General features: G+C 46.6%; 47 protein-coding genes. 21 read left to right on the plus strand and 26 right to left on the minus strand.

Annotated elements, in window-relative coordinates:
- The coding region (locus QUA02_RS15515) for a hypothetical protein (protein WP_333029074.1) at nucleotides 1-180 on the minus strand (180 nt) is incomplete at its 3' end.
- Nucleotides 181-269: 89 nt separating this feature from the next.
- A complete protein-coding gene (locus QUA02_RS15520; RefSeq protein ID WP_333029076.1) occupies nucleotides 270-2,531 on the minus strand; it encodes an ATP-binding protein in 2,262 nt (753 codons plus the stop codon).
- A 580-nt stretch (nucleotides 2,532-3,111) separates the two neighbouring features.
- On the opposite strand from QUA02_RS15520, the gene mtnC reads away from it, so the two are divergent.
- The 3 genes from mtnC to QUA02_RS15535 all read left to right on the plus strand — a co-directional run bounded on the left by mtnC (nucleotide 3,112) and on the right by QUA02_RS15535 (nucleotide 6,295).
- Nucleotides 3,112-3,786, plus strand: a complete 675-nt coding sequence (gene mtnC, locus QUA02_RS15525; protein WP_333029077.1) for an acireductone synthase — start codon at nucleotides 3,112-3,114, stop codon at nucleotides 3,784-3,786.
- Nucleotides 3,787-3,853: 67 nt separating this feature from the next.
- Entirely contained in the window at nucleotides 3,854-5,245 is a 1,392-nt protein-coding gene (locus QUA02_RS15530; protein ID WP_333029080.1) for an FAD-binding protein, read from the plus strand.
- 150 nt (nucleotides 5,246-5,395) lie between these two features.
- Nucleotides 5,396-6,295, plus strand: a complete 900-nt coding sequence (locus tag QUA02_RS15535) for a DMT family transporter (RefSeq protein WP_333029082.1) — start codon at nucleotides 5,396-5,398, stop codon at nucleotides 6,293-6,295.
- Between the two features lie 457 nt (nucleotides 6,296-6,752).
- Here the strand turns inward: QUA02_RS15535 and QUA02_RS15540 are convergent, their stop codons facing one another.
- The 3 genes from QUA02_RS15540 to QUA02_RS15550 all read right to left on the minus strand — a co-directional run bounded on the left by QUA02_RS15540 (nucleotide 6,753) and on the right by QUA02_RS15550 (nucleotide 11,476).
- Complete coding sequence (locus QUA02_RS15540) at nucleotides 6,753-8,084, minus strand: hybrid sensor histidine kinase/response regulator (RefSeq protein WP_333029083.1); 1,332 nt, start codon at nucleotides 8,082-8,084, stop codon at nucleotides 6,753-6,755.
- Nucleotides 8,077-10,563: a hybrid sensor histidine kinase/response regulator gene (locus QUA02_RS15545; RefSeq protein WP_333029085.1), complete on the minus strand. Its 2,487-nt coding sequence runs from the start codon at nucleotides 10,561-10,563 to the stop codon at nucleotides 8,077-8,079. The genes QUA02_RS15540 and QUA02_RS15545 overlap by 8 nt, the downstream gene beginning before the upstream one ends.
- 289 nt (nucleotides 10,564-10,852) lie before the next feature.
- Nucleotides 10,853-11,476 (minus strand): Uma2 family endonuclease, encoded by a 624-nt coding sequence (locus QUA02_RS15550; RefSeq protein WP_333029087.1) that lies wholly within the window; start codon nucleotides 11,474-11,476, stop codon nucleotides 10,853-10,855.
- A gap of 77 nt (nucleotides 11,477-11,553) precedes the next feature.
- On the opposite strand from QUA02_RS15550, the gene QUA02_RS15555 reads away from it, so the two are divergent.
- The 3 genes from QUA02_RS15555 to QUA02_RS15565 all read left to right on the plus strand — a co-directional run bounded on the left by QUA02_RS15555 (nucleotide 11,554) and on the right by QUA02_RS15565 (nucleotide 14,139).
- Nucleotides 11,554-12,123 (plus strand): HD domain-containing protein, encoded by a 570-nt coding sequence (locus QUA02_RS15555; protein WP_333029088.1) that lies wholly within the window; start codon nucleotides 11,554-11,556, stop codon nucleotides 12,121-12,123.
- Nucleotides 12,124-12,173: 50 nt separating this feature from the next.
- On the plus strand, nucleotides 12,174-13,307 hold the full coding sequence (locus tag QUA02_RS15560) for an ABC transporter ATP-binding protein (RefSeq protein ID WP_333029089.1): 1,134 nt from the start codon (nucleotides 12,174-12,176) through the stop codon (nucleotides 13,305-13,307).
- A 424-nt stretch (nucleotides 13,308-13,731) separates the two neighbouring features.
- Nucleotides 13,732-14,139 carry a hypothetical protein gene (locus tag QUA02_RS15565; protein ID WP_333029090.1) on the plus strand — a complete coding sequence of 136 codons (408 nt, stop codon included), beginning with the start codon at nucleotides 13,732-13,734 and terminating at the stop codon, nucleotides 14,137-14,139.
- Nucleotides 14,140-14,201: 62 nt separating this feature from the next.
- Here the strand turns inward: QUA02_RS15565 and QUA02_RS15570 are convergent, their stop codons facing one another.
- Nucleotides 14,202-14,435: a DUF4327 family protein gene (locus QUA02_RS15570; RefSeq protein ID WP_333029091.1), complete on the minus strand. Its 234-nt coding sequence runs from the start codon at nucleotides 14,433-14,435 to the stop codon at nucleotides 14,202-14,204.
- A 167-nt stretch (nucleotides 14,436-14,602) separates the two neighbouring features.
- Here QUA02_RS15570 and QUA02_RS15575 point away from each other — a divergent pair, with 167 nt between their 5' ends.
- Nucleotides 14,603-14,833 (plus strand): hypothetical protein, encoded by a 231-nt coding sequence (locus QUA02_RS15575; protein ID WP_333029092.1) that lies wholly within the window; start codon nucleotides 14,603-14,605, stop codon nucleotides 14,831-14,833.
- Here QUA02_RS15575 and QUA02_RS15580 read toward each other — a convergent pair.
- The 5 genes from QUA02_RS15580 to QUA02_RS15600 all read right to left on the minus strand — a co-directional run bounded on the left by QUA02_RS15580 (nucleotide 14,801) and on the right by QUA02_RS15600 (nucleotide 22,065).
- Complete coding sequence (locus tag QUA02_RS15580; RefSeq protein ID WP_333029093.1) at nucleotides 14,801-16,444, minus strand: glycoside hydrolase family 3 protein; 1,644 nt, start codon at nucleotides 16,442-16,444, stop codon at nucleotides 14,801-14,803. The two genes, QUA02_RS15575 and QUA02_RS15580, sit on opposite strands and share 33 nt — an antisense overlap.
- 174 nt (nucleotides 16,445-16,618) lie before the next feature.
- Nucleotides 16,619-17,041, minus strand: a complete 423-nt coding sequence (rbfA, locus tag QUA02_RS15585) for a 30S ribosome-binding factor RbfA (RefSeq protein WP_333029094.1) — start codon at nucleotides 17,039-17,041, stop codon at nucleotides 16,619-16,621.
- 155 nt (nucleotides 17,042-17,196) lie between these two features.
- Entirely contained in the window at nucleotides 17,197-18,405 is a 1,209-nt protein-coding gene (locus QUA02_RS15590) for a glycosyltransferase (protein ID WP_333029095.1), read from the minus strand.
- Nucleotides 18,406-18,432: 27 nt separating this feature from the next.
- The gene (locus QUA02_RS15595; protein ID WP_333029096.1) at nucleotides 18,433-19,641 is read right to left on the minus strand and encodes a glycosyltransferase family 4 protein; all 1,209 of its coding nucleotides are present in this window, start codon (nucleotides 19,639-19,641) and stop codon (nucleotides 18,433-18,435) included.
- 108 nt (nucleotides 19,642-19,749) lie between these two features.
- A complete protein-coding gene (locus QUA02_RS15600) occupies nucleotides 19,750-22,065 on the minus strand; it encodes an IMS domain-containing protein (RefSeq protein ID WP_333029097.1) in 2,316 nt (771 codons plus the stop codon).
- A gap of 330 nt (nucleotides 22,066-22,395) precedes the next feature.
- Here QUA02_RS15600 and pdhA point away from each other — a divergent pair, with 330 nt between their 5' ends.
- The 3 genes from pdhA to QUA02_RS15615 all read left to right on the plus strand — a co-directional run bounded on the left by pdhA (nucleotide 22,396) and on the right by QUA02_RS15615 (nucleotide 25,810).
- Complete coding sequence (gene pdhA, locus QUA02_RS15605) at nucleotides 22,396-23,433, plus strand: pyruvate dehydrogenase (acetyl-transferring) E1 component subunit alpha (protein ID WP_333029098.1); 1,038 nt, start codon at nucleotides 22,396-22,398, stop codon at nucleotides 23,431-23,433.
- Between the two features lie 234 nt (nucleotides 23,434-23,667).
- The gene (locus tag QUA02_RS15610) at nucleotides 23,668-24,120 is read left to right on the plus strand and encodes a retroviral-like aspartic protease family protein (RefSeq protein ID WP_333029099.1); all 453 of its coding nucleotides are present in this window, start codon (nucleotides 23,668-23,670) and stop codon (nucleotides 24,118-24,120) included.
- A gap of 508 nt (nucleotides 24,121-24,628) precedes the next feature.
- Nucleotides 24,629-25,810 (plus strand): FAD-dependent oxidoreductase, encoded by a 1,182-nt coding sequence (locus QUA02_RS15615; RefSeq protein WP_333029100.1) that lies wholly within the window; start codon nucleotides 24,629-24,631, stop codon nucleotides 25,808-25,810.
- 9 nt (nucleotides 25,811-25,819) lie between these two features.
- Here QUA02_RS15615 and QUA02_RS15620 read toward each other — a convergent pair whose 3' ends face one another.
- The 4 genes from QUA02_RS15620 to QUA02_RS15635 form a co-directional block, all read right to left on the minus strand.
- Nucleotides 25,820-25,993 carry a hypothetical protein gene (locus tag QUA02_RS15620; protein WP_333029101.1) on the minus strand — a complete coding sequence of 58 codons (174 nt, stop codon included), beginning with the start codon at nucleotides 25,991-25,993 and terminating at the stop codon, nucleotides 25,820-25,822.
- Nucleotides 25,994-26,033: 40 nt separating this feature from the next.
- A complete protein-coding gene (locus tag QUA02_RS15625) occupies nucleotides 26,034-27,155 on the minus strand; it encodes a M24 family metallopeptidase (RefSeq protein ID WP_333029102.1) in 1,122 nt (373 codons plus the stop codon).
- A 122-nt stretch (nucleotides 27,156-27,277) separates the two neighbouring features.
- Complete coding sequence (gene galT / locus QUA02_RS15630) at nucleotides 27,278-28,363, minus strand: galactose-1-phosphate uridylyltransferase (RefSeq protein ID WP_333029103.1); 1,086 nt, start codon at nucleotides 28,361-28,363, stop codon at nucleotides 27,278-27,280.
- 211 nt (nucleotides 28,364-28,574) lie between these two features.
- A complete protein-coding gene (locus QUA02_RS15635; protein ID WP_333029104.1) occupies nucleotides 28,575-29,066 on the minus strand; it encodes a helix-turn-helix transcriptional regulator in 492 nt (163 codons plus the stop codon).
- 222 nt (nucleotides 29,067-29,288) lie between these two features.
- On the opposite strand from QUA02_RS15635, the gene QUA02_RS15640 reads away from it, so the two are divergent.
- Together QUA02_RS15640 and QUA02_RS15645 are read left to right on the plus strand one after the other, a co-directional pair.
- Complete coding sequence (locus tag QUA02_RS15640; RefSeq protein WP_172186902.1) at nucleotides 29,289-30,140, plus strand: hypothetical protein; 852 nt, start codon at nucleotides 29,289-29,291, stop codon at nucleotides 30,138-30,140.
- Between the two features lie 63 nt (nucleotides 30,141-30,203).
- Nucleotides 30,204-31,649 (plus strand): hypothetical protein, encoded by a 1,446-nt coding sequence (locus tag QUA02_RS15645; protein WP_333029105.1) that lies wholly within the window; start codon nucleotides 30,204-30,206, stop codon nucleotides 31,647-31,649.
- Between the two features lie 93 nt (nucleotides 31,650-31,742).
- On the opposite strand, the gene QUA02_RS15650 is transcribed toward QUA02_RS15645, so the two are convergent.
- The 7 genes from QUA02_RS15650 to QUA02_RS15680 all read right to left on the minus strand — a co-directional run bounded on the left by QUA02_RS15650 (nucleotide 31,743) and on the right by QUA02_RS15680 (nucleotide 40,767).
- The gene (locus QUA02_RS15650) at nucleotides 31,743-32,861 is read right to left on the minus strand and encodes a glycoside hydrolase family 1 protein (protein ID WP_333029106.1); all 1,119 of its coding nucleotides are present in this window, start codon (nucleotides 32,859-32,861) and stop codon (nucleotides 31,743-31,745) included.
- A 349-nt stretch (nucleotides 32,862-33,210) separates the two neighbouring features.
- On the minus strand, nucleotides 33,211-35,094 hold the full coding sequence (locus QUA02_RS15655; RefSeq protein ID WP_333029107.1) for a glycoside hydrolase family 2 protein: 1,884 nt from the start codon (nucleotides 35,092-35,094) through the stop codon (nucleotides 33,211-33,213).
- Between the two features lie 365 nt (nucleotides 35,095-35,459).
- Complete coding sequence (locus QUA02_RS15660; protein ID WP_333029108.1) at nucleotides 35,460-35,816, minus strand: STAS domain-containing protein; 357 nt, start codon at nucleotides 35,814-35,816, stop codon at nucleotides 35,460-35,462.
- A 104-nt stretch (nucleotides 35,817-35,920) separates the two neighbouring features.
- Entirely contained in the window at nucleotides 35,921-37,147 is a 1,227-nt protein-coding gene (gene glf, locus QUA02_RS15665) for a UDP-galactopyranose mutase (RefSeq protein WP_333029109.1), read from the minus strand.
- A gap of 120 nt (nucleotides 37,148-37,267) precedes the next feature.
- Nucleotides 37,268-38,569 carry a glycosyltransferase family 1 protein gene (locus QUA02_RS15670; RefSeq protein ID WP_333029110.1) on the minus strand — a complete coding sequence of 434 codons (1,302 nt, stop codon included), beginning with the start codon at nucleotides 38,567-38,569 and terminating at the stop codon, nucleotides 37,268-37,270.
- A gap of 874 nt (nucleotides 38,570-39,443) precedes the next feature.
- Nucleotides 39,444-40,481 (minus strand): aldo/keto reductase, encoded by a 1,038-nt coding sequence (locus tag QUA02_RS15675; protein ID WP_333029111.1) that lies wholly within the window; start codon nucleotides 40,479-40,481, stop codon nucleotides 39,444-39,446.
- A gap of 133 nt (nucleotides 40,482-40,614) precedes the next feature.
- Complete coding sequence (locus tag QUA02_RS15680; RefSeq protein WP_333029112.1) at nucleotides 40,615-40,767, minus strand: hypothetical protein; 153 nt, start codon at nucleotides 40,765-40,767, stop codon at nucleotides 40,615-40,617.
- 249 nt (nucleotides 40,768-41,016) lie between these two features.
- On the opposite strand from QUA02_RS15680, the gene QUA02_RS15685 reads away from it, so the two are divergent.
- The 4 genes from QUA02_RS15685 to QUA02_RS15700 all read left to right on the plus strand — a co-directional run bounded on the left by QUA02_RS15685 (nucleotide 41,017) and on the right by QUA02_RS15700 (nucleotide 47,897).
- Nucleotides 41,017-41,418, plus strand: coding sequence for a CO2 hydration-associated protein CupS (locus QUA02_RS15685; RefSeq protein ID WP_333029113.1), 402 nt, complete (start codon nucleotides 41,017-41,019; stop codon nucleotides 41,416-41,418).
- Nucleotides 41,419-41,897: 479 nt separating this feature from the next.
- On the plus strand, nucleotides 41,898-43,001 hold the full coding sequence (locus QUA02_RS15690; RefSeq protein ID WP_333029114.1) for a CobW family GTP-binding protein: 1,104 nt from the start codon (nucleotides 41,898-41,900) through the stop codon (nucleotides 42,999-43,001).
- Between the two features lie 177 nt (nucleotides 43,002-43,178).
- Nucleotides 43,179-43,634: a D-aminoacyl-tRNA deacylase gene (gene dtd, locus QUA02_RS15695; RefSeq protein ID WP_333029115.1), complete on the plus strand. Its 456-nt coding sequence runs from the start codon at nucleotides 43,179-43,181 to the stop codon at nucleotides 43,632-43,634.
- A gap of 162 nt (nucleotides 43,635-43,796) precedes the next feature.
- Entirely contained in the window at nucleotides 43,797-47,897 is a 4,101-nt protein-coding gene (locus tag QUA02_RS15700; RefSeq protein WP_333029116.1) for a DEAD/DEAH box helicase, read from the plus strand.
- 130 nt (nucleotides 47,898-48,027) lie between these two features.
- Here QUA02_RS15700 and QUA02_RS15705 read toward each other — a convergent pair whose 3' ends face one another.
- Together QUA02_RS15705 and QUA02_RS15710 are read right to left on the minus strand one after the other, a co-directional pair.
- Entirely contained in the window at nucleotides 48,028-48,165 is a 138-nt protein-coding gene (locus tag QUA02_RS15705) for a hypothetical protein (protein WP_333029117.1), read from the minus strand.
- Between the two features lie 107 nt (nucleotides 48,166-48,272).
- A complete protein-coding gene (locus QUA02_RS15710; protein WP_333029118.1) occupies nucleotides 48,273-48,524 on the minus strand; it encodes a hypothetical protein in 252 nt (83 codons plus the stop codon).
- Between the two features lie 36 nt (nucleotides 48,525-48,560).
- Between QUA02_RS15710 and QUA02_RS15715 the strand changes: the two genes are divergently transcribed.
- From QUA02_RS15715 to QUA02_RS15735, 5 genes are all read left to right on the plus strand, one after another.
- Nucleotides 48,561-49,799, plus strand: coding sequence for a HetZ-related protein (locus QUA02_RS15715; protein WP_333029119.1), 1,239 nt, complete (start codon nucleotides 48,561-48,563; stop codon nucleotides 49,797-49,799).
- A gap of 13 nt (nucleotides 49,800-49,812) precedes the next feature.
- Nucleotides 49,813-49,974 carry a hypothetical protein gene (locus QUA02_RS15720; RefSeq protein ID WP_333029120.1) on the plus strand — a complete coding sequence of 54 codons (162 nt, stop codon included), beginning with the start codon at nucleotides 49,813-49,815 and terminating at the stop codon, nucleotides 49,972-49,974.
- A gap of 342 nt (nucleotides 49,975-50,316) precedes the next feature.
- Nucleotides 50,317-51,078 (plus strand): ZIP family metal transporter, encoded by a 762-nt coding sequence (locus QUA02_RS15725; protein WP_333029121.1) that lies wholly within the window; start codon nucleotides 50,317-50,319, stop codon nucleotides 51,076-51,078.
- Between the two features lie 170 nt (nucleotides 51,079-51,248).
- A complete protein-coding gene (locus QUA02_RS15730; protein WP_333029122.1) occupies nucleotides 51,249-53,654 on the plus strand; it encodes a bifunctional serine/threonine-protein kinase/ABC transporter substrate-binding protein in 2,406 nt (801 codons plus the stop codon).
- A 190-nt stretch (nucleotides 53,655-53,844) separates the two neighbouring features.
- Nucleotides 53,845-54,564: a PHP domain-containing protein gene (locus QUA02_RS15735; protein WP_333029123.1), complete on the plus strand. Its 720-nt coding sequence runs from the start codon at nucleotides 53,845-53,847 to the stop codon at nucleotides 54,562-54,564.
- Nucleotides 54,565-54,720: 156 nt separating this feature from the next.
- On the opposite strand, the gene QUA02_RS15740 is transcribed toward QUA02_RS15735, so the two are convergent.
- Nucleotides 54,721-55,887, minus strand: a complete 1,167-nt coding sequence (locus QUA02_RS15740; protein WP_333029124.1) for a CO2 hydration protein CupB — start codon at nucleotides 55,885-55,887, stop codon at nucleotides 54,721-54,723.
- Nucleotides 55,888-56,062: 175 nt separating this feature from the next.
- Nucleotides 56,063-57,577 (minus strand): NADH-quinone oxidoreductase subunit M, encoded by a 1,515-nt coding sequence (locus QUA02_RS15745; RefSeq protein WP_333029125.1) that lies wholly within the window; start codon nucleotides 57,575-57,577, stop codon nucleotides 56,063-56,065.
- Nucleotides 57,578-57,671 lie beyond the last annotated feature (94 nt).

Here is a 57,671-nt window from a genome sequence, read left to right on the forward strand (position 1 = left end):
AATGGTTATTAAATGGGATCGAAAAATCAAAAATAAAGGCAATGCTATTTTATCCGGTTTAGCTGCGTAGCAGCTTACTATATCAATAGTTTGGATGGTTTGAAGGAGCGATCTGGCGGAACACTTCGAGAGATCGGATAGAATGCAGCCAAGGAATAAAGAACCTTTAATGATGGTCATCTTCCTGTTGTCAACCAGTCCTTTGTAGCCTGTTTTATCGACTGAGCGTGCCGTGTGAAGCGCCGATCGCGATCGCCAATGACAACTACTCAATCTCTAGATAGTTCCTCATCTCTCAACTTCTGTTTGAGCGGAATTTGAATTACAAACTCCGTACCTTCTCCAGAGTGTGAGCTGCAACTTAAAGCGCCCTGATGCCGATCGGCGACGATCTGATAACTGATTGCCAGCCCCATGCCAGTGCCACTTCCAACCGGCTTGGTTGTAAAGAAGGGGTCAAAGATTTGCTGTTTGATAGCTTCTGGAATGCCGCTGCCGTTGTCCCCAATTCGGATCTGGGCCCGACTCTCGTCGATGAGGGCCGTATGAATGGAGATTGCGGGAGTCATTTGTTTTCCCTGCTTAAACGCGATTTCAATGGCGTCAATGGCATTAGATAAGATGTTCATAAAAACCTGATTGAGCGGTCCCGGATAGCACTCCACCAGGGGAAGAGAACCATAGTTTCGCAGGATTTCTATTTTTGGATGATTCGGCTTGGGCTTCAGACGGTTGTCCAGAATAACCAGCGTGCTATCAATCCCATCATGGATATTGATTGATTTAACTTCTGCTTCATCCAGTCGAGAGAATGTTCGCAATGCTAAGACAATTTCTCGAATTCGTCGCGCCCCCTCTTTCATTGATTCGATCAGCTTAGATAGATCGTTAACCATAAAATCTAAATCCATCGCCTCTGACTGCTGTGCGATCGCTGGTGGAGGTTCGGGGTAATGAGTCTGGTAAGCTTGCACGAGTTTTAATAGTTCTTGAGTGTATTCATCGGCATGACTGAGATTACCATAGATGAAATTCACTGGGTTATTGATTTCATGAGCAACTCCGGCAACTAGCAGCCCCAAACTCGACATTTTCTCGCTTTGAATCAGTTTAGTCTGGGCCAGTTGTAGTTCTCTAAGGGCAGTTTCAACTTCATCCTTTGCCGCTTTTAGCTCAGCCGTGCGTTCTTCGACTCGATGCTCTAATTGTTCATTGGCTTGTTCCAGCGTGTTAAATGATTCCTGTAACTCTTGAGCCATACGGTTAAACGACTGCGTGAGTTCTTGCAACTCATAGACGGATGATTCTGTCACCGCTTGGCTCAGAGATCCGGCAGCCATTGCCGAAGATGCTTGATTGAGCTGCAAAATCGGTTGAGTAATCCTGCGACTGGTGAGTATGCCAATTCCCAGAGAGATACCTAGCGCCAGCAGACTTAACAAAATCGTACTTTGAGTATTGGCATTAATTTGTGCCATAAAGTCTGATTCTGGAACGGTGACAACCACCAGCCAGTCAATCCCCCTGCCATCTTGAAAAGGAGCAACTTGCACGAACTGGCGTTCACCGTTAATCGAAAACTCAAGCTGGTGAAATGTCTGGATCTGGTGGAAATCTTGAAACTTCTCTAGTAAAAATTGGCTTGTTTTCTGAGTGGTGGAATTTTCGCTATCGATCGCCTTGAGTCGTTCAACCCGCTGTTCTGGCAGTTGCACAACTTTGTCTGGATAATATCGGAACGGTTTTTCGCCTGTAGAGGTGGCAATCATTTCTCCAGAGCGTTCCAGAATAAAACTTTGTCCGGTTGTTCCTATTTTGAGGCTTCTGAGAAAATCCCCGATCGCTGACAAGTTTAAGCTCGCCATCCACACGCCTTGCAGCTCGCCTGCGGAGTTGTATATTGGTTGACCGGGCGCAATATACATCGTTTTGCCAGTGATGTGCGGAAACACTTTTCCCCAGGTTGCTTGCCTTTGTTGGACTGGAATTGTGTAGTAGGGCCGTTTGCGCGGGTCAAAGTTCGGCTTGCCAGCGTTGATGACTTGGAGTCGATCGCCGCTTGAGTTAGTACGGTAGGTTGTCAGCGCACGGTTATTTTCTACTTCCGAAGTGCGGATCGCGATCGTACCATCATCTTGCCGCTCAGCACCAAAAAACTCTTGGTTGGTTGTAATGAACGCTGTCAGGCTGAGATTCCTAAAGGCAGGAAGTTGTCGCCACAGGAACTTCTCTATATCCCTGCCGTTATTAAGGTCGATCCGGTTTTGGCTTCGTGTAGCTTCATAGCTTTCAAACGCTTGAAAAGGACTGGCAACCAAGTTAGTTAGATTTTGTGCGATGCGTGAGCTCGTCTCGTGGCGCAACTGAGCAGCTACATCGTTCACTGCCTTCTGTCCATTCCTGAAGGAAAGATATCCGATAATACCCACTGCCCCCACCGTTTGAACCACGAATGGGACAACTAGGATCGCTTGTAAAGGCACTTCTTTAAAGAGCTTGAGGAAGAAAGGAGCCGATGATTCACTAGGCATACTGGGATTGTTTGGTTAATGGTATCGATAACAACGGTTGAGTTGAGCGGGGGGCAGATCACCTTTGCAGCATCACCCATCATCTTTATACCGCCGCTGCAATGATTTGTTATGCTGCGTCAACGCAGATTTTTGCCTGAATGTCTTTTACAGCGAGATCATTCACCGGAATTGAAATCACAAACTCTGTACCTTCACCTAAAGTTGAGTTGACTTCTAAAGTTCCAGAGTGTTTCTGGACTATTGGAGTTTAGACTAAGGAGGTCAAAAAGCGCGATCGTGGCGACTACCCTTTTCCCAAACAGAAAATTAATGCGGACGGACGGAGGAGAAAGCTATACTTGAGCAAGGTGTTACTTGAAGCGCAAGCTCGATATACAAATAAGTAAGTAGGTGCTGTAAAACTAAACTATCTAAACGATTGTAAAGTATCTAAATCCCTAAAACGTGCGTGATTTAGCCTTGTTTACGTAATCTTACGTAGTTCCGTTTAATTTCGCCCATCAACTTAACAATTCAAAAAAAACTGTCTGCGATCGTAACGACAGACAGCATCAGGGTAAAATTTGATGAGGTTACAATGCAAAAAAACACATCAATCAAGCACATCAAAAAGCCACAGGCAATATTGACTGATATCGAAGGAACGACATCGAGCAGTTCTTTCTTTACCGAAATACTGTTTCCCTATTCTCGTTCTAGGCTGGGTAGCTATTGCATGGCACACCCAGACAAAACGGCTGCAATCATTTCTGAGGTTGAAGCAATTGAACCTAGCGATCCGATTGCAACGATGGAGCGCTGGATTGATGAAAACCAGAAGATCGCGCCACTCAAAACTTTACAGGGAATGATTTGGGCTGAAGGCTTTCATGAGGGCACGTTTAAGGGGCATATCTATGTCGATGCACAAGCAGCATTCAGGCAATGGCACGCCGATGGGATAGCACTCTATATCTTCTCATCGGCATCGATTGCGGCGCAGAAATTACTATTCGGATTTAGCGAAGCAGGAGATTTGACCCCTATCCTCTCAGGCTATTTCGATACATCGACGGGATCGAAACGCGAGGCTGATTCCTATCGTTTAATTGCCGAAACGATTGGCTGGAGAGCTGTCGAAGTTCTCTTCCTGTCAGATACACCATCTGAGGTTGAGGCAGCACGTAGCGCGGGAATGGCGGCGCTTCACATCGACCGTGTAGGTGGACTCGCCGATATCTCGACATTTGAAGATATAAAGATATCCTTGTGAACTATCTTTCTGCACCGAGGAATACAATCTCTTTTAGCCAAAAATCAATATGCAGCACATGCGAACGATGACAAATGAAGAACACTTGCTAAATTTCAATCAATCTATCCGTTTTTTGAGTCATTCCGAAAGAGGAATTTTCAGACCGAGATCGCTCGGTGAACTGGTGGACAAAATAAAGTCTTTTGGTATGCTTGAAACGAGCAAGCAGAAAAGAGTTCATGTACTTGGGGAACGATGCTCATTCCAATTTCCTCAAACCCATCCCCTCAAAACATCCGCATCGTGCCAAACAGAGCGTCAGGAACAGTCGATCTCTACCATCACCTGCGATCTGCTTATTGACATGACCTTGATGAACAAAGTACGCGAAATCAATCTCAACACGATGGAGGTAACTGTCGAAGCGGGGATTACCTATTCGGAACTCATTCCGTACTTAGCCTGTCACGGGCTTGCTTTAGCCGACATCAGTGCATATACCAAGGTCACCGTAGGAGGTGCATCAGCCACAGGGTCTCACGGATCGGGCGCACAAATATTATCTCAGCAATTTGTCTCTATGGAGATCGTCACAGCAACGGGCGAAATTTACAAGTTGGATGATGTCAAAATGTTCACCCACTTGGGCGTGCTTGGAATCGTCGCGACGGTTACCCTGCGGTGTGTGAAAATGTTTTATCTAAAGCAGAGCGTCTACTTGTTGGATCGATGGGCGCGATTAAAGCCATTGTTGCCCGAAATTGTCAGATCCACAGACCTGTTCTCATCAATGCTACGGATTAACCTGGACAACGATCGGCACTCAGTACGCCTGTATATTCGCAGGATAGCTAATGGCATAGACGATCGATCTCATGAGCAAGAGTACATGGGGGGAACACTGCTTAATGAAGATGCCGTACATTATTATGGAGGGATCTGGACTAAGGAGAAAACGACTTTTACAGATACATACTGGGATGTAATCGCGGATCATTCAACGCTTTCTAAACGAGACTTGCTGGGTGTTGGCGAATATTTTCAGGCGGAATACTTTGTGCCTATCGATTGCGCTGGTGATGCTCTCGACAGTCTCTTGCTCGTTGCTGATGAATCTCCGATGTTTTATGAAGCGCTCCCATCAGGGATTAAATGTCGGTTCGTCAAGAGCGATCGGCAACTGATGTCACCCTGCTACGATGTCGATGGTACAAGGGACTATTTCCTAGCTATACAGTTGTCGTTATATGCCAGCGAGACGATCGTTGAGCGTCTTCTCGGCAAAGTAGAAGTAGCACTGCGGGATTTTCATCCGACTACACATTGGGGCAAATTCTGTGCGAATCGTGCCGAGTTCCATTACCTCCATCAAGAGAGGTATCGGAAAATGGATGAACTGCGCCAAATGCTAGATCCGCAACACTGGTTCATAGATCATCGGTCATTTTTGTATGAGGTATTCAAGCGTCGCATTTGATAAAGAAAAAACTTTTCAAATAGTTTCTGAGGATCTCAATTCCTACTTATAATTAATCGGTAGGAAATAGCATTTAAAATAATATCTCCCATAACCGCTTTCCAAATTAGACAAAAAACAGAAATTAAAAATAAGTTAGCCAATATCATCATGCCCAAGTCAAAATATTCTCAAATAATCGCTATTCTCTGCTTACTTGGTTTATCTTGTATATGGGGATACAACTGGGTGATGATGAAAATAGCCGTACAATATGCCTCACCTTTTACATTTGCGGCTTTGAGGGCATTCTATGGGGCTTTAAGTTTATTTTTAGTGATGATCTGTCTAGGCAAGTCAATAAGACCAAAAGAAATTTGGACAACATTTTGTGTTGGCATTTTGCAGCATGGAGGTTTTATTGGTTTAGCCACCTATGCTCTAGTTAGTGGAGGAGCTGGTAAAACCGCCATTTTGACATATACAATGTCATTTTGGTTACTTATATTAGCATGGATTTTCTTAGGAGAGCGTTTGCGTCAGATGCAATGGATTGGGATTTTCTTAAGTTTTATTGGACTAATATTTATATTACTGCCTTTCAGTTCCAATAGTGGTGTCGTCAGTAAAGGACTAGCTGTTTTAGCAGGATTTAGTTGGGCTACAAGTGCAGTCATCACCAAAAAATTACAGCAAAAGATGCAGATAGATTTGCTTTCTTTCACTGCATGGCAAATGTTATTTGGATTTTTGCCGCTTGCTTTGGTGAATGTCTTCCTACAATTCCCACCAATTAATTGGTCCCCGGCTTTTATTTACGCTTTAGTTTACAACGTAGTTCCAGGAAGCGCTCTGGCTTGGTTACTTTGGCTCTATGCTTTAAAAAATTTACCTGCTGGTATAGCTGGTTTAGGTGCTCTATTAACACCAATACTAGGTATTTTAGCATCTTCAATACAATTAGGGGAAATTCCTTCTTCCACTGAACTAATTGGAATGGTAATGATCGTTATGGCACTTTTGGTAAATACTCTGTCGGTAATGGGGCTGAATAAAGAAAAAGTTGAGTGAGTATTAATTAATTCAAGGCAGGGATGCTAGTTACTAACACAGCACGATCTCGCTCAAAAGCTGTGCAATCAAGAATACAGTTCATACTAACAGATTGATGTTAATCTAATTTAATATCTGACAGTTGTCGCCCTTACGGAGTAGATATATTTTCGGTTCTTCCGTACTTACCGCTGCTCAAATATTAGGATAATGCCAAAAGAGTAATATCATGTCCGATCGATTGACCATAATATCCCGGCCGGGCGGGTTTTTGAGATTGTCAATTATTGGCAGATATTGTTGGTGAACCCGCCCCTACCTGATGAAGGGTAATCGACAGGAAAGGAGGCGATGATTCATCTGGCATACTGGCATTGTTCCGTTAATGATATCTATAACAAAGGTTGAGTTCAGTGGCGGCCGATCGCCTTTGCAGCATCACCCATCATCTTTATACCGCCGCTGCAACGATTTGTTATACTGCGTCAACGCAGATTTTTGCCTGAAAGTCTTTTACAGCGAGATCCTTGACCGGAATAGAAATCACAAACTCTGTACCTTGACCTAAAGTTGAGTTGACTTCTAGAGTTCCAGAGTGTTTCTGGACTACGATTTGACGGGCGATCGCCAATCCTAGCCCTGTTCCTTGCCCCACGCCTTTGGTGGTAAACAGATGCTCAAAGATTTTTGGCTTCACCGCATCCGTCATGCCAATCCCATTATCCTGAATTCGGATCGCTGCCCGATCTTCCGACAATTGTGTCTTAATAATGATTTGATTGGGATTGGCTTTAATTTCTGCAAAACTGCGTCCTTGATTTGATTCCTCAAGGGCATCGATCGCATTTGCCAGCAGATTCATAAACACCTGATTCAACTGTCCGGCAAAGCATTCTACCTGTGGCAGATCGCCATAGTCTGTGATGACTTCAATTTCCGGGCGAGATTCGTTGGCTTTGAGGCGATGCTTGAGAATCATCAGGGTGCTGTCAATCCCGTTGTGGATATTGCAAGGGACAGGGCGATCGCAATCTGAACGCGAGAAGGTTCTTAAACTAATGCTGATTGTGTTAATGCGATCGACTCCTTCTTGCATCGAATCGATCAACTTGGGTAAATCTTCTTCTAAGTATTCCAAGTCTATTTCCTCCACGACTGCCTGTAGCGTGGCACTCGGATTAGGGAGTTCTTGTTGGTAGAGAGCGAGCAGTTGAAATAGGTCTTTAATATAGTCCTGAGCGGGTTTCAGATTGGCAGCAATAAAGCCGAGCGGATTATTAATCTCGTGCGCGACACCAGCCACTAAATTGCCCAAAGCAGACATTTTTTCGGTGTGGACTAACTGAATTTGAGACTGTTGCAGTTGGGTGAATGCTGCTTCTAAATCAGCCGTTTGCTCAGCTACACGCTGTTCGAGATTTTTAGTTAACTGCCGTAGCTGCAAATGAGTTTTCACCCGTGCTAGCATCTCCTTTTCTTGAAAGGGTTTGGTGATGTAGTCCACAGCACCCAGGACAAATCCTTTCTCCTTACTATCGGCATCGGAGACAGCGGTCATAAAAATGATGGGAATACTGGCTGTTGTGGAATCTGCCTTCAGACGTTGGCAGGTTTCAAAGCCGTCAATTCCTGGCATTTGGACATCGAGCAAGATCAGATCGGGAGGATGGGTTTGGACTCGCTTCAGAGCGCGATCGCCGCTGATTGCGGTTGCTACTTCGTACCCCGCATCACTTAAGGTTTCACAAACCACTTCTAAGTTAGCAGGGGTATCATCCACCACCAGAATTAATTCAGGACTAGACATCGGCTTTCTTCTCTGTGAGGTGTTGTGTTAGCAACTCTTCAATCTCTTCGGCTTTAAATTGCTTGGCCAACTGAAGAATTTGTGAGGCAAAACCCGCGTAGCGAGGGTTAGAGCGAGCAATATGTTCTGTGTGTTCTCGCAGCCGTTTTAAGTTGCCTCGCTGTGCCATTTCTAGTAAAATTTTTAATTCTAAAATATCAGGAACAATAATCCCTTCTTGGTTCTCTAATGCAGTCGTTGGAGTGGAGAGCTGAGAGTCGTTTGAGGCTGTTATTTCATATTTCCACTCTAATTCTAAATGAGTGGCTAAGAGGTTAAATAATTCACTGACTTCTACTGGCTTGGCCAAGAAATCATTTCCCCCTGCATCTAAACTCATTTGTCGATCGGCTTGTGCCACCGATGCAGAAGAGACAATCATCTTTTGGTGTTGCAAATCATTTGTACGGCGAACCTGTTTGAGCAGTTCAAAGCCGTTCATGACTGGCATCACCAAGTCTGTAATCACCAAGTCTGGTTGAGACTGTCGGATTTTTTCCAATCCTGCTTGTCCATTTTCGGCCTCAGTCAGTTGGAATCCTAGCGGCTCTAACAAATTGACGAGAACGGCTCGGTTTTCCCAACGATCGTCTACTACAAGAATGCTGCGCCGTTGTCCTTCGTAACCAATAATTTGTTTTCCAGTCGCGATCGAGTTTTGCTGTGCCCAATCAGTTGCGATCGCCAGTTCCACCTCAAAAAAGAAGTCACTGCCGACTCCGGGTTGGCTTTTAACTTGGATTTGTCCGTTCATAAGTTCGACAATTCTTTGGCTGATCGCCAGTCCTAAACCGGTGCCCTCGGCTTGGCGCTGGCGATCGCCCACTTGTTCAAAAGCCTGGAAAATTTTATCCAATTGATCGGGCGCAATTCCAACGCCCGTATCTTCGACTTGAAATTCGATCCTGCGAGTGAACGGATTGGCATGATTCTCAACTACGGCAACCTTGAGCGTGACAGAACCTTTGTCGGTGAATTTAATTGCATTTCCCAGCAAGTTGAGTAATACCTGACGCAGCCGTTTTTCATCAGCAAAAATCCCTTCAGGCAACTGCGGATCGGGATTGTAAACGAAGTCAATGTTTTTTTGGTCGGCACGAATGCGGCCGATTTCAGCGACACCTTGGAGGAATGAGGGAAAGTGAATCGCTTTCGGTGCAAGTTCTAGTTTGCGGGCTTCAATTTTGGACAAGTCCAACACATCGTTAATCAGCGTCAGCAAATGAGAACCGCACTGGTGAATGATTTCTACCCCATGACGTTCTTTTGCTGGCAACGCGCTGCTGCGTCCGATGATTTGAGCATAGCCCAAAATACCGTTGAGGGGCGTGCGGAGTTCGTGGCTCATGTTGGCGAGGAATTCGCTCTTGGCTTGGTTCGCTGCATTAGCGGTTTCTTTTGCCGCATCTGCTGCTGCTTTTGACTTCTTCAGTTGGGTTTGCTCAAACGCTTGCACTTGCCATAGAACCGCAATCATTGTGCCTGCAAGTCCGACAACGACCAGTGCCATCAAATCTAGCGGTCTGAGTTGCGCTTCGATGTTTTCGCGGGGGATGACTAAGGCGACTGACCAATTCGCTTCTTGCAGCGGCACAAATGCAACATATTTCTGAGTACCGTCAATGGGGATTAATTCAATGCCCTGCTTTCGGTTTACCATGCGTTGGGCGATCGCCGCCAGATATTGGTCAGGAGATTCTCTCAAGCTAGGGGCAGGTTTTTCCAGGGTTGACATTAACTCTGGTTTTGGGTGAACAATGGCTTCACCTTTGGAGTTGATCGCAAAGGCATAGCTGTTGCTGCCATATTGTAGTTGGTTTACAACTTGAGCAACGCGATCGACTTTCACAAAACCACCGAATGCCCCAATTGGTGGACTGGTAGCCTCAAAACTCTGACGAATGGGAGCCGAGATGGGAATCGAGGGCTTTCCGGTTGTTCGACTGATGACCGGATCGTAAATCGCAGTCTTACCTGCGATCGCGCCTCGATGGTGCAGACGATTGCTAACATTTATGTCAGAGCGCCCGGTTGCAGTGGTGTACAGTGTACCGTCTAGTGTTGCCCAGTAGAAAAAGAAAAACTCATCGATTCGCTCAACTTCTGCTTGCAGATAAGCTTCCGCCGTCAACCAATTTAATGAGCGTACTGTCTCAGTGATGGAGAGTATTTGTACCTCAGCTTTACGTGTTTTAAGCCAGCCATCAATCTCACTCGTTCCCTGCTGGACTTCTAGAAACGCATCGCGCTTCAGATTTTCCAGCGTCAAGTTTCGCACGACTTGGTAGCTGAAATAGGTACCGACGCTGACAATTAATGTCGTAACTCCAACGACCAGTCGCATCAGCAAGTTGCGAGTCGCTTTCTCTTTTTGATGAGACAACAATGGCTGAGTTGGTTGATGTGCTGTTGGTTGGTGGAGTGGCCCGGAGGTGGTCATAAGCTCTGATTTGTTAGCAGACTGTTCTTTTTAGTATACCAATCTATTTCAGAGCGACAGGCGGCGATCGTTCTGGCTCAAATTTAAAGGCGATCGCACTCCACCAACAATCTCCCAACCCCATTACGTTATAGCTCGATATAGCTCGATCGCGATCGACTGTAGCAATATTTCAAACTTACCTGTAGGTCGATCGCTCCCACATTCTCATTAAACCCAGTCTTCAGCTAAAGTTTCTCACCTTGAGTTTCTTTTTTTCTGGTTTTAATAAATTATTTTAACAAATTCTTCAAGCCAACAATTCACTAACAGCTACGCTAAAACCTGTAAGTACAGTTTGAGTGTTAACAACTTCATCTGCATTAAACAACCGCCAGCGTTGCCCTGCATTCACAAATATTAATCTAGCTTCAGGAAACAGCAACCAAACTTCTAAACATCCAGATTCCAAATATTCTTGAGCTTTCGCAAATAACTCTTCGCCACTATCTTCGGGAGAAGCAACTTCCGCTATTAAGGGAAAACTTTGGGAAAATGCTGTAAAATTGCCTGATTGCGGCAGCAGTTCAGGAGTGATGTAAGCGACATCGGGACGGCGGCCCTGTTTGTTAGTCCGACAAAGGACTTCTGTAACAATTTCTCCTCCCTGTCCGCTGGAATTTTTGTAATTTTTCCAGGAAGTAGCTAGATTAACTTGAGCGAGACCGTGCTTGAATGTCATTCCTGTTTTCTCCACTAAGTTGCCGTCAACCCACTCCATTCTATCAGGGGGCTTGACTAAAAAGTCTTCGAGAGATATGACTTTTTTTGCCTCAGTTTCGGGTTGAATTTTTGGTATATTTTCTAAGTTTGGCTGTAATTCTGGCTCTAATTTTGGGTCGGCAATTTCGGGTAAAATTGTAGTAGCTGTCACGATCGCAACCTCTCTTTGACGATTTTAAGTTGACAGGCGATTAGCCTTTGATGACATGATTAAATAAGGTAACTTCCATGATACTATCAAACCGATTTTCTGAAGCCCTCACCTATGCCGCCGAATTGCACGCAACTCAAGTCCGCAAAGGTTCGGGTGTTCCCTATATCGCTCATTTGTTGGGCACTGCTAGTATAGCTTTAGAATACGGGGCTTCGGAAGATGAGGCGATCGCAGCTTTGCTTCACGATGCGATCGAAGATCGAGGCGGCCCCACCACCCGCGAAGCCATCCGCGCCCGCTTTGGCGATAACGTCACAGCTATTGTAGACGGCTGTACCGACAGCGACGCGACGCCGAAACCCCCTTGGCGTCAGCGAAAAGAAGCCTACATCGATCGCATTCTCACCGCTTCTGGCTCAGTCAGATTAGTCTCGGCTACTGATAAACTTTATAATGCTCGATCGATCCTGAAAGATTTCCGTCAATTAGGCGATACTGTTTGGGAACGCTTCAAAGGTGGCAAAGAAGGTTCTCTCTGGTATTATCGTTCTGTGGTAGAAGCATTACGCCAAGCTGAGTTAACGCCTATAGTTGAAGAATTAGACCGCACAGTTTTAGAATTAGAACAGTTTTCTGAAGGCTGAAGGCTGAAGGTAAAAAGCACTAATTATCAATTACCAATTACAGTCAAAAAATGGCAAATGTTCGCTTAGAAAATATTACCCGACGCTACCAAAACGTTACCGCGATAGAAAACATCAGCTTCAAAATCCCGGACGGGGAATTTTGGGTGTTAGTCGGGCCCTCCGGCTGCGGGAAATCTACAATTATGCGGACGATCGCAGGTTTAGAAACAGCAACTTCCGGCAATCTTTACATCGGAGATAATTTAGTTAACAACATTCCGGCGAGACAGCGGGATGTCGCAATGGTGTTTCAAAATTACGCGCTTTACCCGCACATGACTGTCGCAGAAAATCTGGCTTTTGGATTGCGGATGCGGAATGTTGACCCGACTAAAATTCAAGAACGAGTCGAAACAGTAGCCCGATCGCTCTCGATCGACCACCTCCTCAACCGCAAGCCCAAACAGCTATCAGGCGGACAGCAGCAGCGGGTAGCACTCGGAAGGGCGATCGCCCGCGAACCGAAAGTATTCCTCTTAGACGAACCGCTTTCCAACCTCGACGCCCAACTGCGAGACGACACTAGAGCCGAACTCAAACTACTCCATCAACGGTTAGGAATTACGACGGTTTATGTTACTCACGACCAAGTGGAAGCCATGACTTTAGCGGATAAAATTGTAGTCTTAAATGGGGGAAAAATTCAGCAAATTGGAGACCCGCAAAGCATTTACGCCAAACCGGCTAACCGCATGGTTGCCACATTTTTAGGCAATCCCGCCATGAACATTTTGCCTGCAATTTATGCTAACGAATCCTTTCAAGTGGGAAATCAATCTTTAGCCTGTCCGCCCTCGATTCAGAAAAAATTACAGGCGAGAGAAGGACAAGGATTTGATTTGGGCCTCCGTCCAGAAAATATAGAAATCTTTACGCCGCAAACAGCAGAAAACGATGATTTGAAAACTGATTTTTGGGCATTAGAAAAAGTCCCTCTCGATGTAGAGGTAAAGGTAGTGGAACCTCTGGGGCGAGAAACTTTAATCCGGGCGAGTTTGCCTTTGTTGAGCGCTGAAACTACTGTACAGTTACAAATACCTGGGAGTGTGCGCTTGCGATCCGGCGATCGGCTGACGGTACAGCTTGACTTCGATCGACTATTTATATTTGACCCATCCACCGGCGAGGCGCTGTATCCTTAAACTCGATTCAACCTCAAAATCTCAAATCTTAAATAGATAATCTGGGAGGCACTTGCGACCTCAGAAACCCAGTTTCTTCCCAGATTTCTCGTTCCCCGACGCAAATTTTGCCGAGAAACCGGGTTTCTGTCCCAGCGCGTCTGTCCTCTTCAATCTCAAATCTTAAATTTTAAATCGACTGACCCCTCTAAAGGCGAGGTTTCGTTCCTTACAAAACTTTACACTTGACGTTTCTTAAGTTACGCAGTAATGATAGAATGATTTTATTAATAAAAAAAACATCCCCCTAGATGCGTATGTTTCCTGACAGGGGGCGATCGCGACGAATAACTTAGTATTTTCTGTAGAAAAACGGCAGACCCGCGGCCTTTCGAGCAACGGGCAAACCAAAAACTCTGAAAAACGTTCTATCGGTATTTATGAGATGAATCCCGACAACCTACCTCAAATGCTGCAAACAGGATTTCACCTAACTTTAGGTGCAACTTCCTTTTTACTTGAGACACTGCAAGATCCCCAAAAGCGAGAAGAAAATCTGGACAAACTTCGGCAGTCAGATTTGGGCCCGCTCGCTTCGGAGTTGCTGGAAAAAGGAGAAATGACCGATCGAGAAGCGCGGAATTTTGTAGATACTATTTTCTCTCAACCGGGCGATCGGGAGAATGCAGAAAGCGAATCCGTCTCGCCCAAGCAATCGGATACAGCGACTGACGCTTCTCCCGAGTCGGTTGTACAACCCGACGTAAAGCTAGAGATTCAAGAATTAACTGCACACATGGCAGCGCTGAGGGTCGAATTGGAAAATTTGCGCTGCGAAAATTCCCAGGATTAAAGAATTAAGAATCTTTAACACAGCCGGAGTTTACTTGGAAACTTATTTAAGAGAACCAAACTTTAGTCATTGTCCCAGTTTTCAGAACCGATCAGGTCGGCGATGCGATCGCGCAGCAAGAAGTCGCATTTTTCTAACTCGCACTCTACACAGACCCATTCCCGGGGCGGAATGAATTGGCAAAGCGTGTAGATAGGCTGTTGGCGGCTCAGCACGCCCTCGTGGACGAGGTGGCGGGCTTCATCTTGGATCACATCTAAAGAGTATTGGATTTGGGGAATAGTGGAGTGAATCATAATGCGCCCTCAATGTTTTACTAAAAAATTTTATGGCCCTGGTAATAATATAGTCCAAACTTACGAATATGGAAGTTAAATTTTGTCCGTATACAGCTATACAATTCACTGCCGTAAATAAAAATAAATTATACGAATTATCAATAAGTGATGGGATCTGTCTTAGGATGTTGAGAAGCAGAACATTTTCCCCACAAGCAGGCGGATCTGCTGGAAAGCTCTATTCAGAACTTAGGAACCCGCGTCCAATTCCCGGTTTCTGGATACTTCGCCACCAAAGGCAGAATTTGTGGCGAGAAACCGGGTTGATGAATTTAACTCCTAACGCAGCAAGCAGCAAAGGAAAGATTCAGAAGTCGGGCAACTCAAGCATTACCAGTTCCGTCAATGCCGAATAGCACTTCTAGAACGAGAGATTGCGCTGCCGGCATCTGCCCGAAACAAAATACATAAGGAATACTCGGAGGCAAGTGTGGCAAAAATTGCTCTAAAACGTAGGGACTGCCGTAAATTAACACAGCTTGCAGTTCTCCCGTTTTTAATAATTTCTTAAACCAATCTCGAGCTGCTTGGGTCAAACCAGCACTGCCTCGGAAGCAATTGCCGCGAATGAAAATTTGCAGAAGTGTCGGAGAAAAATGCTCTGCACCTGCATTATCAGCGATCGCCCCTGTGCGATCGTCAATCAGTTGCAATTCGTAACCAAACTCTTCGGGCCGGGCGATCGCCGGAGTCTGTTTTCCCAAAAACTCGCACCCCAAAACATCATCTACAACAATCAAATTCCGCAAAAACTGCTTCTGGGAGGGTTTTTTCGGCACTAAAGGCAGAGAACCACCAAATTTCAAAGAATCTCGCAAAATACCGGCTGCCGTTGCCCTTGCTTCTGGATTTGCCAGCAAACTTAAGTCGATCGACTCGATCGATTCTAGATGCTTGCTTTCCCCCTTAGCAAGGCGGGGTTGGGGGGGGTCAGAAATCGGCAAACCCACCTTTATTTTCGCTTTCCAAATTCGCTTGACAGATTCCTTGATTTGTGATATTGAAATCCGCCCTTGAGTGACAGCTTCGCAGACAGCCAAAATCGCCCCTTCCGGGTCAAGCGGCATCAGCAAAACATCAGCACCAGCCTCAGCAGCCAAAACAGCAGCTTCATTAGCGCCATATTTATTGGCGATCGCACCCATCACCAAAGCATCCGTCACGATCAAACCTTCAAATCCCAACTCTTCTCGCAGTTTCCCCATCAAAATTTTGCGAGAAAGAGTAGCAGGAAACTCAGCATCCCAAGCCGGAATCAGCAAGTGAGCGCTCATCACAGCATCCGCGCCAGCCGCGATCGCCTCGACAAAAGGAGGCAACTCAACCTCAGCCAATCTCGCTGGCGAATGCGGCAAAACCGGCAATTCCAAGTGAGAATCAACCGCAGTGTCCCCGTGGCCGGGAAAATGCTTAGCTGTAGTCAAAACCGGGTGCTGGCGGGCGCCGCGAATAAAAGCCCCGGCCAATTTGCCGACAATTTCCGGTGTTTCGCCAAAAGCGCGGACGTTAATTACCGGATTGTCGGGATTGTTGTTAACATCAACTACTGGTGCGAGAATCCAATTCAAACCGATCGCCCTAGCTTCGATCGCAGTCACAGCGCCCATTTGTTCGGCATATCGATCGGCTTTACCTGAATCGTGCCGCGCCACTTCGGCAATTGCCATCGGCGGCCCGAACCAAGTCGCCCCCGCGAACCGCTGGCCGACACCTTCCTCAATATCAGCCGCCAGCAGCAGCGGAAACTTGGCCCAAGACTGCAATTGGTGCGATCGAACCGCCAACTCCGCAGCACTTCCCCCCACCAAAATCACACCGCCGACGCCCAACTTTTCCAGATAATAGCGGAGTTTGCTGGCAGTTGGTTCCCATTCGGGATACCGAATTTGGTGGTCGAACAAGCAGCCGGAAGCGCGCACCACGAACATCTGGGCCACCAGTTCTGGTAAGGAAAGATTGTCAATCATTCGATTTTAGATTTTAGATTTTAGATTTTAGATTTGGGAATCGGGAATTGGGAATCGGGAATTGCGAATTGGTAATCAGGAATTATGAATCGGGAATCAGAAATTCTTTCCTCTTCCTTCTTCCTTCTTCCTTCTTCCTTCTTCCTTCTTCCTTCTTCCTTCTTCCTTCATAAACTAATCTTCGTCTGTTTCAGGACTTTCGTCCTCAGCGAATTCTTCGTCCCCATCTAGAATATCCGGTTTGCGATCGGCGGAAAGCTGATTCAGCAGTATCAGCATTTTATCGCCCCGTTCCAAAGAACGGTCTTCGAGAAATATCACTTCCGGTGTCCGGCGCAGTTGCACCCGTTGACCCAACTGGTTGCGGACGTAGCTAGTAGCAGATTTCAAACCCTCCATAGTCTCGGCCTTCGCCTCATCAGTACCGTAGATGCTGACAAAAATTTTTGTATGCTGAAGGTCTCCCGAAACAATTACGTCGGTGACGCTAACCATACCTGCACCGACTCGATCGTCCTTGATTCCATTCAGCAACATCAGGCTGACTTCCCGTTTAATCAGTGAAGCTACACGCTCAATGCGACGATTTGTAGCCATAGAAACTATCCCCTACTTTTAGATCAGCCATTTTCATCCCGATTGACAATTGTAGCGCGATCGGTATCGGGTGTTATGCGCGATCGGGGAAAAATTAGGATTTGAGATTATTGCAGCGCGCACTTATAGAGATTCTCAACAGCACGTTACAAGCGCTAAGGAGCGGAAATTGCTTTACTGTCGATCGCACTATTTGAATTTGGCGATCGAATTGTTGGCAAAAGTACCTCTAGCAATTGGTCTACAACGTGTTTCCAGGTAAATCCATCCGCTACAAATTTTGGGCCGGCAACCCAGGCGCGATCGCAAAATTCCGGCTGTTCTATAATATTTTTCATTAAGGCGATCAAATGTTCTAAATTCGGCATCAGGCGGAATATTTGCTGCTCGTTAGAAGTACCTTCTTGAAACGTACTTTCGACGTGCATAGCAAAATCTGGAGTTGTAAAATCATCCGTCGGGCCGCCTTTAGTGCAGATGACCGGCAAGCCGCAAGCAATTGCTTCTAATGCTGGCAAATTGAATCCTTCTGCTAAATAAGGAGATATGTAAGCATCGGCGGCTTGATAAAGTTGAGCCATTCGATCGAAAGTCAATGTTTCTCCCAAGTATGCGATGCGCGGCAAAATTTTTTCTGCTTCCTCAAAGGTCAGTTCGTCTATGTTTTGAGCTATCAGAGAATCCGACCCATATACTGATTCTTCTCCTTTCAATACTAATCTAGCTTCGGGATAAATTTCAACTACCACGGCGAAAGCTTTCAACAATAAATCGATGCCTTTATTTGGCGTCCCTGCACCAATATTTAAAAACACAAATCCGTCCCATCCTAGCTGTTTTCGCAAAGCTTCGCGTTCCGATTTTGTTACAGGTTTGTAAATATTTGGATCGATGCCACAGGGTATGACAATTGTGCGATCGGGATTCGCACCGCTGCGGATAAATCCGGTTCTCGACCAATGGGAAGGCGTAATAATAATTAGATCGGAGTTGCTGTGTCCTTCACGGAGGGAATCTGCCCCCGTTATTCTAAAGTTTTCGTTGTGTAGAATTCCCCATTCTGTTGTGGCAAACAAGCACGTCCGTTTTGTATTTGAGGGTGCCAAATTGTAAGGTACTGATATCCGTAAGTTAGCGTCTGCTTCTAGAGATTTGGAAGGGTGAGGAATATTTTTGATTGCTGCTTCAGCAGTTGCATCTAACAAACCGGTTACTGGCTGCCAATTTTCATCTAGATAGGGGATGTCTTTGTGGAAAATTTCTAAGTTGGGGTATTTCAGCATTTCTAGTAGCTGAAATTGATTGGCGATTGCGTAGGAGTGCGGCAAAAAACGCCAGCCTTCAACAATTAACTTATCAGTCATTTGTTATTCCTTATTTGTTATTTATTATTACAAAATAATTGGTTCAAAAGTTGAGGATTCAATTTTCTCTTGCTTTTTGTCTGGTAAAATAACCTCAAGCAATCGATCGACTGCGCGCCTCCAAGTAAAATTCTCAGCCACAAAACCCGGGCCCGCAACCCTAGCTTTCGCAGCAATTCCCGGCTGTTCGATCGCTATGCGCATCAAATCAGTCAAATGTTCCCACTCAGGAGCTAAGATAAATAAGGTTTCCCCCTCCCTCGCCACAGCCGTAAATTTACTCTCAATCCGCTGTGCAAAGTCCGATCGCGTAAAATCATCCGTAGGGCCGCCCTCCGTGCAAATCACCGGCAAACCGCAAGCCGCAGCTTCCAACACCGGCAGATTAAAACCTTCTGCCAAATAGGGAGAAACATAAACATCTGCTGCTTGGTAAAACTCAGCTATTTGAGCAAAAGATAGCTGCCCACCAGTATAAATTAATCTCGGTAAAACTCTCGCTCTTTCCGCATCGTTCAGGACAACTCGGCAGGCTTCGGCAATTTCGTCTCTGGAGGGATAAAGCAGTTCTGAACCTTTTAAAACTAATCTGGCATCTGGATATTTGTCAACTACCGCAGCGAAGGCTTTTAATAAAGGACGAATGCCTTTGCGATCGGTTTGCCCTCCGATGTTTAAAAATATAAAATAGTTTGACCAGCCGAAGCTTTGGCGCAGCAATTGACGCCGATCGCTTGAGAGAGGATAATAAATCTGAGGATCGACACCCAAAGGTACGACGGCAATGCGATCGCCCTCAACTCCGCTGCGAATTAAGCCGGCTTTTGACCACGCCGATGGTGTAATAATTTTTGCTTCTGAATTAACGGGGGTTTGTGCGATCGACCTAACGCCGATCCCCTGCAATACTGTACTGGTAATAATCCCCCATTCTGTGGCTGCAAATACCCAAGTTTCGGCGCTGCTGGATGCTGCAAAGTTCCACGGGCAGTACATTCGCAGCGTAACGTCGGCTGACTGATTTACCGCAGGACTCTTAATGCTGCGCAGCAATGTTTCATTTGGGCGATCGAACAAACTAATTTTCGTTTTCCAAGCTGGGTCTATGTAGGGCATATCGCGGTGGAAAAGCTCTATTTGTTCTCGCGGGCGAGCGAGCATTTCTAGTAGTTGAAATTGATTGGCTACGCAATAGGAATGATAAATAAAACGCCAACCTTCAACAATAATTTGCAATTCACAACTCCCACTTTAGGAATTAAAAATTAAAATAATCATCAGCAATTGGGAATTAGCAACTAGCAACCATAAATTACCAATTACCAATTACCAATTACCAATTCCTTACTTCATCACTTGCCAATCCATAATCCGCCACTCTCCATCTTGGCGGATCAAGTCGTAGCGAATGCGGAGGTTTTCGTTGCGGGAAGTAACTAGCCGATCGGCATCGAACACTTCGGCTTTTTCCGCTACTTGGGCTTCTACTTCGGCGCGATCGGGATTAGTCGGATTCGGCGTCACTCCTTTAACTTGCAGCTTGTGTACGTAACGCTGGTGGGCGTTGTTTCGCTGTTGAGCATCTGCCATCAATTGCCAGCGAGACAAAGCCGGTTCTGTCAGAACTTGCTTTAATTCTTCGACAGCGTGGTTGGGGCCCAAAGCCGCTGCTTTCGCCGACAGCCAGCTTTGAACAATGTCTCTTGCTGCTGTCTCAGTGATTGCTCCCGACACTGGGGCGGCGGCGCTCGGCTCTGGGGCTGCGGAAACAGCCGGGATTTCTACGGGCGGTGCTTCCAGGCTGACGGAGGCTTGTTCTCCTTGGAGGGATGGGCCCGAGAGGGCTTGCAGGGCGCTCGCCAACAGACTGAGTATTAACCACAGAATTAAGAGGCTCAGGACACCTGCGACGATAAACAGAGCCAGCCTGTTTCGAGGCATGGACTTGACTTTGGTGGAAATTTGCGCTGCGGTGGTGCGTGCCCGATCGACCAAATCGCCTGTTACCTTCTGGCCGATCGCTCCGTTGCGCCCGGTTGAATGTGCGCGCCGGCGCTGTTTGGAGGTCGAGGGTGCGCCTCCCGCCGTAGCTGTCGGGTTAGAAACGACGGAGGCCGCGCCTAGTCCTGCCGCCGTTACCTGGTATTTCGGACCTGAAGCTGCGGTGGAGCTGTCGGTCGGTACGGGGGTCAAGGTGACGGTACTGGCTCCCTGCTTGGCTGCTGGTGGCTGTGGGGGTGCGGGCGGGCGATCGCCCGCTGGTTGCAGCCGCCCCTGGGGCTTGCCGGAGCGAGGCTGCACTACCACCCATTCGTTGGCGGTTTCTGCATCTTGCGGCAGAGCTTCTAGGTAAGCTTGTACTTTCGGGTCAGCAAAGTAATCTTTCAAGGAGACTGACTGGTTGGCCAAGTCGCGGAAGTGGGGAAACACTTCTTCTTGCAGCCAGTGTTCGGCGTACAAGCACAGTCCGGGCAACAAATCGGGAGAATCTTGGGAATGTTCGCGAATGAAGGCGAGGGGTTCTTTTTCCGAACTGAGTTCGAGGGCTCTGCTGGCTTCTTCTGTTTGGCCCAGCAGCAAGGAACACACGGCTTTTTCGAGGTGAACGTCTTGGCGGCGGCCGAGCTGCATCAGCATCAGCTTGGCGCGGCGGATCATTGAGGGCTGTCTGGCGGCAAATCCTTGGGCTAACAGCGTGTAGACCGAGAGGTAAGTGGCGACTGCAGAGGGGCGGCCGGCTTCGGCTTCAAAGAGGGTCTGCTGCTCGCTGCTGGTTAGGTGTTTGCGCAGTTGCTGGACGAATCGGAGGAAGTCTTCTATACCTAAACCCGATCGGTCGTCTCCCGAGCCGTCGATGCCGCCCCGTTCTTCGAGCATTTCTCGCAGGATTTGCAGTCCCTGGCGGCGCTCGGCGACTTTTTCTTCGGGGAGGGATAGTAACTCTAAAATGTTGTACGGACGGAGTTTGTATATGTCGGCTTGCATTTCACCCCTCACGCTTGGAAATAGGCTTTCGCGCAGCAGCAGTTCTTGGCCTGCTTCTAATGATTTGGCGGCATTTTCGTACTGACCTTGCTGCCACTGTTCGCGACCGAGTTCTAGACAGGCAAGGCTTACTGTTAAAACTATATCTGGCCGCACGAGCTGGGGGTCGCCGAAGCGGCCTTCGGCGATCGCGATGCTGCCATTGTTGAGATACGGGCGACCCAGCTTCTGTACGAGTTCGTATTCTCCCAGTTCTTGCAGTACGAGCAGGGCTCCTACGAATTGATTGTCATCGATTTCAATACTTGGAGTGTGGGGGTCGGGAGCAGCGTCTAAATCCTTTGACTCAGAGGTAGCGGTTTCTCCTGCGTCGTCTTGCAAAACTGTAGCCGCGCCTGCTGATGTTTTCGACCTCTGCTTGGCCCAAATTGCTGCTTCCGACTCTCGATCGTAAGTTTTTGCTAAAAAACTGGCATCATAAGCTTTGCGCCCGTCTGAGTCTGACAGAACGGCGCAGGCTTCATCGAGCAATTGTTTGCGGGCAACGATCGCAACTTCGGAATACTCCCGGCGCGGGAGCTGTAAAGTTCGATCGCGGTGAGCCTGCTGCAACTGTTCGGCAGTAGCTTGAATCGGTAGACCCAAAATCCGGTAGTAATCTAGTGGAATTAACACTACGTCCACTTCCCCAAAGCGCTAGCAACTGAATTAGCCTATCTTAGCTAAGGTTGGTTTGTCACAAAAGCATTAGTGACAACTTAGTCGGGTTTGTGCGGGAGTCGGTGGCCAGTCCGGGCCTTTGGCCACCAGTAACCAGGCTGCAACCAAAACTGTTATCCACGATTTCTGCAGGATTCGGTGGCCGGGCATTTGGCCCCCTGCTTCCCCCATTTTAACCACTTGTGAACTGCTGCTGGGAAAATGTTCGACCATTTTCTGCTGCGGTTGTGTCCTCTGTCGGTTTACATTTAGATGTTTAGGAAGCCGATCGGGTATTAATTATTTATGGTTCAGGAACGGACTTTACCAGTTTTTGACGCGCAAAGCGTCAGCATTTCTCGGGATGAGGGCTTGATGCTCTACGAGGATATGGTTTTGGGGCGCTTCTTTGAGGACAAGTGCGCTGAGATGTACTACCGGGGCAAAATGTTTGGTTTTGTCCACTTGTACAACGGCCAGGAAGCTGTCTCTACCGGGGTAATTCGATCGATGCGGCGGGATGACACCGATTACGTCAGCAGCACCTACCGCGATCACGTACACGCTTTGAGCGCGGGCGTACCGGCGCGGGAGGTGATGGCGGAGTTGTTCGGGAAGGAAACTGGTTGCTCGAAGGGCCGCGGCGGTTCGATGCATATGTTTTCGGCCGAACACCGGCTGTTGGGAGGTTATGCTTTTGTGGCTGAGGGAATTCCTGTAGCTACGGGGGCGGCTTTTCAATCGAAGTACCGGCGCGAAGCCTTGGGAGATGAAACTTCCGATGGCGTAACTGCTTGTTTTTTTGGCGACGGTGCTGCGAATAACGGGCAGTTTTTTGAGTGTTTGAATATGGCGGCTTTGTGGAAGTTGCCGATTCTTTATGTTGTGGAAAACAACAAATGGGCGATCGGCATGGCCCACGAGCGAGCTACTTCTGACCCGCTGATTTACAAGAAGGCTCATGCTTTTGGCATGGCCGGTTTTGAGGTTGACGGGATGGATGTTTTGGCGGTGCGGGAAGTAGCGAAGGAAGCTGTAGCGCGGGCGCGTGCCGGCGAAGGGCCGACTGTGATCGAGGCTTTGACTTATCGCTTTCGCGGGCATTCTTTGGCAGATCCCGACGAATTGCGTTCTAAGGAAGAGAAGGAATATTGGTTCCCCCGCGATCCGATTAAGAAGTTAGCTGCTGATTTGATCGATCGAACTTTGGCAACTGCTGAAGAATTAAAAGAGATCGATAATAAGATTCAAGCAGTAATTGATGATGCGGTAGATTTTGCGGAGAAAAGCCCTGAGCCAGATCCTAGCGAATTGTATCGGTTTATCTATGCAGAAGATGAGTAAGCTGTTGTGCATTTAACTTGTATGCTTAGGGCGGGCAGGATGTCCACCCCACAAGAGTGATAGATACCCGTAGGGACACGGCGAAAGCCTTTGTCCCTACTGCACTTCATAAACCTGCGATACGCTGTAAGACTTACGCACAGACTCGAATTGTAGGGTGCGCACTCCGCACCTTACTACCTTAAATTAAAGCTAGAATTAAAGGTAGACTTTCTAGAAGAAAAGAGAGGCGATATGATAAATCTCGATCGCGATTTAACTCAAGCCAGCAAAAATATGGGTGCAGTTCGAGTCAAAGTCAAGCTAACGAATGCCATTGATGAAGCCTTAGTGAGTCGAGGAGTGCTCAATCCAAATCTGTTGCGCGTGTACGAAGCAGAAGCACTCATAGATACTGGCGCAGTCAGAACTGCGTTACCTGCGGATGTAGTAGAGCAGCTCGGTTTAAGAATTCGGAGTCAGAAAATAGCAAAATATGCTGATGGCCGACAAGAAACAGTGGGATTGACTGGGCCTATTATCATTGAACTGGAAGGGCGCGAAACTATTGAGGCGGCAATGGTTTTAGGCGATATGGTGCTAATCGGTCAAACTGTGTTAGAAACTTTAGATTTGCTAGTAGATTGCAAAAATCAGCGTCTAATTCCTAATCCCGAAAATCCCGAAAGACCTGTATTGAGAGTTTAATCTAAATCCCGCTTAAATACCTCCTTTATTTGTGATGTTCGAGTGCCGGTCGCGGCATGATGCCAGCATTTTTTATCAGCATAAATTTAAAGGTTTACGCAGGCTTGTAGCTGTAGAGCCATTCTTGAAACTCATCTTGTATTATAGACTTTTTTTGCGATTTTTTAATCTGAGCTACATCAACTTTTGAAGTTTATTGAGTTGATAATTATAGAGTCCAGATATCAGATTTAATCTTCATCCGAACCGACGGTGGCGATATATAAATCGACTCGATACAATCCTACAAACTTTGACCAAGGCGATCGTTGAAGCTATAGTTGGTATGCACGCTTGTTACAGGTTGCGATCGCGCCCGCCTTCTTTTGCAAGAGGTCTCTTTTATGAATTAGTGCGTGAGTGTATTATTATCAAGCATAACCTACATCATATCACATAAAGCGCGATTAGCTTCGCTAGTGCTCAAGGCAATCGCTTTCGTCGCTGCTGCTTTTAACGGTATCTAAAAATGAGTGAAACCCCAACTTTCGATATCGCCATTATTGGTGCAGGACCGGGCGCACTATGTGCAGCCCATGGGCTAGCCAATGTAGGTTTTTCGGTAGGTGTGTTTGAACGAGCTAGAGCTTTACGTCCCATCGGCGCTGCCCTAGGGTTGGCAGAAGCGGGGTATAAGGCATTGGCTCTGATCGATGCCGATCTCGCTACCCAAGTTCGTGCCGCTTCTGCCAACCCACAGCGACAACTGCTGATGAGACCCAATGGCGAGGTTCTGTTTTCTGATGAATCCCCCTTGGCGGGTACTCCCTTCACTTGGCTAGCGTGGTATAACCTACAAAGCTCACTGCACAATACACTCCCACCTACCGTATCCGTTCACCTCAACCATAAGTTTGTCAACTTCACTAAGGTCGCCGATGCGTCCAAGACTCCCTTACGTTTGCACTTTGAGAATCAGCCCGATGTTGGCGCACGACTGTTAATTGGTGCCGATGGGTATCACTCCGCGGTTCGCGGTCTTACCGTGGGAGATGGTGCGCCTCTGTACACTGGAACCATGACTTGGCGAGGAATCTTGCCCCGTCAAATCCTAGCCCCCCTCGCTGAACCCTTTGCAGAAGGGGCTGGTTTTCAACTCGTGGTCGGAGACCAGAAAAATTTTTGGATTATGGATGCAGGAGCCGACGTACTGGCTTGGGGAGGGACTGCACTCCATCCGACTTCAGAGAAGAGTACCGATGTTTTAGCTATGGTTCTCCAAGTTTTTGACCAATGGACTCCCTTTGTTGAAAGGGTGATTCGAGCAACTGACCCTACTACCATTGTGGAAACTGGCGTGTTCGATCGGGAACCGGTATCCAAATGGGGGGATAGAGAGAGAATCACCTTATTAGGGGATGCCGCTCACCCGATGCGACCGTCCTTGGGATTAGGGGCTACTATGGCATTTGAGGATGCTGTTGCTTTAACAAAAAAACTCAAGGGGCTGAACTTGCAGGATACTCCTTCTGTTGCTAAAGCTCTTACGGCCTATGAAGAGGAACGGATTGCGATTACCGCACCGTTACAACTCAAAGCGAGGCAAGGAGGAGAAGCATCCCATGCCTCGGATCAAGCTGACCAACTCAAGACAGGCTTTGAATTAGCCTTAGCTGCTCGCAGACACAAGGAAATGACCATATCGGATTAATTCGGTCGGTTACTGCAAGCCAATCACGATCGCTACCTGGAGCCAAATCTGCACAAAACTCCGCTCCGCCTGGCTGTAGTCCGCGACTTGAATCGGCAGGAGATTTGCGACCATCAGCCAAGCGATCGGTAGATTGAGGACTGTTGCACTGACAATAAATAAAAGTATCGCTTTCCAGGTCATGATGGCTCGATCGCACCTGAGATGAAAATAGAGGGATAAGTTAAATGGACGATGGTCGATCGTCCCATATTTCCAGCGGTACTGGCCGCAATCTTCCCGCTACTTCTACACTCGGCCAATTCGGATCGAATGTCAAATTTTCCAACGTTCCATCGCTGTGAATTACAAACGTATCCTCAATTTTTGCTCCCGACAAACTCGGATTCCAAGCCACAGCCATATTTTCTGCTAAAATATCTGAAGTAGCCGGATTTGCCACAACCTCTCGCGCCAAATATCCGGTAGTTCCGCCTTGATGGTGTTGCCTAATTGCTTGAGGATATCCCTCCTCTTCGTAAGCAGTTTTCAGCGTATCATAAACCGCATTTAGCGGTACTCCCGGCCGGCACGAATTCAGCGCGGCGGCTTCAATTTCTCTGACTTGTCGGTGCAACTCTGAATGCTTTTCTCCAAGAAAGTCAAAACTGACAAATCGGGTTAAATTTGCATACAAACCCCATCCCCTCGCGCAAAATACTAACATTGCTTGCCGCCCAATTTCTTCGGCGGTTGCGGTGGCGTGGCGGTACAGCGGCAAACGCCTTTCTCCAGCAACTAATGTCAGGGCTGGATGCAAACCTCTGGCCCACAATGCCTCTGCACCGGCTCCCGCTAGCTGATATTCTGTCCATGTTGGTTTTGCTGCGGAAAGTACCTCTGTCATCGCTTCGCTGGCTAAACGCCCGACTCGCCGGTATCGCTCTAATTCGCTTGACATCATTGTCTGTTTGCGGGATTGTAAAGATGCGATTATTGGCATTTCTTGGGAATTGGGCCGATCGCTCATCACGTTACCGCCACCAGTAATTTCTTTGACAAAAGCTTCGCGCTGTGAAACATCTGCCCAAGGATAGATGTGCAGTTGAAAGTTGGCTGGCAATTCTTCATCTTGCAAGCGCTGGGCTTCGATTTCATCGGTGAGAACCCAAGCGTTTTCGGCGGTAATTAATATTTCTGCAACTCCGGTTTCTGCGGTTAGCAATACTGTATGGGAACCGCCGGCTGTGGCCCAGGCAAACCAGTCTGTACCGCGCAAGCGAAGGGCGATCGCTTTTGTTTCGGTTAAGGCTTTGCGGATGAATTCAAGTTTGCTGTCAACTTCTGGGTTTAATGAGTTTATCATCTGCTTTCTTGCATCTAAATTATATTTTTAGGGCGGGCGGGACACCCCACGAAGAAGGAAGAAAATCAATTATTTGAGTCAGCATTTCCTCAATCTAAAATCTCAAATCTCAAATCTCAAATCTAAAATAGATTGACTGATACTGCTTGCAATTCTTTAGCTTTTTCTTCGGGTAAAGCGTCGTTGGCAAACATTCCGGCGGCTAGTTCGGTTCCTGCTAGATATTTTAGCCGATCGCTCGATCGATAGGGCGGATAAAACTCGGCGTGCAAATGCGCCTCTGGGTGCGGTTTCCCGTCTGTCGGCCCTTGAAACCAAGCCATCAAATAAGGAAACGGGCGGTGCCACAAACCGTCATATTTGAGGGTGACTGTTTTTAAGGCTTTAGCGAGTGATTGGCGCTGTTTTTCGGTAAGATCGATAAATGTGGCAGCGGGGGCGATGGGCGCAATCCACACTTCGTAAGGGTAGCGGGCGCAAGCGGGGACAAAGGCGATCGCCTCTTCGTCTAAATAAAGAATTCGCTGTTTGTCGGCAATCTCTTTTTGAATCAAATCTTGCAGCAAACCGCTACTGTTTTTTTGATAGTAAACCGACTGACATTCTAACATCCGCGCCGGCACCGGAGGCACAAACGGGTAAGCGTAAATTTGACCGTGGGGATGGTGCAAAGTCACTCCCACTTCGACGCCGCGATTTTCAAAAGGCAAGACGTATTCAATTTCGGGATTGCTGCCGATTACTGAAGTGCGATCGGCCCATACTTCTAACAGCAATTCTAAGTGAGATAACTCCAAAGCGCCGAGGGAAGCCAGCGGATCTTGAGTAAAAACTACCACTTCGCAAATGCCCTTAGCGGGCAAAGTTTCTACAATACTTGCAGGTGCGTTTTTTGCCTGCAAAGTCAGCGAGGGAAAGCGGTTGTCAAAAACAGCTATATCGTAATCTCCCGGCGGCAATTCAGTCGGGAATTTGGGATTGATTGTAGCAGCTAGCGGGTTGTATTCCGGCGGCGGCATGAAAGTTCTTCCCTGACGGTGGCTGGCGTATGCTACCCATTCCCCCCGCAAAGGATGCCAGCGAAAGTGCGGGTTCGCCTGTACGGGTTCATTGCTGGGACTTACGGCCGCGATTCCTTCTGGGATTGGGTAGCGGCTGTAGAGTGTGAGTGGGCGGCCGTCTGGTTTTCGCAATGTTTGGACGTACATTTTTTGTTGGGGCGGGCGATCGCTTTTAATAGATGTTAAGAGTATAACTTCGTGCTTTGAGAATTCGCGCCTATCTAAAGTCGCAAATTATGTTAAAAAGATACTCGGCGGTTGAAACCGCGTCTACACGCACGAAGTCCGCCTGCGCGGACTGAAGAATAAAGGAGGTATTTAAGTGTGATTTGTTATGGGGAGTGCGATCGCACTTTCGTTAGTTTGCACCATTGCCATTGATATCGAAGTTTTCTATAATGGGAATCTCTGAAGGTGACGAAGCTACGATTCGCAGGTTTATATCAACTATGATTTGATTTTTATCAAGAACTACATTTGCTTTTTTTATTATAATTTTTGCGGATAAACAATCGCCTGATTCAGGTTCGGGAGACGACTGAGTTTTATATCCTGCGTCCTCCAGCCATTCACAAATCTTCCTCCAGTTTTCTACCTTTTCATCAGCTTTGCCTACAAGATTTTTTACATATTGGTATAAAGTATTACAGAAATCTACGGCAATTCCCTTGGGGTTTTTACTGAGCCTTTCGGCAATTTCGGCGGGACTGTAGCCACAGAGTAGACCCCGTAGATGTTGTTTCTCTGTGGGCGTGAGCCGCTTTCCCTTGGCGGATGCTAGGTCTGTGTAAAGGGTTTCTAAGTCCCAGTCGCGGGCAGCTTCGGGGAAGCGATCGTTAGAGGATGCCATTGCAGGGGATAGGTTTCTGGATTTTTTATAATCAAAGTCTAACACAATTCCTAATGCTTATTAGTTTCTTTGTTAAAGATAGTTAGATTAGTATCATGGAAAGCAGGAACGTGATTAATTTTACACACGAAATTTGGGAAAGGCTCACGTCTTGCGACGTACCGTTTTCTGCTCGACAGAGTTATCAACACAAACTCCTCATAATTAGGTATTTACCCGTAAATGTTTAACCACGAATACAAAAAAGAGGCACAAGATAGACTGCGCCGTGCAGTAGAAAAGTACCAAAGAGATTGTGAGTATTTACAAAATGCCGCTGGAAGTCTTTATCAAACGCGAGTTAATCGGGGGGTTGAGATTATCCAACTATGCGAAAATTACATTAACACGTTGGCCAATTCGCCAAAAGAGTTTAGCAAAGTCGTTACAAAACTGAAGTTTCAGCTCAAGGAAATTACTGGCAAAGATTGGGATCTAATTTATTCGGCTCATAACAGCAATGTAGCAGCAGCAGGTGGTGCAGGAGTCATGGCTGGAGCAGGAGTTGCCTGTTTTGGGCCAGCAGCAGCAATGGCAATTGCCACAACTTTTGGAACAGCCTCAACAGGTACTGCGATTGCTTCTCTTTCCGGTGCAGCCGCCGTTAACGCTGCTTTAGCCTGGTTAGGAGGTGGCGCTCTTACTGTGGGTGGTGGCGGTATGGTGGCTGGAAATGCACTGCTGGCACTAGCAGGGCCGATTGGCTGGGGGATTGGTGGTGTAGCTTTGGCTGGTAGTGCTTTTTGGACAAGTAGCGAGAATGAGAAAATTGGGAGAGAAGCTACTAACCGCGCTCTTGAAATTGAAGGTGACACAGCTAAAGTCAACATCACCAAGAAAGAAGTCAATCTTCTTGAGGGGGAAACTGTCAAACTAGCGAATTTTATTCAAAGTGAACTGCAATACTTTAAGCAGAATGCAGCTTTGAATTACCTGAATTTTAGGTCATCTCTCAAACAAAGGCTGGCGACTTTAATCAATTCTATTGAAGCGCTGAGCCAGTCGCTTAAAAAGACCGTAGACCTGAAACTGTAATTATAATTAGGAGTGCAGCATTGTTCTCTAGCAATTAGGGAGTAATGCTGCTATTTTTTAAACATGGAAAAAAGAGAAGATAGACATCTGACAACTCAATTCGTTGCTGCAATAGTAGCCGAGGAAAATCTGCGCCATGCAGAACAGCTTGCAACGGAACTCAGTAAACAAGACCGAGCGTTTTTTGCAGCGATCGGGGAGATTGATAAAGTTCGTGATTTTGTAGGTATCCCCGAAAAAATTCTGGGAAACACAAGCACAAAACACGGTGAAATAGCTGAGCAAGTGGAAGTTGGTATTCGCAATGCAAAATCTATTTTGAACTCCTCTGAAACTCGCGCTACTTTTGAGGGAGTGGGTAGAACAGCACCGGAAGATTATTTAATTGATGGTATTAAAGTACAGTCTAAATTTGTGAATGGGATTGGCAATAATTTAGACCACGTTCTCGACCACATGAATAAATACGAAAACTTTGGCAGAGATGGGTCATATTACCACATCCCTAAAAACCAATATGAAATTTTTGATAAAATATTGAAAGGGCAACAAGTCGAGGGAATAACAAGTCGTACTGCTCAAAAAATACAAGAAAAAGCTCAAGAAATAGAGCAGATGTCTGGTCGTCCTTTCACTCAGACTGTTCAAGCTGGATCGTCTAACTATGAAGATGTGCAAATAGGCAAAGTTGACGATACGCTAGACCGCAAAGAGCATGAATTAAAGCAAGAACACAAACAAATTAAGGATGGGATACGCTACGAGGCTCAACCTACTCTGGCTGATTTTGGTAACGTTGCTGTTAAAGGCGCGGTTATTGGTGGTAGTATTCGATTTGCTACTAAGCTTTACGCCAAGTATAAGCAAGGTAAAAACGTTTTCAAGGGCGAATTAACCCTCGAAGATTGGCAAGAAATTGGACTTGATACCGCAAAAGGAGCTGCGCTTAGTGGTATATCGGCAACGGCTATTTATGGGTTAACCAATTTTGCCCAAATATCTGCACCTTTAGCTGGTGCTTTTGTTAGTGCAGGCATGGAAATTGCTAGTTTAGTCGGTAGTTTGAATCGAGGGGAAATTACTCGCGATCAATTCGTTGAATTAAGTTTGTTCGCTTGTGCTGATTCAGCCATTGTTGCTGCTGGAGCTACTATCGGACAAGCTTTGATTCCGATTCCTGTTGTTGGCGCTGTCATTGGTGCGATCGCAGGTCGAATTGTGACTGGTTTCTGCAAGCAGTTATTGGGAAAAGATACTTATCTTGCTCGACAAGTGGAACAATATTATCAACAGTCCCTCGCTAAAATTGACCGCGGTTATAAGGCAGCCGTTGCTAATCTTGTTGCTACCTATGAACGATTAGGTAACTTAGCGGAAGCAGCTTTTGACTCTAACTTAAACCTTGAATTGAGATTGCAAGCTAGTATCGAATTAGCTGAAGCTTATGGCGTTCCTGATTCCAAGATTATTCATAATGTAGATGAGCTTGACTCTTTTATGCTGAGTTGATCGAACAAAATATTAGGAAATCATCGGGAATTTTTAACGCAGATTTAGTATAAGGTGCGCCGCAGCGCACCCTACAGAATTAGATCGCAGCTATCAATTCTTCAACTTCAGCAGCGGTTCAATCTGCTGCCTTTGAAACTGCAATTCATCCGCCAAAGGTTGGTAAATTTCTCGATCGCCCTTTTCATCGCAATAATCCCACAAACCATTGTAGCAGTGGCGATCGTCATCCCAACCCGGATGGTTGACGATCGGATACAAACAAACTCCATCTATCGGAACTCCTGCTTGCATAGCCGCCGCTACCTCAGTGCACACATAATTAAACCAGACCGGTCTAAAATCGTCTTCAGTGCCTGTTTCTGCGATGAATAAGGGGCGGCCGTAGCGCTCGAACACTTCTCGCAGCAGTTCGCTAAACGGGCGGTACAGCGGATCGGTGTATTTCATCGGCTCTTCATTGTGAATCCACTGATTGCGATCGTAATAATTCAACCCAATAATATCGAGATATTTTTCCTTGCCGCCGAGTTCGGGGCGAAAACGTCCCGCCAACATATCCCAAGCTTGATATTGAGATAAGCGATAACCTTCCGCCGCGTCCCGATCCTCCGGTTTGTCAGGATCGGCAATAATGTTAATTACGGGGTCAATTTGCACGATGCGGGTGTTGGGATTGACTTCCCAAACTGATTCTATCGCTGCGATCGCAGCTTTGATCAACTGGGTTTTGAGCTCGTCTCCCCTTCCTTTAGCAAAAGGATTGATATAAGCAACTTCGCCGCCTGCCCAAGCAATAAATGAAATTTCATTGACAGGAGTCACGAAAGGTGTTTGGTCTGTTTCCTCAGTTAGCACTTCCATAAAAGCGCGCACCATGTTTGCAAACCTGGACACGAATTCGGGACTGAAAATATCAATATCGTCCGGCCAGCCGTAGTGAAACAAATCCCAAATTACCTGCATTTTCATGTCGCGGGCGGCCCGGATGATTGGCAGGGAACTGGAAAAATCGTATTTTCCGGGCGACTGTTCGATTAAGTGCCAGCGGAGGCCTTCGCGGACTGTGTAAATGCCTTGGTCCTGCAAGCGTTGGTAGTCGGCGACTGCAAATTTATCGTGACCGGTGGCGGCTGTGACATCGAGGCGTTTTCCAGATTGCACTCTGTGGGTGGAACATTCAAAACCGCCCATGAAAAAACTTTGAAACATCGTTAAATAGTTGATAGTTGACAGTTGACAGTTGACAGTTGACAGCGAGGTTTTAAGGTTCGTAGTAATGACTTTAGTATCGTAGGGTGCGTCGCCCTCGACTAGCTTCAACTCAAAGCAAAAATCTCAGTAGCGACGCACCAGACTAAACCTTAAGTTACGTCAGACTTATGGCGTTATGGTGCGTCGCTAAGGAATCTTTGTAAATAGCTGAGATTGTGGCAGCGACGCACTCTACTTTTAGTTATGGCGTTATGGTGCGTCGCTAAGGAATCTTTGTAAATAGCTGGGATTGTGGCAGCGACGCACCCTACTTTTACTTAAATACCCTCTTGATTCTTTAGCCTATTTAGCATTGAGTAATAGCTTGCGGCTGTGAAATTTCTTCGGGAATATCCCACCCGAGAGTTGCCGCCGCCATCGCGTCTATGGGAAATTTGGGAGTGCGATCGGCATACAGCAAACCGTTAGCTTCTTGGAAAGTATCGGTCAACTGCGTGTAGCAAAATCCGCTAAACATTTCCACTCGGTTTACTACCTTCAACAGCGCGGTGTAGCGCCTTTGCAGTTCCTTCGTGTCCCACGCGCGCACGTAGCCCCAAACTCTGTGAAAATCGGGGTTTTCGCGGCCGGCGCAGGCGATACCGCCGAATTCTGTCAGCATCACCGGCTGTCCTTGGTGCGGGTGGCCGTCGAGGGTGAGGATGCGCCCTCCCGGACGCCCGCGATCGAACAAATCGGCTAGTTGGACTTCGGGCCCGTAGCGTTTTTCCACCGTTTGGGGGTTGTTGTCGTAGTCGTGAATCGCCAGGATGTCGGTATCGATGCTTTCCCAGCCGTCGTTACCGATGACGGGGCGAGTCGGATCGAGGGTTTTTGTCAAGAAATACAGCGCTTGCACGTAGTTGCGGTGGGCTGCGGCTTCGACTAAATTCGGAACTCCCCAAGATTCGTTGAACGGCACCCAGACTACGATACAGGGGTGGCTGGCGTCGCGGTCGATGACTTCCGTCCACTCCCGCGTCAGCCGTTGCACGGCTTTGGGAGTGAAACGGTAGGCGCTGGGCATTTCTTCCCAAACTAGGAGCCCGAGCACGTCAGCCCAGTACAAAAATCGCGGGTCTTCGATTTTTTGGTGCTTGCGGACGCCGTTGAAACCCATTGCTTTGACTAATTCGACATCGTGGCGCAAAGCTTCGTCGGAGGGGGCAGTCATCAGGGTGTCTGGCCAGTAACCTTGGTCGAGCACCAGCCTCAAGTAGTAAGGGCGACCGTTGAGCATGAAGCGATCGCGCTGGATGCTGACAGTCCGCATTGCCGTGTAGGATTTAATCTCGTCGAGCATTTTGCCGTCGGCCCACAACTGCACTTGAGCGTTGATTAGCGTCGGCTTTTCGGGACTCCACAGCAGTTCGTTGCGGTAGTCGTCGATACCAGGGTCGGAGAGGGCGATGCGGCGGTGGATTTCGCCGTTGATGACTTCGTAGGTGTCGTTGACCAGCAGCAAACAGCCGATCGACAGTTTAACTTTAATTTGAATCCCGGATTGGCGATCGCCCGCGACAAACGCTTCAAAACCGATTTCCCAGCGTTCAAACTGGGGAGTCCACCGGATGCGATCGATATAAGTATGAGGCACCAATTCTACCCACACCGTCTGCCAAATGCCAGTCGTGCGCGGATACCAGATGCTGTGCGGCTCTATTTGCCAGTCTTGCTTGCCGCGCGGTTTCTCCAAATCTTGCGGGTCGTCTTGAGCCCAGACTGTCACCCGCTGCGGCCCGCTGAGGTTCATAACTGCTGTAATGTCGGCGTAGAAAGGAGTGTGTCCGCCTTCGTGTTCGATAACAAACTGACCGTTCACCCAGACGCGGGCGCGGTAGTCTACGGCCCCGAAGTGGAGGAGAACTCTGCCTTCTGTGTGGGGTACGTCAAATTCGCGATCGTACCAGCAGTTAGCGTGAAACCTCGTGTCGCCGATGCCACTTTTTGGCGATTCTGGAGCAAACGGCACTTCGATCGTGCGGGTCCACTCGGTAATGTCGATCGGCTGCACGCAGCCTCCCCCATCGTCGTAAGCAAACCTCCACTGACCGTTGAGACAAATCCAGTTGCTCCGGCGCAATTGGGGGCGCGGATAACCTGTTTTCCGCCCTTGAACAGTCACCTTGCTGTCTAGAGTGGAAGACTCTTCTATATCGCAATTTTCTAGTTCTCTACCTAACCAGCTCATCGGCACATCTACCCGAAGTTATATTTATACGTTAGCGACTATTGCCCCGACTTGGACAAGTTTTTTGCTGATTAATTTGTAAAAGTTCTGTAGATTAAAACAGCCTCATCTGAAGGAGCTCTTATTTTGAAGTCATTAGTCATTAGTCATTAGTCATTAGTCAGAAGCAATAATCCGGAAAGTTTTTAGGTCCTCGTCTCAAACCCTTGATTTTCCGTTGTTGGCAGCTCGATTACCCAATCGCCATGAAACCAATATTCTACCGTTGGCCATCAAAAACAGTCCGAAGTTTTGAGAAGGAAGAGAAAGATTTTCCCCTCGGACACTCGGACACTCGGACACTCTCCCCAACTCAAAACTCTAGTTTAGCTGGCAACAGTTTGCAAACCTTCTAACGGTTCAGCTCGGTTAGTTGTGAGGGGAACTTCTTCCTCCGGCGGCAAACATTGAAATATTTGTTCTAGTCCCGTGAGTTCAAATAGCATTCTAACTTGTTGGCTCATAGCCGATATCAAAAGTATACATTCGCTGTCTTTAACTAATTTCACGATCGCCACTACAGCCATTAACTCCGAATTTTTCAGGAAATTAATTTTTGAGAAATCGAGCATCAGAATTTTGCCTCCGCTTTCTATTAGGCGCTGTATTTCTTTCTGAAAATGAGCAAATTGAGATATTTCCAAAACCTCATGAGACAAAACAATTTTAACTATAACCTTCATTTTTACCTCAACGCTTGTTTGAATTCTTAAATAACTTTTGATCCAAACTGAGTAAGGTGCTTATGGCGCACCTTACATTTTTACCCGTAACTCGCAGCTTGCAGCTACTTGCTAGCAGATTTGCCGTTGCCGTTGACAGCAGAGACTTCTAGAGAAGCTGCGGCTGGGCGATCGGCAACTTCATTTGAGGAGCTTACATTAGAAGCAGAACCGTTAACATTCGCCGCCAATTCAATCACGGGCTTGGTAGTAATTTGAGTGTAAGTTGTCAAAGCTTGAGCGACCACTTGATCCATGTTGTAATACCTGTAAGTCGCCAGCCTTCCCACAAAAGAGACTCCCGGAGTTGCATCAGCCAAAGCCTTATATTTCTTGTAAATCTCGGCATTTTCTGGACGAGGAACCGGGTAGTAAGGGTCTCCCTCAGCTTGGGGATATTCGTAGACAATGCTAGTTTTTAGATGCTCTTGTCCGGTGAGGTATTTAAACTCCGTGCAGCGAGTATATAAATGCTCGTTCGGGTAATTTACCACCGGTGCTGCTTGGTGTACGGGTACGTTTAGCGTTTCGTGCTTGAATTCCAAGGAACGGTAAGGAAGTTTGCCGTAGCAGTAATTGAAATAAGAATCAACAGGCCCGGTGTAAATCATTTCCCCGTAAGGAATAAAACCCTCAATCTCGCGGTAGTCGGTATTCAGCATCACCTTGATGTTTGGGTGATCGAGCATCTTTTCAAACATCCGAGTGTAGCCGTGCAGGGGCATTGCTTGATAGGTATCGGTGAAATAGCGATCGTCCCGGTTAGTGCGAGTGGGTACGCGCGCAATCACTGAGTTGTCGAGTTCCGACGGGTCCATTCCCCACTGTTTGCGGGTGTAGTTGCGGAAGAATTTCTCGTAAAGTTCGCGACCGACTTTGCTGACAACGACATCTTCGGAAGTGCGAATGTAATCCTTTGGTTCTGCTACTTTCGCGAAAAAATCTTCTAATTCAAAGGAGGTGAGATTCAGTCCGTAAAGTTGGTTGACGGTGTTGAGATTGATGGGAATTGGCAGCAGTTGACCGTCAACGCTGGCAAGGACGCGGTGTTCGTAGGGCCGCCACTCGGTGAACCGCGAAAGATACTCGAAAACTTGGCGCGAATTGGTGTGAAAAATGTGGGGCCCGTATTTGTGTACGAGGATGCCGTGGTTGTCGTAATGGTCGTATGCGTTGCCGCCGATGTGGTTGCGGGTATCAATTATCAGGACTGTTTTTCCTGCCTCATTTGCTAGTCTTTCGGCAATGACGCTACCTGCAAATCCTGCTCCGACAATTAAATAGTCAAACATTAAAACACCTCTGATTTTTGGTAAGGGTAATTGGTAATTGGTAATCAACAAGCGAGCATAGTTGAGTGTTGAGTTTTGAATTCATAAATTGGTAACTCTTTAACTTAAACCTCAACGTTCCTAACTTAAAACTTTCATCCTGCCTTCTGGTTTCGGCCTTTTATCGTCGATCGCACTTTCGATCAACCCCAGCATTTCGCCCCAGGTATTGTCCCAAGAATTGTCTGCTAAAAAGGCGTCCACTTTGCTGAGCCACTTTGTGCGATCGCCCAAACTTTCGTTGAGCATTTCTTGGGCACAAGCAACGAATTCTGAAGAATTGCTAGCAATCCGAACCAACCCGTTTACTCCGTAGGGTCGCACCACGTCGCGGATCGGAGTAGAAATAACTGGTTTGCCGGCAGCGAGGTATTCTGGAGTTTTCGTCGGACTAATAAATTTAGTCGATTCGTTAATAGCAAAAGGCAGCATTGCTATATCCCACCCGGCAAGATACGCGGGCAGTTCTTGATAAGATTTGCCCCCGAGATAGTGTATATTTGGGTGAGTTGGCAGAGTCGCCCGGTCGATTTTCACCACGGGGCCAATGATGACTAAATGCCAGTCCGGCCTTGCTTCCGCAATGCCCCCCAGCAGTTCGATATCCATGCGTTCGTCTATGACGCCATAAAATCCCAAACGCGGGTGAGGAATGTCTTTTTGATCCGCCGGTTCTTCTGAAAGATTCCTGGCTGTGGCAAAGTGTTTTTTTTCGATGCTGCTGGGGAAGGCGTGAATGTTTGGGTGCTGGTGCTGTTTCGCTTCGTAAAGGCTGTGTCCGCCGGTAAATACTACGCTGGCGCGCTTTAATAGTTGGTTTTCATTTGCTTTTAATTCCGGGTGCGCGCCTTGGAATGCTGACAGTTCATCCATGCAGTCGTAGACTACAGCTAGCGGCTTTAAGTGGTTTGTGAAACTGACAGCCATTGGCGTGTAATACCAGAGGATGTACTGGCTAATTTCCGCAGCTCGAAACAAATCATCTAGCATGGCTTGCTGAGCAGTTTGTGCTGTTGCTTCGCTGGTTCCTTTGCTGAGGTGCGGTACTATTACCCACACTCCGCTTTCGTGGATGCTGACATCTAGCCACCAATCTGTAGCCGCGCTCAAAACCGGTTCTTCTACAAAGAATACGCGGCGATTTTTGGCGCAGCGACTCAAGAGATGTTGCGGACGCTGATAGACGAAATTCCACCGCAGATGAGACAGGCAAACTAAATCGGGTGCATTTAAAGCAGCAGCTTTTGATAAGTTGGCGCGCAATGCGGGCGAGGGAGCGAATTGAGAGGGCGATTTTGCTGTATCTATCGAGGTAAATCGGATCTCCCACGATCGACCTTTATTGCTATAATTTTTGTTTACTGAGTTTTCGGGCGGGGACATAATTAGCCTCGGGAATTTGTCAATGAAAATTTGTAGGCGAAAATTGGTAAAAGAAAATTTGTCAATAAGATATCCTTCTCAGCAGTGTCTTGCTGAAAGTTGCAAGCATCAATCTGAGAATTTTTATTGACGAGCAAGTGCCACATTCATTGGGCTAAACAAAGCAACTGCTTAGCTGCGGAAAAACACGCTTATCTGCTTTTTTCAGTAGTGAAACTTGGAGATAAGTTAATATTCTTAGACTTGCTATTGTTGTTAAATGTAACTTAGTTTTTCTGCCATTACTTCTATCTTAAGGATGACTTCGATCTCAGCCGGCGCCTAGCTTGCACGCTTGGTTCAAAAGCGGTTAAAATGCCGATCGACCTTGTAAAATGACTCTTAACAGGCAGATACGGGGTTAAAACCGAGCTAGTTTTATTGCAGTATTTGGTAGAGTAGAGAAAATTTGCGATTCCCTTCGGGATAGATTCGCTCGCGCGGGTTTTTTTTGCCTTTTGATTTGACAAACCTTGCCTTTTTTAAACTAATCCGATCGCTGCTACAAAAATTTTGTATCCTAATATACAATTATTTTCAAGATTTCTAACTTGCGATAGATTAATAAATAACAGTTTATGGAGTCCGGTTAAACTCACATCTTGCACCATTCTCAACAACACCGGAGAAACCGCGTTTCTTGACAAAAAACCTAGGGTTTTACGCGAGTCTGCGGCAAGAAACCAAGGTGATGACATTGGTGCTCGGAGCGGGAGGTTAAAGTCACGCGAGCGAGCACCAATCTCAATCATCTCTCTAAGGGTGGGTTCGCCGATATCTGCAATTCCCGTGCCAAATATTCAAGTAAACCCGCGATTAGAAGATAGCAGCAACTTTACAGTCGGCGGCTGTCAATTTTGGCGATTCCCCCTCCAAAGGCAAAATCTTGCACCGTCGAACTCTTTAAGAAATCGTGGGGGAAACCCAATTCAATTGCGCTTACTTTGTCTAACTGCTGCATTTGTTCGGGAGTTAATTCAAACTCCAAACAAGCAAGATTTTCCTGAAGTTGCGAGAGTTTGCGGGAACCCACAATCGGAATAACTTCGATTGACTGTTGTCGCAGCCAATTTAGGGCTACTTGAGAAGCAGGTTTGCCAATTTCGGCGGCTATGAAGCTAACTTCCGCAGCGATTTTTAAGTCGCGTTCGCTAATTTTGCCGGCTGCTGTTGAATCCAACCGCTTCGTTTCGCTAGCTGTTTCGGAAGTGTTGTATTTTCCACTCAGCAAACCGCCGGCTAGGGGGCTCCAAGCTGTGACGCCAATATCAAAGGCTTTTGCCATTGGCAGCAAATCTCGTTCGGGAGTTCGCTCTTTTAAGGAGTATTCTATTTGTAGGCCGACAAATTGCGTCCAGCCGCGTAAATGGGCGATCGTATTTGCTTGAGAAATAATCCAAGCCGGCGTATCGGAAATGCCGATATATAAAACTTTGCCGGCGCGCACCAAATCGTCAAAAGCGCGCATCACTTCTTCGACGGGTGTGGTAAAATCCCAAGCGTGCAGCCACAGCAAATCTATGTATTCAACTTGCAGCCGCTTCAAACTTGCTTCTACTGCTTGCACCATATTTTTGCGGTGGTTGCCGAAACCGTTGACTTCGCCATTTTTCATGTTGAGGCTATACTTAGTGGCAACTACCCATTTTTCGCGATCGGCTGCAATGAAATCGCCGACATATTTTTCGCTAGTACCGTTGGTGTAGAGATTCGCGGTATCAATGAAATTGCCGCCCGCTTCTGCAAATGCGTCGAACATTTTGCGGCTTTCCTCGTAAGAACCGCCCCAACCCCACTCTTCCCCAAAAGTCATGGTTCCGAGGCAGATTTCTGAAACGCGAAGTCCGCTGTGACCTAGTAGTTTGTATCTCATATCACCCATCCGTTAGTTAATGGCTGTTAACAGTTTAGATCGGGATTTCCCAAACTGTTGCCATCAGTCGGGGGTGGCGGACTTTTGCGGTGTGTTAGCGCAAAGATCGAGGTTGAATGTTTTGCCAAGTTAATCAAAATGTCGTAGCACGGGCGATGGCTGGGAGCTCTCGCCCTGCATTTACTTTTAACACCACGCAGGGGCGATCGATACAGCACTTTTCAGGTAAGCCATTGTAGGGACACGGCTCTTGAAGTGTCCCTACGGATCGATCGGTGTACTTCATAAACTTGCAATCTGCTATATCTGGGGCGATCGGCTGCTCAATGTATTTAGGATTACATTTCTAAATTAAAATACAGTAAAATCGGTAAATTCTAATCTACCTTTAGGTAGGTATTTACTGACATGAGTTATATAAAAAAATGTTCTATTTTATATAAGAAAACCCAACTGAAAAAGAAAAAATATCTGTAGCTAAATTAACTTTTTAGCGTTATAGTGATTTACAGATTACAAAAACAAGGTGACTCTCTTGGCTGATATCGTTGATACCGCCGTTTCGGCAGGCTCTTTTACAACCCTAGTTGCTGCCGTCCAAGCCGCTGGTTTAGTAGATACTCTCAAAGGCCCTGGCCCTTTCACAGTTTTCGCGCCTACTGACGAAGCTTTTGCTAAGCTTCCCGCAGGTACTGTAGAGGCATTGCTTAAGGACATTCCTAAGCTCACAAAAATCTTGACTTATCATGTCGTTTCTGGCAAAGTTCTGGCTGCTGATGTAGTCAAGCTGAAATCTGCCAAGACTGTTGAAGGTTCAGAAGTTAAAATTGATGCTTCCAATGGTGTCAAAATCAATGATTCTACCGTTACAACAGCCGATGTTGCTGCTGATAATGGCGTCATCCACATTATTGATTCAGTCTTGCTTCCTGCGTAAGCACAGATTTAGATAGCGCAATACTATCTTGAGGGCGGTGGCTGTTGTTAGCCACCGCCCTGTTTTAGTTGAGGTTTAAATATTTTACGCAGCTAGATAATTAAAACTATTATAGAGCAGCGGGAATTGGGCGATCGCACTCAGCTTGAGTGGGCCCCAAATTTGTCGCTGCTGGATTTACCGGCCCCACAGGTTGCAGGCCAACTGCGATAGGTACGCGGAACAAAAAAATTATCAAAAAAATAAAAAAGTGCGTGAAGCGAAGCTATCCCGTAGGGAATCGCGACTTGTTAGCAATTGCCGATAATTAGCGCCCCATTTATTTTGCACTCTTGGGCTGATTCCCGGTTGATGCGTAGATACCATGCCACCAAACCCAACATTTATCCGAGAAACCGGGTTTACGAGGCCTTGTCCTAAGTAAGATACAATAAGAAACACAACGAAAGTGCGATCGACATTATTTGACAGTCAATGCTATGCAATCTACAACTCAGTCCGAGACAGAACTGGCGATGGACGCTCCCAAACACGGCTTACCCGTTACAATCATTACAGGATTTCTCGGCAGCGGCAAAACAACCCTGCTCAACCACATCCTGACCAACCAGCAGGGTTTGAAAACAGCAGTTTTGGTCAATGAATTTGGCGAAATCGGCATCGACAACGAACTGATTGTCACCACCGACGACAACATGGTTGAGCTGAACAACGGCTGCATCTGCTGCACAATTAATGAAGATTTAGTTAATGCAGTTTACAAAGTTTTAGAACGTCAAGAAAATCTCGATTACCTAGTAGTCGAAACAACCGGACTAGCCGACCCGCTGCCAGTAGCAATGACTTTTTTAGGCACAGAACTGCGCGACCTGACTCGTCTCGATTCGATCGTTACAGTAGTAGACGCGGCAAATTACAGCTTAGATTTGTTCAACTCTGAAGCAGCTTACAGTCAAATAGCTTACGGCGATATAATTATCCTCAACAAAACTGATTTGGTCGAAGAAGCAGATTTAGATTTGTTGGAAGTTAAAATTCGCGATGTCAAAGAAGGTGCTCGAATTCTGCGAACTGTAAAATCGCAAGTTCCCCTGCCGCTAGTCCTCAGCGTCGGATTGTTTGAATCTGACAAATATTTCCAATCTGAGGAAACTCCTAGCAGTCACGAACATCACGACCACGAACATCACGAACATCACGACCATCACGAACATCACGACCATCACGATCACAGCCATCACGACCACTCCCACCATTTAGAAAATGACGGATTTACCTCAATTTCTTTCCAGAGCGACAAGCCGTTTTCTCTGAGGAAATTTCAATATTTCTTAGACAACCAACTGCCAACAAACGTGTTTCGCGCGAAAGGGATTATGTGGTTTGAAGAAAGTCCCAAACGGCATATTTTCCACTTGAGCGGCAAGCGATTTTCGATGGACGACGACGAGTGGAAAGGTGAGCGCAAAAACCAGCTTGTTCTCATCGGTCAGGGGTTGGATACCGAGAATTTGCGATCGCAAATCGAAAACTGTCTTTGTATGCCTTCCACCAATCGCGGCAAAGGTTTTGGGAAAAATTAAAGGTTGAAAATTAAACAGAACAGACTTGCGCTGGCTAGAAACCGGGTTTTTTCGTCGAGACTTCGCGGTCAAAACCAAGATTTATCCGAGAAACCGGGTTTCTTTTCATAATTCCTGTTAAAAAGGCAAGTTCACCTTTTGATTTTTAGTTTTTAATTTAAGCATTTCTAATTTCCAATGCGAGTCATTATCCAGCGAGTTAAATCGTCTCAAGTCGAAATAGAAGGTCAAATTGTGGGCAAAATTGGCTGCGGACTTAACTTGCTTGTAGGTATTGCAGACACCGACACCGAAGCAGAACTCGACTGGATGGCTCGGAAATGCCTAGAAATGCGTTTGTTTCCCGACTCTGCCGGGGATACGGGGCGCTGGGACAAGTCCGTAAAAGACATCGGCGGCGAGTTGCTGGTTGTGAGTCAGTTTACCCTTTACGGCGACTGTCGCAAAGGTCGGCGACCTTCCTTCGATCGAGCAGCGGCTCCTGAACGAGCCGAAATTCTTTATGAGAAATTTGTCGAAAAGTTGCGTCAGAGCGGCTTAAAAGTCGAAACAGGGCTGTTTGGAGCTCAGATGCAAGTCTCTATAGAGAATGACGGGCCGGTGACTTTGGTATTAGAGAGAGAATCGGGGTGAATTGTGAATTTATAATAGAAATAGTTGCAGTGAGTAGGGTCACAATTAACAGTGATTATTGTCATGTAACTCCTAAGTTAATTGTGAGATGATTACTAAAATTTAGTCGTTCGGCATAGCTTATGCTAGTCTGATTCAGACAAACATATTATTTGTACATTTATGTTAACCCCAGTAACTAAACCATCTGTCCGAGTTACCGAAATCGGCGAGTACATCCATTATCAATCTTGCGATCGCCGCTTTAAGCTAGAACATAATAACCGAAAGCTTGCCCGAGAGCTTCCGTTTGCAGAACGCCTCTTCAACTCCTTAGATCCAGTTCTCCAAGAGGCGGGGCGATTGAGGGAGAACGAATGGGAAACTTCTCTCCAAAAAAATGGTCTCATTGACCTCACTTTGTACAGCCAAAAGTCTGCTGACGAAAAGAAGACACCCTGGACTACCTTTGTAGCACAATTGCAAGGTATAAGTTCAGGACAAAGAGCATATGGACGCGAAATTTCTCTTGAAGCAAACGAGGGAGCTTTCCAGATCAAAGGCCAAATTGACTTTGTACTAATCCTGTGGGAAGCCGATCGACCAAAGCTGCGAATTGTTGAATGCAAAGCCAGTCGTCGAGACCGTACCTACCACCGCGTGCAGGTTGCTCTATACCGGATGCTAGTACGGCAGCTTATTCAGGTGAGTCCAGTGGCTATTTGCGGCGTAGAACTCAGACCAGAAGATATCGAGTGCGTGGTTGCTAGGATTGATGAGAGTACAAATAAAAGTCAACTCATCCTCGATCTAAAACCGTTTAAGCTAGATACAGAAGAAGCGGACATTAATCGCCTCCTGGCATCTGAGGGTGCGCTAAACCGCGTAGTTCAGGCTGATTTAGCTGATTTGGACTATCAAATCGATCCTAAGTGTGATGGCTGTGTTTTTAATATTCACTGCTTATCAGAAAGTGCCAGATTGCGTCGCCTTGAACTAATAGGCTTAGATCCATCAGCAGTACGAGTCTTGCGAGAGGCTGGGATTGATAAAATCGATGACTTGGCTGAACTTGACTTAGACGGACAGCAGGCAGTTCAAGTCCGGCAAGATCCAAGCTTTAGCGATAACCTAAAACTTATCCAGTTAAAAGCAAAAACTCGCAGGCGTACACTTCCAGGCGGAAATATCAAGCCAGATTCCTATGAAGTAGAGTCGCTACCTTATGCAGGTCAAGGTCAACTTCCAGAACACACAATTAAGGGTGAGCGGCTGATTCGCGTTTACCTTTCTGTGGATTACGACTATGTAGAAAACAGGATTGGAGCGCTTGCAGCTCATGTGACCAAGAGCGAGGGACAATTACATACAAGCTTCACGCAGGTAAATGGACACTGGCAGCCAGACCCCACAGTCAAGGAACGGTGGGAGGTAGGGCGCGAACGAAATAATTGCCCAGTCTATGAAGAGAGTTCTCTCCAAAGTAAAGAAGTTATTGAGTTTCAAACCTCTCCGTGGACGGGGGAATACAGAGAAGACACAGGCGCTGAGAAACAGCTAATTCAAGGATTTCTAATAAAGCTGGTTGAGGTTATTCATGAGGTAGCCGAGGCCGAAACCGCTCCCATTCACTTTTATGTCTGGTCTCGCTCGGAGATGGCTCAGTTGCTCGAAGGATGCTCCCGCGTTAGCTCGCAGTTGCTCGGCAACCTCCGGGAACTGCTAGGATGCCGTGAGAGCTTAGAGCAACTCATCTACTCTTGCTTGCACGATGAAGTCGATCGACGTTTTGCTTTGGGATGGACAGGGAGAGGCTTAGCTGTCGTTACTTCTCTGTCGTGGTTTGGGAGGCGCTATCATTGGCGGCGGCGGGTGTCTGGTGCCGAGGTCGATCTAGAGCAAGCTTTTACACAGGATATCTTCGATTTTAAGACTGATTTGGATTTAGATGCTCAGGGGCAGTGGGCAGATCGAGATTCTGAGCAAGTCAGCAGGCACAAGTTTGAAATCCGCAGTCGCTTTTATGATTCCTTAACAGCACCCTACTGGCGCGCTTACTGGCGAAAATTGCCAGATCCAACAGACCCAAATCTATCGCCAGCAGTTGCTAAGGCAATTGAACGCTACAACAGCGCCCGGAAACCTAACTATCTCAAGGATTATTTTCGTGCCCGCGTACACGCGCTGCGGTGGGTTGAAGAAAGCATTCGTTTCAAGAACCCAGAGATAGTAAAACCATCTCTTGTCATCGCTGATTTACTGGAATTCACGCTTGGGGTAGATAATGCCGCTCAAGCAGGGATTGACTATCTCCGACTGGATCAGCACGTTAAAGTGACAAACTGGATTGCTACTCACCTAGTCCCGCCTGTCTATCGCGTCCCTCTAGGGCGCACTATTCCTATTAGTGATGTTGTCTCGCACGGCAACAATAGGCTGACAGCCACTATCAACCTTGATCGGTATGGTATTAACTATGAAGTTTTGGAGACTAACTGCACGATCGAAAAAGGCAACTTTGTAAGGATTAGCCCTTGTTTTAACGATCCGCATCGCGGTCAAACATTCGGTCAACTTCTACGCGGTGGAAGTACGTGTGTTGTGGATAATATTGACTGGGAGACTCGACAGATTGAGCTTTCAGTAAGACAAACAAATAAACCAGACCGCTATCAACTCCCCGGTCGGTTTTATAACCAAGAGGAAGACATTTTTTCCTATGCTACTTTAGATGAAAGTCCTTCTGATTTTGTAGCCGGAAAGGTTGACAACAGACTAATAAGTCGTTTGGGAAATCATGTATGTCAGTGGTTCGATCCTGAGCGTCCTCAGATTCCTCCGCAACAGGCTCTAGCAGCACAGGAGCTAGAACAATACCAGAATCTACTGGAGTCCTTGACATTGCCTAACGGACAGAAATTGGCTACCGATCAAGTAGCTGCTGCTGTCAGCGGCTTAACCGCTAGAATTCAACTTTTACAGGGGCCTCCAGGAACTGGCAAGACACAGACAACAGCGATCGCTACTTTTTTAAGAATTTTGGCTGGTTGTTCGATCGGAGATATCGTTCTCATCGCAGCACCTACCCATACGGCTGTAAACAACTTGCTTTTGCGCCTCGATAGCCTCTTGCCAATCCTTCAGCAACAGGCAGATAAATCGGGATTAACAGTACCGCCGATACAACTTAGCCGAGTTGACCGTAAAGAGGGTGAGTCTTTTATCGAAAAAAATGTTGAATGTTTTTCCTCTAAGTCTTGTGCAGCCCGGTTGAATAAAATGCGTTCAAATGCTGTCTTGGTCATAGGTGGCACAACCAGTGCTCTTTTGAAATTAGAGCTGGAAATTAAAGGTATCCAAGTACCTATACTAATCGTTGATGAAGCAAGCATGATGGTGTTTCCGCACTTTCTGTCACTGGCTACATTAGTAAAAAGTGACGGGGAAATCATGCTTGCCGGAGATCATCGGCAGCTCTCACCAATTGTTGCTCATAATTGGGAGCAGGAAGACCGTCCGCCAATTCAATTTTACAAGCCTTATGTGAGTGCATATGATGCGGTTAAAAATATTAAACTTACAGGAGTTTCAGATTCAGCTATTCTGAGTTCTGCGTTGAGTTTTACTTTCCGTTTGCCACCGCTGATTTGTGACTTAATTTCCCGTATTTACAAACTGGATAATATTGAACTAAAAGGAAGGTTGCCGGATTCAAATAGTCTTTTACAGGAGGAGTCAAGAGGTCTAATTCTTGTTCTTCATGCTGAGCGCCAGTCAAAACGCAGCAATATGCTTGAGGTGCGGATTATTGAGAAAATTATTGCTGCGGCCAAAACTAAAAGAGCAATAGAAAACGAATCTGTTGCTATTGTCACTCCACACCGAGCGCAGCGAACACTGCTTAAAAGTTATTTGAATGACTCCGGCGACCTCATCGATGTAATTGATACTGTTGAAAGCTTACAAGGTGACGAGCGACCTTATATAATTGTGTCGGCAACAGCCAGCGACCCCTCAGCAATTAGTAAAAATGTGGAATTTATCTTAGACCTCAATCGGTCTAATGTGGCTTTTTCTCGGGCTCAGAAACAACTGATTGTGGTCTGCTCTAAGACGCTGCTAGATCACATTCCAGCCGAATTGGAACATTACGAGGAGACAATGCTTTGGAAGTCTTTGCGAGCTGTGTGTTCGCAGCTCATCGGTACTGAGATTGTTGATGGGCATCAGGTACAAGTTTTTATGCCACCACCCGATATTCTAGAAAACCTGTCGCGCATTTAAATTGCATATTTCAACTTGAAAGGATTGATCACCTTTAATATTTAATTTGATCGACTCAGCATCGCTGTTGTCAATTTGCGGGTCTAAACTTCTGTAAGGACTTACCCGCCGCCATTCAAAGCAACCGGGCTTATTTAATAAAATACATCGCTTCCAGCCTCGCTTTGGAGCTAGAAATCTGGCTTCGGTCAATCAACCTGACTTCTGTCAGACCAATTTCCATATTAACCGGGTTTCCGAACTGCTGTGGCGTAGCTTCTGAATACATTGCGGTTCCCTACATTCCGCCTATTCCCGATTCCCGAATCTCTAACGCCCAAAACCCCCTCAAACAGCCAGTTCGTAGATTGTCCACTCAGCGGCCTTGCAGTACCCTCATCTCAAAGAGCGATCGCCCAACCTTCCTAATAGCTCAGAATGCTTTGACAGTCTGGGTTTAATGCCAATAAAAGCAATCCTCGACAGCCAGCGCTTAGAATCAGATTCAGCAGCCAAAAACTGTTGCATGAGAGAGTGGAACACTGGCATCACTGCGGTTATCTCTACTTCCGTAACATTCAATGTATGGAGAGTTGAATCAGCACAGCAAGCGAAACCGCCAGCAACTGCTGCCTCACTCTCTGACAAATGTCCTCGCACGCTGTGCGCTACCAGATAAACGCCATGACTGTCAAAACTGCCACCACCACCGTCAACTGCAACACCGCTTCTAACCTCAACTCCATTCCTGCCGCCTCCACCGAACAAACCGCCGAAATCAATACAGTTTCCAGCATCAATACCCTGGCTTTGGCTGAGTTTGCCCTCAAAGAATTGCAAGCAGAGATGAAAACTGCCAGCCGCAGCGCTCAAGCAGTGGCGATGCGGATTGCGAAGGAAGTCGAACGGATTTGCCAAAAAAGCGATCGCATCCAAATTTCCGGCGAAGTTGAAGCTTGGCAAATCACCTTGGCCGAGCACCGGTTGCAAAAAACCCTGCAATACTACCGCCTCGGTTCCAAAAGCGGCCGCGTCGAATTGCATTCTCACCTCGCAGCGATGATTTACCGCCATGTTGCTTCTTTCCGATCGAACTTGAACTTCCAAGCTCGCTACAACATGATTGAAGACTTTTTGCAAGGCTTTTACATCGAATCTCTGCGGGCTTTCCGCCGCGAACACCAAGTCGATGCTACCTACCAGCCCCGCACGCAGCTAGAATTGGCTGAGTACATGGCTTTCACCGAACACTACGCCAAACGCCAAATCGGCTTGCCAGGCCGCAACCGCCAGCGTTTGATCGTCCTCCGCGCTCAAGGATTTGCCAAGGGCCAACCTCCCGAAATGGCGATCGACATTGAAATGGCTGTAGAGTCGGGCAAGGGAGAAGATGCGGAAATGCACAGCCGCTCTCCGGCGCTGCAACAAGTGCGCGAGCAAATGGTATCGGAAACTGTCGATCCGGCTGATGCTGTGCTGCGCGATCGAGTAGTCTCGGAATTGATTGCTTATCTGGAAGCGCAAAATCAGCCAGAATGCGTGGACTACCTAACTTTAAAACTGCAAGACCTTTCTGCTTCGGAAATCGATCGAGTTCTCGGTTTGTCTTCCCGCCAGCGCGACTACTTGCAACAACGTTTCAAGTACCACGTCGAAAAATTTGCCCGCACTCAAAATTGGCAACTCGTGCACGAATGGCTGGGTGCTGATGTCGATCAAAAGTTGGGAATGACTTCGGACAAATGGGAAGCATTTCGCGCTCAACTTGCGCCGGAAATGCAGCAACTGTTAGAAATGAAGCGGAATCAAGAAAGCGACAAGGCGATCGCCACCGCGCTCTTATGCACTCCCAAACAAGTCCAAAAACGCTGGGCGCAACTGTTGGAGCTGGCTAGCCAGACTCGCAACAGCAGCCAAGCTTAACTGGTACTCAAATATGAATGCAACTGTTTTCTTGAGACTGGAAAATGCGATCGGGTGCGGCACCTGCACAGGAATGCCCGCCCCGCAGTCCGCTCTCAAATTAACCAGGGCTGCTACTAATTTATCGCGGTTTTTTGGCAAATTCAATTTATTAAAACAACATTACTTTTTTTAATATTTTTCCTTCCCCGGTGAGGCCGGGGAATTTGTTTTTATTAGTCATTAGTCATCAGTCATTAGTTATTAGTCATTAGTTATTAGTCATTAGTTATTAGTTATTAGTCATCAGTCAACAGTCAACAGTCGACAGTTATTAGTCATTAGTTATTAGTTATTAGTCATCAGTCAACAGTCAACAGTTAACAGTCATCAGTCATTAGTTATTAGTCATTGGAAATTGCTTGCTAAAGAGGCACTACCTCGCTCGGTTGAGAAATGCTGTATCCGCTGTCGGCCCGCAATTAAAACTATATAATTTTCGAGCGGGCATAAAAATTTTTCCTCTGAGGTGCGACTGATGTTTCCAGTGTGGTTGCAGGCAGGATTTTGGGGTTTAGTGGGGGGTTCGGCGCTGCTACTGGGAGCTGCGGTGGGTTACTTTGCGAGCATTCCCCAGCGCGCGATCGCGACAATTATGGCTTTTGGCGCTGGTGTGCTGATTTCAGCGCTATCCTTTGAACTGATGGATGAAGCTTACAAGCGCGGCGGTTTCGACTCGACGGCGATCGGCTTTTTGGGGGGCGCTGCTGTCTACACAGCCGCCAATTGGTTTTTGAGTCAACAGGGAGCAAAACACCGCAAGCGATCGGGCGCTTTGCACCCAGCTAAAACAGAGTCAGGCGATGGCGGATTACCCATCGCCCTCGGCGCGCTGTTAGACGGAATACCGGAGTCGATCGTCATTGGCGTCAGCATGATTTCTGGAGGCGCTGTCAGTTGGGTGACAGTAGCGGCAATTTTTCTCTCCAACATTCCTGAAGGACTTTCCAGCGCCGCCGGCATGAAAAAAGCAGGGAGATCGATCGGTTACGTTTTTGGAGTTTGGGGCGCGATCGCAGTTATTTCCGGTATCGCAGCATTGTTAGGATATACGCTTTTCAGCGGCTTTTCTGGGGAAGTAATAGCCGCAACTACCGCCGTAGCAGCAGGGGGTATTTTAGCCATGATCTCAGATACTATGATTCCCGAAGCATTCGAGGAAACTCACGATTTTGCTGGACTAATTACTGTCTGCGGATTTTTCGTTGCTTTTGTACTCAGCAAGTTAGCAGAAAGATAATTGATAATTAGCGATCGGTCATCATTAATGGAGAATTGCCAATTGCTGAGAGTTATAGTGTTTTTGATAGAGACACAGACGAATTTGATATGTTGCCAACCTGTATCTGGCAACAAAAAAGCTTATAATCAACATCAACGATCGCACCCGCAACAGGAACTATAAAATTTATGTGTCTCAATCCCGGAGATGAACTAGCCGGACGCTACAGAATCATCGCTCGATTAGGACAGGGAGGATTTGCTAGAACCTACACCGCTCAAGATATACAAAACCCCGAAAATCCCCCGTGCGTTATCAAGGAAATTCCTTTTCCTCAATCCGAAAATCCCCAGGTATTGGAAAGAGCCAGGAGGCGATTTCAAAGGGAAGCTAGGGCTTTGCACCGTCTAGGAAATAATTCGCGCATTCCTAAATTGTTCAATCACTTTGAGGAAAATGGCAATTTTTACTTAGTTCTAGAATTCATTGAAGGAACTCTCCTAAGTCAAGAACTCGTTCAGGGCCAGCAGTGGACGGAAGAAGATGCAATCACCTTGTTACGAGAAATTCTAGAAATTTTAAACTCTATTCATCAAGCAAATATTATTCACCGCGACATTAAACCTGCTAACTTAATTCGGCGCCAAACAGATAAACAAATTGTTTTAATTGATTTTGGGGCTGTAAAAGAAATCAGCACTTTCACCTCTAGCAATACAGGTGAAATATTGCCATCGCAGGCGATCGGCACCAGCGGTTATATGCCTGCCGAACAATACAATCCGCAGTCTACCCCGCAACCCTACAATGATATTTATGCAGTAGGAATTATCGCGATTCAAGCCCTCACCGGGCGGCGTCCCACAAATCTACCACAAGACCCCGATACTTGCGAAATTATCTGGGATTATTTAACATCTCAACCGGTTAGCGATGGTCTAAGAAATATTTTAAATACAATGGTACGTTACAACTTTATTGAGCGCTACCAATCTGCTGCTGAGGTATTGCAAGCCTTGGATTCGCTCACATTGTCCGAGTTGAAACCAGGCAAAGGTCGATCGCACTTTCGCCCGCTGCTGTTCGGAGTTGCGGGACTGGGCGCTGCATTGGCGATCGTACTTTTAATCCCCAGAATTTCCGCGCTAATCCCCAGAATTTCCCCGGGACAAACGCAGCCTACACCCTCCGCAGATGGTATAAGTTCTGGCGAAAAACTCCTAGTGCAAACTTCCGCCCTTTGGTCAAAACAAAGGGGAATTAATGAGTTTGCCGAAAAAAATTATCCCGAAGCTTTAAAATTGCTCAAACAGTCCTGGCGAGAAGACCGTAAAGATCCAGAAACTTTAATTTACATGAATAATGCGCTGCTGATGGCCACAAAAGCAGAGTATTACACGATCGCAATTGTTGTTCCCATCCGCAGAAATCAGGACGGCAGCATCCTCAACGCAAATTTAGCAGAAGAACTGCTGCGCGGCATTGCTCAAGCTCAAACCGAAGTTAATTTAGGCCTGATCGCTGCAAACGATCGCCATAAAGACTTTCCAGGTCAAGAATTTCTCGAACCGAAATCTATTAACGGCAAAGGTCTGAGAGTGATCGTCGCTGATGATGCAAATATCAAGTCAGAGGCAATTAAAAGGGCAAAGTCTTTAGTCGATCGACCAGATATTCTAGCCGTCATCGGACACTACACCAGCGACATGACCGTGGAAACAGTAGATATTTACGATCGAAATAAACTCGTCGCCCTTTCTCCAGGAAGCACAACAGAAGAACTGACGCGAAAACCTCGAAAATTTTTCTTTCGGACGGCTCCGACAACTAGCATAGAAGCTGAAGATTTAGTAAATCAACTAATTTCTGTAGGGGTAAAAAAGGTCGCAGTATTTTACAATCCCAACAGTCCGTTCAGCGCTTCTGTGTGGGAAGAATTCAAAAAGCAATTTGAAGCAAAAGGAGGCGCAACTTTGAGAATCAGTAATTATTACGACTTATCAAAAAATTATTTTAACGCCGAAGCAGCAATCAAAGAAGTTGAAAAACTAGGAAAAACAGCCTTACTTGTGATTCCCGACGCTCAAGTCACCAGTTCCGTAGAAAATGCGATCGAAATGATTAAAGCTAACGGCGATCGCAATTGGATTGTCGGGCCCTGGACGCTGTACGAACCGAGAACGTTAGAAGTAGCAAAACAGCTAAAGTCTGTTGAAAAACTGGGCATATCCGTGTTTTGGCATCCGTTAATCAGTTTTGACAAAAAATTCCCTCAAAACGCTGAAAAATTGTGGGGAGGCCCGGTGAATACTCGATCGGCTTTAACCTACGACGCCAGTCGGACATTGATTAAAGCTCTAGTAGAAATGCAGCCTGAACCAAGCCGCGAAGGAATGCAAAAAACCTTAGCCGATCCAAACTTTAAAGCCGAGGGAGCTACAGGTATAATTGAGTTTGACTCAAAGACTGGAAATCGGAAAAACCCTCCTAAAGGAATGGCGCATATTGTTCCGTGTTCGAGAGAACAATTTGGCGTTACATTTGTGCCGATCGAATTTCCCACAGCCGCAGCCGCCGGTTTAAAATGCGATTGAATTAATATCTTGTGGCATTCTCAACAAACCTGTAGGGGCGGGTTTTACCAACCATAATTGCCTAAAATCAATAATCTCATAAACCCGCCCCCGCACTGCGGTAAATCGCTATTGCGACTATCGCGATCGGTGCAACATATCAATTTATTCGATATATTAAACAAAGCTAGTTTTTTTTATAATAACGCTTATGACTGTCAATCTCGCTCCCTTCCCCGGTTCTAGTCTCAAACCAGAAGCCCAAAATAGCTCAGCACTCAAACAAGTCTTCCAGACAATTGATGCCGATAGCTGTCCGGGTTCCTATAACTTCCACCTGCACACAATTAACTCTGACGGGCGATCGCAGTCAGAAAAAGTGATGGAACAAGCGATCGCGATCGGTCTCAAAGGCTTAGCTATTACAGACCACCACAGCACCAAAGGCTACGAGCAAGCTCAAATTTGGTTGGATAATTGGAAATTAAACCATCCCAAGAACAACATCGCAGCACCAACTCTCTGGACGGGCGCTGAAATTAATGCCGAATTGCTCAACAACGACGTACACATTCTCGCTTACGCCTTCGATCCGCAACATCCCAGTCTCCAACCTTACTTGCGAGGTAAAGGTACTGAAGGCAGCGCTAATTATCCAGCCGCAAAAGTAATTAAAGCTATTCAGGAAGCAGGAGGTTTAGCAGTTCTAGCACATCCTTGTCGGTATCGTTCTACCGCAGATAAACTTATCCCAGAAGCCGCTCGTCTTGGCATTGACGGCGTAGAAACATACTATGCTTACAATAATCCAAATCCTTGGAAACCAAGCCCCAAACAAACTGCTTTAGTCAAAAATTTAGCAGAAACTCACGGCTTGCTTGGAACTTGCGGAACCGATTCTCACGGTCTCAGTCTTTTAATCCGAATTTAGATAGTTTGGTTATTAGTTATTAGTTATTAGTTATTGATTATTGGTTATTATAACTAGCAAATAACAACTAACAACTAACAACTAACAACTAACAACTAACTAATTACTTCTTCCTTCTGCTATATCAAATCTAGCAGGTTAAAACCAGTCGCCATTCTACCGTTCGGGGAACAACTGACAGGCCCTGTTAGTTGGCTGATTTGCCCAGTCCAAGCGAGAATTCCCAAACCGATCCATCCAACCTTCCAAATAAGCCCGATTAGCCTTTCTTTCCTCTGGATCTGATGTATTCATGGGATGAGGTGCCAAACCCAAAATAGTCGCCGTCGTCACGCAAAACATCGACTTCTGAAAACTCTGGCAAATTTGCACCCGCACATCGTCTTCACCCCGACAACTCGTGCGATAAACTTCGTGCAAATACTCCGGCAAATAATGCCGCATATCTTGCATTAATTGAGTTGGGGGAATCCCTGCACCTCCAATAGGTAAAGGGTCAGCAAACAAAGCCCCGTAGGCAAATTCTCTTTGTTCTTCCGGGATTTGATGCGCTTGAGCATTGTATGAAACTGTGCCAAAAAACGCAGTGCCCCGAAAGAAAACAGCCTCTACATAAGGCACGGCTACATCTGGTAAAAATGTCAAATTAGCCGTCGCTGGCAGTATATCGTAGACTTGAGGGCCAATCTTGACGCTGTAGGTAATCGGTAGGCTGGCTGCGGCGACTAAACCGGCTTTGACAAAATCAACTACATCAGAAATAGACTTAGTTTCCCCTCGATCGTAGGAATCAGATAAGTCCATAAACAAATCGCTCATTACCCGCCAAAACTGACCGAGACCGGTGTAGTAAGCCAGCATCCGCACTTGTTCGGGCAAAAAATCGGGAAATGCTTTGTGAAGTCCCTGCATGAAAAAATTGCCTTTCAATTTAGCTGCGATCGCCCTTTCTGTCAAACTGCTAAATTCCGGCGAATCTAAATAACTATCCAAACCGCCGCCGCCGTGCCAAAGCATTGTTCTCATGCAATACTCAGCATACTCAAAATTTATGCGATCGTGCCACCAATAGCGGATTAACTTCGGCAGCGTCACCTCTCCGTTGAAATATTTAAAAAACGGGAAAAGCACTAAAAACTGTTCTTCGGCGATGTAGTTCAGGTTGCGAGAGTAGGCATCAAGAACCACACCGTAACTTTTGAGAACGCCGACAACTTCTACTACATTTTCCGCAGATTCAGGAAGTAAAGCTTTGCCTGATTCCAAGATGTCAATGTATGCGGCTAGGGGATGGGAAGATGGTTTTAATACGGTAGTTGTCATTTTGATTTAACCTTAAATGAAGGAAGGCACGACACGGATTTGAACGCGGATACACTCATGAATGGAATAGGTAGGGACACGGCACTGCCGTGTCCCTACAGCCGTCTGCTGTATTTCATGGGATTGAAAACTGCCATAGGACTTGCATTCCGATGCTGCGAACCTTTGGAATATTTTATTTTAAGTTTTGAGCGATCGCTTTAACTTGCGGTGGTACATTAGCTACCAGCCCGATCGCAGTTTTCTCGCTCAAACCAACTAAAACTCCCGGTTGCACTCCCATGATTGCGATAATTACTGCTAAAACCAGCGAAGGAATACGATCGCCCCAGCGGACTTGCGGCAAATTTACCACCAAATCCGAAAGGCGGCCGAAAAAGGCGCGGTTGACCATAATTAAAAAGTAAACTGAAGTCAAACCAGTGCCGATCATGCAGAGCAAAGTTTGTAAGGGAAACACTGGCAAACTGCCCCGAAATATCAAAAATTCAGCAATAAATCCAGCCAAACCAGGAATGCCGGCACTAGCCATCACGCCGAGGATCATTAAACTGCCAATCATCGGCAAACCGCGATCGGGATTGAACAAACCTTTGAGCACATCGATGTTGCGGGTGCCGGATTTTTTGTAAACAATGCCGACACTCAAAAATAGCAGCGCCGAAATTAAACCGTGGCTGACCATTTGCAAAACAGTTCCCAGTATACTAATCGGAGTAGCTGCGGCGCTAGCTAACAAAATGTAGCCCATGTGAGCGATCGAACTGTAAGCTACAATTTTTTTCATATCTTTTTGGGCGATCGCGCAACTCGCCCCGTAAAGCACGCTTACCACCGCCCAACTCGCCAAAATCGGCGCCGCCACCGCCCACGCATCGGGAAACAAACCCAAACCAAAGCGCAGCATCCCGTAAGTTCCCAGCTTCAAAAGCACCCCCGCCAGCAGCACCGAAACCGGCGTCGAAGCTTCTACGTGAGCATCCGGCAACCAAGTATGAAAAGGCACCAAAGGAATCTTAATGCCAAAAGCCAGCAACACCCCTGCAAGCAAAACAATTTGCCTTACCAAAGGCAATGGCAATCCTCCTTGCAAATGCGATGCGCCCGCTGCACCAACCATATCGAAACTAGAAGCACCGCTGAGCCAAACCACCCCCAAGAAAGAAGCCAGCAGCACAATGCCCGAAAATGCAGTATAGATTAAAAACTTAGTAGCAGCATAACCCCGGCGCTCGCCTCCCCAAATCGCAATTAACAGGTAAAGCGGAATCAATTCTACCTCAAAAAACAGGAAAAATAGCAGCAAATTTTGAGATAAAAAAGCCCCCGTTACGCCGCCGGTAATTAACAGCATCAAAGAATAGTAAAGTCGAGGTCTGCGGATAGACTCATCCGTAGCGTAAATAGCTACCCCTGTCAGCAGAGTATTTAAAATTACCAAAGGCAGAGACAAACCATCAACGCCGAGATTGTAATTCAATCCCAAAACATCTATCCAAGGAATAAATTCCGAAAACTGCAACTGACTGGTACTGGCATCAAACTGAGCTGCCAGAATTACCGAGAGAATAAAAGTTACGCCCGCGATCGCCATTGCGGCATTCCGAACTATTTTAGAACTCGCTGAACCGGGCCAGAACCCAATCAGAGCAGCCGCCAACATTGGTATCCAGATTAAAGCACTGAGCATCAATTAAAACTTTCCTTTACTACAGATTTTTAAACTATATTTAACATTAACGCAAAGCAACTAAATATAAAAGCGATCGGCTGATTTTTTTTGT

Source organism: Microcoleus pseudofavosus SVA1_A4, assembly GCF_036700565.1.
In the GTDB taxonomy this organism is placed as follows: Bacteria; Cyanobacteriota; Cyanobacteriia; order Cyanobacteriales; family Microcoleaceae; genus Microcoleus.

Excerpts from the sequence above, each read along its gene's own strand:
- QUA02_RS15520 (WP_333029076.1), bottom strand. The coding sequence starts at position 2,531 with ATGCCTAGTGAATCATCGGCTCCTTTCTTCCTCAAGCTCTTTAAAGAA.
- mtnC (WP_333029077.1), top strand. The coding sequence starts at position 3,112 with ATGCAAAAAAACACATCAATCAAGCACATCAAAAAGCCACAGGCAATA.
- QUA02_RS15530 (WP_333029080.1), top strand. The coding sequence starts at position 3,854 with ATGACAAATGAAGAACACTTGCTAAATTTCAATCAATCTATCCGTTTT.
- QUA02_RS15535 (WP_333029082.1), top strand. The coding sequence starts at position 5,396 with ATGCCCAAGTCAAAATATTCTCAAATAATCGCTATTCTCTGCTTACTT.
- QUA02_RS15540 (WP_333029083.1), bottom strand. The coding sequence starts at position 8,084 with ATGTCTAGTCCTGAATTAATTCTGGTGGTGGATGATACCCCTGCTAAC.
- QUA02_RS15545 (WP_333029085.1), bottom strand. The coding sequence starts at position 10,563 with ATGACCACCTCCGGGCCACTCCACCAACCAACAGCACATCAACCAACT.
- QUA02_RS15555 (WP_333029088.1), top strand. The coding sequence starts at position 11,554 with ATGATACTATCAAACCGATTTTCTGAAGCCCTCACCTATGCCGCCGAA.
- QUA02_RS15560 (WP_333029089.1), top strand. The coding sequence starts at position 12,174 with ATGGCAAATGTTCGCTTAGAAAATATTACCCGACGCTACCAAAACGTT.
- QUA02_RS15565 (WP_333029090.1), top strand. The coding sequence starts at position 13,732 with ATGAATCCCGACAACCTACCTCAAATGCTGCAAACAGGATTTCACCTA.
- QUA02_RS15570 (WP_333029091.1), bottom strand. The coding sequence starts at position 14,435 with ATGATTCACTCCACTATTCCCCAAATCCAATACTCTTTAGATGTGATC.
- QUA02_RS15575 (WP_333029092.1), top strand. The coding sequence starts at position 14,603 with ATGTTGAGAAGCAGAACATTTTCCCCACAAGCAGGCGGATCTGCTGGA.
- QUA02_RS15580 (WP_333029093.1), bottom strand. The coding sequence starts at position 16,444 with ATGATTGACAATCTTTCCTTACCAGAACTGGTGGCCCAGATGTTCGTG.
- rbfA (WP_333029094.1), bottom strand. The coding sequence starts at position 17,041 with ATGGCTACAAATCGTCGCATTGAGCGTGTAGCTTCACTGATTAAACGG.
- QUA02_RS15590 (WP_333029095.1), bottom strand. The coding sequence starts at position 18,405 with ATGACTGATAAGTTAATTGTTGAAGGCTGGCGTTTTTTGCCGCACTCC.
- pdhA (WP_333029098.1), top strand. The coding sequence starts at position 22,396 with ATGGTTCAGGAACGGACTTTACCAGTTTTTGACGCGCAAAGCGTCAGC.
- QUA02_RS15610 (WP_333029099.1), top strand. The coding sequence starts at position 23,668 with ATGATAAATCTCGATCGCGATTTAACTCAAGCCAGCAAAAATATGGGT.
- QUA02_RS15615 (WP_333029100.1), top strand. The coding sequence starts at position 24,629 with ATGAGTGAAACCCCAACTTTCGATATCGCCATTATTGGTGCAGGACCG.
- QUA02_RS15620 (WP_333029101.1), bottom strand. The coding sequence starts at position 25,993 with ATGACCTGGAAAGCGATACTTTTATTTATTGTCAGTGCAACAGTCCTC.
- QUA02_RS15625 (WP_333029102.1), bottom strand. The coding sequence starts at position 27,155 with ATGATAAACTCATTAAACCCAGAAGTTGACAGCAAACTTGAATTCATC.
- galT (WP_333029103.1), bottom strand. The coding sequence starts at position 28,363 with ATGTACGTCCAAACATTGCGAAAACCAGACGGCCGCCCACTCACACTC.
- QUA02_RS15635 (WP_333029104.1), bottom strand. The coding sequence starts at position 29,066 with ATGGCATCCTCTAACGATCGCTTCCCCGAAGCTGCCCGCGACTGGGAC.
- QUA02_RS15640 (WP_172186902.1), top strand. The coding sequence starts at position 29,289 with ATGTTTAACCACGAATACAAAAAAGAGGCACAAGATAGACTGCGCCGT.
- QUA02_RS15645 (WP_333029105.1), top strand. The coding sequence starts at position 30,204 with ATGGAAAAAAGAGAAGATAGACATCTGACAACTCAATTCGTTGCTGCA.
- QUA02_RS15650 (WP_333029106.1), bottom strand. The coding sequence starts at position 32,861 with ATGTTTCAAAGTTTTTTCATGGGCGGTTTTGAATGTTCCACCCACAGA.
- QUA02_RS15655 (WP_333029107.1), bottom strand. The coding sequence starts at position 35,094 with ATGAGCTGGTTAGGTAGAGAACTAGAAAATTGCGATATAGAAGAGTCT.
- QUA02_RS15660 (WP_333029108.1), bottom strand. The coding sequence starts at position 35,816 with ATGAAGGTTATAGTTAAAATTGTTTTGTCTCATGAGGTTTTGGAAATA.
- glf (WP_333029109.1), bottom strand. The coding sequence starts at position 37,147 with ATGTTTGACTATTTAATTGTCGGAGCAGGATTTGCAGGTAGCGTCATT.
- QUA02_RS15670 (WP_333029110.1), bottom strand. The coding sequence starts at position 38,569 with ATGTCCCCGCCCGAAAACTCAGTAAACAAAAATTATAGCAATAAAGGT.
- QUA02_RS15675 (WP_333029111.1), bottom strand. The coding sequence starts at position 40,481 with ATGAGATACAAACTACTAGGTCACAGCGGACTTCGCGTTTCAGAAATC.
- QUA02_RS15680 (WP_333029112.1), bottom strand. The coding sequence starts at position 40,767 with ATGAAGTACACCGATCGATCCGTAGGGACACTTCAAGAGCCGTGTCCC.
- QUA02_RS15690 (WP_333029114.1), top strand. The coding sequence starts at position 41,898 with ATGCAATCTACAACTCAGTCCGAGACAGAACTGGCGATGGACGCTCCC.
- dtd (WP_333029115.1), top strand. The coding sequence starts at position 43,179 with ATGCGAGTCATTATCCAGCGAGTTAAATCGTCTCAAGTCGAAATAGAA.
- QUA02_RS15700 (WP_333029116.1), top strand. The coding sequence starts at position 43,797 with ATGTTAACCCCAGTAACTAAACCATCTGTCCGAGTTACCGAAATCGGC.
- QUA02_RS15705 (WP_333029117.1), bottom strand. The coding sequence starts at position 48,165 with ATGTATTCAGAAGCTACGCCACAGCAGTTCGGAAACCCGGTTAATATG.
- QUA02_RS15715 (WP_333029119.1), top strand. The coding sequence starts at position 48,561 with ATGACTGTCAAAACTGCCACCACCACCGTCAACTGCAACACCGCTTCT.
- QUA02_RS15720 (WP_333029120.1), top strand. The coding sequence starts at position 49,813 with ATGAATGCAACTGTTTTCTTGAGACTGGAAAATGCGATCGGGTGCGGC.
- QUA02_RS15725 (WP_333029121.1), top strand. The coding sequence starts at position 50,317 with ATGTTTCCAGTGTGGTTGCAGGCAGGATTTTGGGGTTTAGTGGGGGGT.
- QUA02_RS15730 (WP_333029122.1), top strand. The coding sequence starts at position 51,249 with ATGTGTCTCAATCCCGGAGATGAACTAGCCGGACGCTACAGAATCATC.
- QUA02_RS15735 (WP_333029123.1), top strand. The coding sequence starts at position 53,845 with ATGACTGTCAATCTCGCTCCCTTCCCCGGTTCTAGTCTCAAACCAGAA.
- QUA02_RS15740 (WP_333029124.1), bottom strand. The coding sequence starts at position 55,887 with ATGACAACTACCGTATTAAAACCATCTTCCCATCCCCTAGCCGCATAC.
- QUA02_RS15745 (WP_333029125.1), bottom strand. The coding sequence starts at position 57,577 with ATGCTCAGTGCTTTAATCTGGATACCAATGTTGGCGGCTGCTCTGATT.